The organism is Nitrosomonas sp., assembly GCF_019752095.1.
Classification (GTDB): domain Bacteria; phylum Pseudomonadota; class Gammaproteobacteria; order Burkholderiales; family Nitrosomonadaceae; genus Nitrosomonas.
Window position 1 is genome coordinate 1 of the sequence record NZ_JAIEMO010000030.1, and the last position, 57,671, is coordinate 57,671.

The window sequence follows — 57,671 nt, forward strand, 5'->3', positions numbered from 1 at the left end:
TTGGAAATATTCCACCGGCGGAATTTGAAATGGCATATTATCGCCAATTGGAAGGGTCAGCTGATGCTGCCTGACTCAAACTAAAAAGTCTCCGGAAAAGCCGGGCCGATTCAGTCGAGAAGAACATAACCTTCCTGTGGTCCTTCTTTGCGTCCCATATCAGAAATTATAACTGCGAACTTGTTGGTCTTGAGAATATCAAGGGCCTCATTAGTGGAAAGAGCCAAAGAGAATTCAACACCTTGTGCTTGGAATGCTTGACGTTCATAAACGTTATTCTCTGGGCGATCATCGACCCATAAACCCCGGCTTTTCCGCTCTCTTGTTATTTGTCTTCTACTAGCATTAGAAACAATATTCACAATCTCTCGAAGTTGGGATTCAGGTAATCCCCCTCATGCCCAGGTTGTTTGGCGGTTGCGGCAGCGGGGGATGCAACGGATGCCATTTGGGGTTTCATGAAATTATCTTCATTTTTAAAATCAGAAGGTCCATAAAGTTTATTGTGATGATTGGCAACAAGCCAAAGAAATCCGCAAAATACTATTACTGGGAAGAAAACCATGAAGTAGACCAGGGGTGTGATGTGCTCTGAGATTCCTTGCTCCAAACCCACAGCAAGTGATGCAAATCCGTACACAAGCACTATAAAAAGCGCAATTATTCCTAACGGACTCTTTGTAAAGCCTTTCGCTGATTCTGTAAATTTATCTGTATCCATAATGATGTTGTTACAAAAATATTCGCAATTAAGTTGTAGCAATTCAGACTTGATCTTGCAGTTTCGCTGGCATGCAGCGGTTTCATGTGCCTTGTTCTCTTTGATACTACTGACTAGTATTGTGCTTCTCAACTTGGTTTTTCAATGTTGATATGGTGCGTTGTGACTCAAGCAATTCATTTTTTAAAGCTGCTAATTCAGTCTTTAAGTCATTGTGCGCAGCTTTAGTTGCAATTAGTGCAGCCTCTAATTTCTTGGCTTCAAACGATGGCGTGAAGAATGGAATTATTACTAATAGTGCAGTAGCAATTGCAACGATTGCAGTCAAGCCAATCAGTTACTTGGTCAGCTTTTCGTTAATCATTGCATTGCGTACGGTGATGACCGCATGGACAAATGCTTCTTCACTTTGTAGGGCGCTTGGATTTTTATTTAATCTGTCCAAAACTTCATTCAGACTGGCTTTCAGATATTCGTCGGTGGTTGGGTTTTTTTTTTATCGGCAAATGTGTTCATTGCATCATGTGCGTCTTATAAGTGTAACTATATTTATTAAAGTCATTGATGTAGCGTTAGTTCTGATGGTTTCTGTCACTAATTGTAGTCATTATAAATTTTTCGTTGATGACTGGGTAAAGTTTGAGTGATTGATGGCATCGGATAAACAGACTCAATCAATATAGAATAAACCACGTCGCCGCACCATCTGCCAGTCAGAAAGATCGTCCTGACGACATACGCCGTAACGAAAAGAAGGCGGCAACTCCGGGAATTTGAAGCGTAGGTCGTAGAACCAGATACACAAGCCCAGTTCAGAAGTGTCGGTGCGCTCCAGTATTGGAAATTGGGCAAAGACGCGGAAAGACTCAAAAGCAGGACTAAGCCACGCTTCACGGATGCGTGTTCTAGTGGTTGAATTGCCGCCGAACTGTTGTTGAATGTGCCAATTGTTTTCCAAAATGGGGCGATAAGCTGCTGTCATTTTTGACAGCAGCCAGGTTGCTTGGTGTTGCCCTTGGGATTGGTGCAAATTCATATCGGCAAGGTGGTAAGTTTCATCGTGCTGGACGATAATTTTCCAGTGAAACGGCGACAACGGTTGTGGCAACACGGTGATGTGTGCTTTTGGCAGAGCTTGGGCATCGGTATAACGGATGGCGATTTCGACAGCTTGCTGGTGCAGAGTCCATAAAAAAAATACATATCCGCACAAACTTGCCAACGCTGTGATGGCCGCGACTCGTTGTCGTGGATAGCGCCACGAAATGATCAGACCGACAATGATGATCAGGCTAAACCAAGGATCGATGACAAATACCAGTGGCAGTGAAAAACGTTCGGTGGAAAAAGGTGCGAACAGCATCAGTCCATACGAAGTGATGTAGTCTTCCGCGATATGAATGGTAATGCCGAGGCATGCGGGAAGGAAAAACAGTTTCCAGGTATAGTCTCTTTGAGTAAACCAAGAAAACAGCCAGGCCAATAGCCATGCCCATAGCGGCAACAGAATCAGCGAGTGCGTCGGACCCTGGTGCCAATTCAGATATGTAAGCGTGTCGATCAGACGGAGCGCAAAATCTACATCCGGAAACGCAGCTGCGGCAAAGCCGGCGGCAATTTGCAAGCGCAATGGTAATGCAATGTTTTGCTCCGATTGTGATTGCGACGAAATTCGAGTTCGTGCTGCAATCCGAGCCAATAGGGCGCCGCTTAAAGCGTGCGTGAGCGGGTCCATAGTCTAAGATCAGCCGGACTTGGCATGCATTCTAGGTGCAATCGGTTCCGTTAGTGGAGAGGATTCGGTTTTTGTGAAAATTTCAGGAGCAGGCTCAGATTGCTCGGCGGAATCGACCGTGGCTTCATTACGCGGAGCACCATAAATCCTATGATCCAGCGATTCAGCCAGCAGCAATTTGTGCTCCAGAAAATCGCGTGTGCGTTGTGAATTTTCTGATGCATCCTGCATCCAGTAAGTAAACGTTGCTAAGTAAATCGTGGTCAGCGCGGTTTCTTCCAGTGCGCGGCGCACAAACGTGGCCTCGCGTTGCGCGGCTTCGCGCATCCATTGTACCGTGCGGCTGATGCGCATGATGGCGGGAATCTGGATGTGCAAATGACCGGGCTCCAGTTTGGCACCGATCATTTGTCGCGTAACCTTGCGGTGAGTAACTAATGCATCCAGCCAAGTCATGATGAGATGCTGCAAGCGTTCACGTGGCGATAACGATAGGAATATCACGGTTTCCGATGCTTTGAGCATTTGGCCGTCAGCCCTGTCAAACCAGGCATCAACCAAATCTTCTTTCTCACGGAAATAAAGACGAATATCATCCAGAGAAATATTCAATTGAGTAGCGACATCAAACAAGCGTACTGCTTCCCAGGATGAACATTCGGCGATGGCAACGGCCGTATCCACGATCGTGTCGCGTAACTCAGGCTTGCTTTTTTTCATCTTGATCCTCCGCATGGTATTGGTAGGAGCGGCGTAATTTGATTGCCATTTTCACTATAACATACAAGGAATCGTCAGAAAAATGGTAAATTAAGAAGAAATCCGAGGTGATTCAACATCAACTTGCGATTTCCCGTGGTCTTGCCACGGAGTTGTTTATTGTTGTCGCGCACAATCAAGATGATCATGCGAAAAATATTGCTTTCCTGATGGATAAACAAGGTATGCGGTCATTAGCATCGGCTTTTGATGTTACTTACGGTTATCAACCTGCTGGATCTTGGACTTCTATGCATCAAGTGACACTAAATGGCATGCGAGATGGATTCGAATTAGCTGATTTTATCGCGGTTGAAAAGATAGCCGGTCTGAAACGTGGACAAATGAAAGCGATTCTGCATGACGTGCAGCAAGTGGTGTTGCGCTGGCAGGATTACGCCGATGCTGCGAGCGTGAACGAGGATCGTCGTGAAAAGATCCAGAATGCCTTGCGGTTGGAATCTTTTCTAATGCAGGTTAATTTACAATGAGTATCCGGATACGGTCCGTTCGAGATTCTGATTATCAGTGGTTACTTGAGTTGCACCATACCGTGTACCGTGACCTTATCACACAAGAGTTCGGCTATTGGGATAATGACGAGGAATTGGGTTTGTTCAAGAATTCATGGGAATCGAAACAAATCGAAATTCTTTTGCAGAATGATAGACCTGTCGGCATGTTTATCGCCGTTACGCATGCGGATCATCTGTGGTTAGATGAGATTCAGATTGATCCTCATTATCAGAATCAAGGCATTGGCACTGAAGTGATTGGGAGACTGATTGCCAGAGCACGCGCGCGTCATTTTCCGTTGCGCTTGCGAGTTCTGCATGCTAACCAAAGGGCTTGCCGGCTTTATCAGAGATTGGGTTTTCTTCGGATTGACAGAGCAGAGCATCACCATCTGATGGAAATAAAATGAGATTTTTGTGGGAAGGTCACCTGTTGTGATTGTTGAATTCGTTTTTGGTGATTTCTTATATTGAAATTGCCTGGTATGCGGCAGATACTCATTTCATTGGGAGATATCGCGTATAACCCACAGTAGTAATGAGATGTTTTGTTTGAGTAATTGCTGGTGTTTTAGTTTGTTGCTGACTGACAGTGCCTTATGCGCAAGGTAGTGTTGAGAAATAGATTCTTTTTGATAATGGGCAAGCGCTGAAATGAATTGTCGGATCTGAAAGAAAGCAGGGTATTAATGTGGGAGAATACTGTAATTGGTGTGTAACATGCTGTTTATTAATATTTATATTTGAGATCAATAAATAATCAAGTTAGAAAAGATGTTTGGATTTGGTTACTTAATTTCCCTTTTTGTAATATACGCACAGACTTATCCACAGAAATTGTGGATAGAAAATGGATTGTTAAAATTGCATGATCAAGATACAGTGCGTGCCGGATTAACTGCTTAGTAATATTATATGTAAATCAGGTAATATAGCAGGTTACAGAATAATACCTGGATCTAAAGTGAGTGAGGAGAGTATCGCGTGTTATCTTTAATTCAAGCTGCGGGTTGGCCAATTTGGCCGATCATAATTGCTTCCATAGTTGCCTTGGCCATTATCGGAGAACGGATGTGGACATTGCGTTTGACTGTCGTTGCGCCGAAAGAGTTGTTACCCCGGGTGTTAAGTGAATATAAGCGCAGTGGTGTTAATCCCGAAATGCTTGCGCGTTTGCAAATGCATTCTCCATTGGGGCAAATTCTTGCAGCCGGGCTGAGAAATGTTAAAAGTACACGTGAGGTAATGAAGGAATCGATTGAAGAATCAGGCCGGGTGATTGTGCATGATTTGAGTCGTTACCTGACTACATTAGGAACCATTGCTGCCTTGAGCCCATTGATGGGTTTGTTTGGTACATTGGTGGGTATGATTGAAATCTTCGGATCAAATTCTCCGACTGGTAGCAACCCGGCGCAGCTTGCTTACGGGATTTCAGTTGCGCTATATAATGCTGCATTTGGAATACTTGTGGCCATTCCCAGCATGATTTTTTATCGCCACTTCAGGGCAAGGGTTGATGATTTTGTGATAGAAATGGAATTGCAAGCGTTAAAATTGGTAGAGATTGTGCATGGAGAAAGAGAAGGTTGAGTTTTTCCTTGGCCGCGAATTTGGTGGTCAGGAGATATTCGAGATGCATGTTCCTATGCTGCGCAGAATGTTAAAAAACTTTGTCATTGCTCGGCAAATTCCAATTTATAAGCACGGATTAAAAGTGACTTTAATACCTCGCTGCTTGCGGCGGGGTGCTTTATTCTTTTAATCTTTTAAAATTTGCAGGGACACGAGCAATTTTTAGCTGCAGTAACAAATCATGATCCTGAGGCAGTAGTGTATACTGCGGCTCAATTATTTTTACTGAAAATTTACGCTGAAACAGACGGCTTGACACGATACGGTAGAACGCATAGGAAGTCAGATGTTAGGCGTTTGTTTTGCTGCCAATCCGGATAAAATATTGCGGAAGGGATTGTCGAGTGATGCCATTTTGGTATTCATTTTTTCTTTGGCGCGCTATGAAATGTTTTTTGATAATCCAAAGCAGCAGTGCTTGGTTTGTCGTAAAATTTGATCTGCTAGGCAATGCCGGTGAAATCAGATAGCGTTGAATCAGGGATTGATGAGCCTGTTACATGGTATTTGACCTTACTGAAGAAAACATGAAAATTGGCTGTATTACAAGTAAATGAATGAGAATTCTGAAACCTTGAGAAATATTAATTATCGTTATTTGATTTTTATTATATTTTTTTTCTGCTTGGCAGTCTTGCAAGGGTGCGCGACAACACCAAAAAATAGTGATGAAGATATTGATCCGACTGATCCGCATGAGAAAATTAATCGTGCTTCTTATGATTTTACGGATAGAGTCGATCGGGCTATCTTTGAGCCCGTTGTGAATGTTTATGCTGATTATGTACCCAGTGCTGCACAGCGATCCATTGGAAATTTCTATGATAACTTGGCATATCCGAATGTTGCCCTAAATTCTTTTTTACAAGGGAAGGTGAAACAGGGTGCTGGAGATACGTTACGCTTTATTATAAACTCAACGATTGGTATGGCCGGACTTTTTGATATGGCGACCCACATGGGGTTGCAAAAACATGATGAGGATTTCGGTCAGACGTTAGGTGTATGGGGAGTTAATCCAGGTTCTTATTTATTTGTTCCGCTACTGGGGCCGAGTAGTGAACGTGATGTAACCAATATTCCAGTGGGTCTTGTTACTAATGTGCTTTTTTACGCTGGTCTTGCGATAGGTACGTACTTTGCTGCGCCGCTTACCCTCCTGGGTGCTATCGACAAACGTGCGCGTTTAATTGGTCCGATGCAGATTCGGGATGAGGCGGCATTGGATCCATACTTATTTGTACGTGAAGCATCCATGCAACAGCGTGAATTCCTGATACATGATGGCAAACTGCCCCTAGACCTTTATTATGATCCTTTTCAGGATAATCCATTTGATAACGATGTGAAGATTAAGAAATAATGTTCTTGATTTTATTTTGCTTCATTAGGCATCGAGTATCCGAACAATCATGCAACCGATTGTGTTAATGAAATACACCTCATTATTTTAAATATTTAATAGATATAAATGCTTAGGAGTATATGGACGGATTACAGAGAATATTGGATATATCGCAGCAGCAGGGTGGGTTTACTGTGAATGATGAAGTGCCATCATCGTATTCAGTGCCCAGTCTGAGTCAGGATGAAATCAATGTCGATGAGCTGGAAAATAAGTTTACCCAAGCTCGTTCGGCCATATTGTCATTACAGAAATCCGATGGACATTGGTGTTTTCCGCTTGAGGCGGATTGTACAATTCCAGCAGAGTATATTCTGATGATGCACTTCATGGACGAGGTCGATGTCATTCTGGAGAATAAAATTGCTCGTTTTATTCGTGAAAAACAGGATCTGACCCATGGTGGATGGCCATTGTATTTTGGCGGTGCATTTGATATCAGCTGCACCATTAAATCTTACTATGCCTTGAAGCTGGTGGGCGATTCTCCTGATGCAACGCACATGGTACGTGCCCGGGAAGCTATTCTGGAGCGTGGCGGTGCGGCCAAGGCCAATGTTTTTACTCGATTGCTGTTAGCCATGTATGAGCAGATTCCTTGGAGCGGCGTGCCGGTTGTGCCCTCGGAATTAGTATTGCTGCCGAGTTGGTTTCCATTTCATATCAGCAAGGTCTCATACTGGTCGCGCGCTGTAATGATACCGCTATCCATTTTGTGCACGATCAAGGCACGTGCGATCAATCCGCGTAATGTAAATATCGATGAATTATTTGCTGTGCCGCCGGAACAGGAAAAGAATTATTTTCCGCAAGCGGACACTCTGTTGAAGCGCGCTTTTATGTTGGTCGAACGGGTTTTGTCACGTGTTGAACCCAAGCTTCCCCAATCTATACGTCAATATTCTATACGCAAAGCGGAAAATTGGACGCTTGAGCGTCTGAATGGTGAGTGTGGAATTGGTGCTATTTTCCCTGCAATGGTCAACGCGCATGAATCACTGGCATTGCTGGGCTATGCGTATGACCATCCCAATCGAGTGCAATGTCGTAATGCGTTACGTGGGTTATTAATTGATGAAGGGGAGCGTGCTTGGTGTCAGCCCTGTACCTCACCAGTTTGGGACACGGTATTGACAAGTTTGGCATTGCAGGAAGATTCAACGACAGATCAGGAGCCTGTGTTAAAAGCATTGGATTGGTTAGTTGAGCAACAGGTTTTGGATGAGCCGGGTGATTGGCGCGACAAACAGCCTAATTTGCTAGGGGGAGGCTGGGCATTTCAATACGCCAATCCGCATTATCCAGATCTTGATGACACCGCGGCTGTAGCTTGGGCGTTGGATCAAGGCGATGCGCAGCGTTACCAGAAATCCTTGGATCGCGCAGCCGATTGGCTAGCAGGCATGCAATCACGTAATGGTGGTTTCGCAGCCTTCGATATTGATAATACCTATCACTATTTGAATGAAATTCCTTTTGCCGATCACGGTGCGTTGATTGATCCACCCACCAGTGATGTGACGGCGCGTTGTGTTGGTTTCCTGGCAAAATATGGGAAGCACCAGCGTGAAGTTTGGCGTGGTATCAGTTTTTTGCTGCGGGAGCAGGAGAAGAGCGGGTCTTGGTTCGGACGCTGGGGTACCAATTATATTTATGGTACGTGGTCAGTGTTGGAAGCCTTCCAGCTGGCCGAGTTTGATATGCAGCACGCATCGGTGCGGCGTGCCGTGAAATGGTTAGAATCCGTGCAGAGAGCTGATGGCGGTTGGGGTGAAACGAACGATTCCTATCTGGATGCACAGCTGGCCGGACAACTTCCCGAGACCAGCACGGCATTTCAAACCGCCTGGGCCGTGTTGGGCTTGATGGCGGCCGGTGAAGTTAATAGTGTGTCGGTACGTAGAGGGATCAATTACTTGCTGCGTAATCAAGAGGATGATCATTTGTGGGAGGATCCTTGGTTTACCGCCCCCGGTTTCCCGCGAGTTTTTTATCTTCGCTATCACGGATATTCAAAATTCTTTCCGATTTGGGCCTTGGCGCGTTACCGTGCACTGACCAGAACAGTATCCGTATGTATGTAACCGGTTTGGTGACAGCTTTAAGAGCTGAAGCCAGTTGTGTATCATCGATGAGCATTCCGTTCAACGAAATGATGCAAATCAATGATCACGCTGTTTTGTGGCTCAGTGGCATGGGCGCAGAAGCAGCACGAACAGCGGCGGAGGGATTGCTGAGGCAGGGTGTCACCGCATTGGCAAGTTATGGTGTTGCCGGCGCATTGGATCCCCGTTTAAAGCCAGGTGATTTGGTGTTGCCGGGGGCTATTATTCATTCCGCTGATCAGTTACCCGTAAATATGACTTGGCGCGATAGACTGCAACGATTACTGCCGACGGATATTACTGTCATTAACGGTGTAATGACTGACAGTGCGGTACCTGTAACAGACGAAAATGCAAAAATGGATTTGGCTCGTTTCACAGGTGCTTGTGCGGTGGATATGGAGAGTGGTGCAATTGCAGCGGTAGCCGCGAAAGCAGGTATTCCTTTTGTCGCCGTGCGTGCTATTGTTGATCCGGTTCAATTTTCACCTCCGCAAGCATTGCTTAGTGCAGTATATCCTGATGGAGGGGTGAATCCGCTGCGCCTAATGGCGCTATTGCTGAAACGCTCAGTGCATTTGCGCGCGCTCATGCAGATGGGAATCGGTATGCACGCAGCGCGCAAAACATTATCACGAGTGATTCAATCTGCGGGTGTCGGTCTGGATAGTCAGGAAACTGATAGATCGGTAGCATAGATCATATTCTTTCGTGTGGCTGTAGCTGCAATGCTGCCAGCCGTGCGTATAAAGGGCTTGATTGCAGCAATTCGGTATGCGTTCCCAACGCATCCAAATGACCATGGTCGAGCACCGCAATCCGGTCGGCGGATTGCACGGTAGACAAACGATGGGCAATAACCAACGTAGTGCGATTGCGCATCAGATGCTGCAATGCTTGCTGCACCCAAAACTCACTTTGTGCATCCAACGCACTAGTGGCTTCATCCAGTAACAGAATCGGTGTGTCGGCCAATAGCGCGCGTGCGATCGCTAGTCGTTGTTTCTGGCCACCCGATAAGCCTAATCCCGAATCCCCCAAATGTGTTTGATAGCCTTGTGGCAGCATGCAAATGAAGTCGTGCGCGTAGGCTGCTTTGGCAGCTGCTTCGACTTCGGCATCGGTGGCTGCGGGGCGGGCGTAGCGAAGATTCTCGCTGATGGTGCCGTAAAATAGCACCGGATTCTGCGCTACTAGGGCAAAGCAGTGCCTTAGTGCAAAAAGATCTAGATGTCGGATATCAATGCCTTCCAGCTTGATACTGCCGGATTGGCAATCAAAAAAACGTAGCAATAGGTCAAACAGCGTGGATTTTCCTGCGCCGGAAGGACCCACCAGCGCCAACGTTTCGCCTGCACGGATCGTTAATGACAGTTGGTTGATAGCTAACACCTCGGGACGAGAAGGATAGGCAAAGCACAAGTTATCGATGACAATATTTCCAGATACTTCTGGTAACGGGTGGAGTTTTTCAGGCGATTGAATCAGATTCGGTGCTAGTAATAGCTCGATCGTCCGTTCGGCGGCACCAGCGGCGCGCTGCAATTCGCCAATAACTTCCGAAATGGAGGCAACGGCTGAACCGACGATAACACTATAGAAAACAAAAGCGGCCAATTCACCAGCGCTGATGTGACCTTCGATTACGTCCATGCCACCGACCCATAGCATTAGCCCGACAGCACCGAGTACCAGAACAATGACAATGGTGATCAGTAACGCGCGTTGCGTGGTGCGTTGCTTGGCAACCGCAAAAGCTGCTTCGACTTGATCATGAAATGAGTGTTGATCAATGGGTTGATGATTATAAGCCTGCACGGTTTTAATTTGTCCGAGCACTTCGCCGACATAAGCGCCGACCGCAGCAACTTTGTCCTGGCTTTGACGTGATAAATGTCGTACCCGGCGACCATAAATCAGAATGGGTGCTACGACCAGCGGCACACATATCATCACCAGCACAGTAAGTTTGGCATTGGTGATAAATAGCCAAATAATGCCGCCTACCATCATAATCAAATTACGCAGCGCGAATGAAACGGAAGACCCGATCACGCTTTGTAGTAACGTCATATCAGCGGTCAGGCGCGATTGAATTTCGAGGCTGCGGTTTTGCTCAAAAAATCCGGGATGCAGGTGGATCAAGTGGTTGAATACTTTGCGGCGAATATCGGCAATGACTCGTTCACCCAGCCAGGTGACCCAGTAATAGCGGGTGAATGTGCCCGCAGCTAAGGCAATCACCAGCAGCAGAAATATTCCCACATATTGACTCAGCAGCTCTTTCGATTGCGTCGCAAATCCTTGATCTATCAGCAAGCGAATGCCCTGACCAATCGACAACGTAATGGTGGCTGTGAATAACAAAGCCAATAAGCTGTAGACGACCTGATGCTTGTAGGGTGCAATAAAATCTGCTGCCATTTTGATTGCCTGCCAGCGTGTTTGCGCACCTTTCTGAGAATTTTCCATAGATTGTTAATTGTTTTTCAAAGAGAGAAGGTTATTGCACGCAATCAGTATTTCACCAAGAAATGATGGAACTTGCTGGGTTAATTGCTGAGATCTCGGTGTAATTGTTGATGCAACTCAGAGTGACGTTGCATAAAGGAAATTTTCTGGTTTCACAAAAAATGACTTGCGAGAGTAGATTGAGATTTATAATTGTAACAAATGAGAAATGGAATTACTAACTTGCTGGTTAATAGCAATGGAACCAAACTTTATAGTCGACTGAAATGGCAGTGAAGTGCTAGAGAATTCAGTAGAAGCAAGAAAATAATTGGGGCTGTTGGAGGATTCAACAGCCCCAAATCAATTTAGTTAGAGTACAAAATCGGCAGCAGCGAGTACGTGAAGTCCATTTAATTGGATTTCCATATCGACGACTAAATTGCCATCACCTTCAAACTCTGCCTGGACAATGGTCATGTTATTGACAGCATCTTGAAAATATCGGACTTCACCACCACCGGCGAAATTACCCGTACCTTTGAAAATGAACGCATTATCAGCACCACCACTCACAGCATCGATGGATGACAGGTCAATTTTATCAACCCCGGAGGTAAAACCATTGATGACATCTCGATTAGCACCGACAGCGCTTTCACTCAGCGCATTGTAGTCGAAAGTATCGTTGCCGCCACCACCAGACATCACATCCCTGCCGTCACCGCCGGTCAAGGTATCTTGCCCTAATCCACCAAAAATGATGTCATTGCCGTCCTGACCCAGAATCGTATCGTTACCATTTGCGCCATCTAGGGTATCCGCGCCACCGCCGCCTTTAATGGTGTTGTTGGAGGCATTGCCGGTGACATTGTCATTGCCATTGCCCATATAGGTATTTTCGAAACCGATATAGCTTTCACCGCCAAAGTTTGTCAGTCCGGTTGTCATATTGAATACATAGTTGCCATTAAAGACCGTATGATCAATGGTATCGACGCCTGTTCCGCCATTCATGGTTTCACCACCAAGACCTGACTTCATGAAATCATTACCTGCATCACCGTTATAGGTTCCGCCGTCGCCATCGGAGGTGATCGTGTCATTACCGGCGCCGCCATTTAGCGTATCTACGCCTCCGCCGCCTTCCAGGGTGTCGTTACCTGCGTTGCCAAAGATCGTGTTGTTAGCATTATTGCCGGTTACGGTATCATTGCCTGCGCCCATTATGGCGGTTTCGAAATTGATATAGCTTTCACCGCCAAAGTTTGTCAGTCCGGTCGCCATATTGAATACATAATCTCCGTTAAAGACCGTATGGTTAATGGTATCGACACCGCTACCGCCATCCATGGTTTCGCTACCAAGTCCTGAAAACATCAGATCATTGCCTGCATCACCATTATAGGTGCCGCCATCTCCATCGGAGAGAATGTTGTCGTTGCCACCACCTCCGTTCAATTGATCGACACCGGCATTTCCTCGTAATATATCGTTGCCAAAGCCACCAAATATGATGTCGTTACCATCATCTCCATTGATTGTGTCGTTGTCTGCACCGCCGTCGATGGTGTCATCGCCGCTACCACCATTTAGTATATCGTTGCCGCCGTTGCCGGTGATGTTATCGTTGCCACTGCCGCCAAAAACGGTATCAGGACCGCCCGCGCTGCTGATGGTATCGTTGCCGCCAAAACCATTAATGGTGTCGGCGAGTTGGGTTGCAAATCCGGAAACTCCGGGTGAGATGAGCGCAAACGAAATTGTGTCATTACCATTTGTTCCAGTGATATTAGCCATTTTGACTCCCCTTAAAATAGATGAATTGATTTGTTGATTAGTTGATGGATTAAGAACATCAAGTGTCAGGTTACTAAATATTATCTATTCCGCCTGTGAGAAAAATCACAGAAATGGAAAGATTGCTAGCTTGAATATTGCGAGAAAAGACTCTTGTGTAATTTTCCTGCGGTGGTTAGATAACTAACTAGATATAATCGGATAAAAGATGATTGGAGTCAGAGATGGGGATAAGTTTGGGATCAATAGGACTGCCGTGTGTTGCGAGAATTACCAAGGCTGCTGAAGGATTCAACAGCCCCAAATCAACTTTCTAGTAGGTATTAAAGTACAAAATCGGCAGCAGCGAGTACGTGAAGTCCATTTAATTGGATTTCCATATCGACAACTAAATTACCATCGCCTTCAAACTCTGCTTGAACAATGGTTCTGTTATTTGCAGCATCCTGAAAGTATCGGACTTCACCACCACCGGTGAAACTATTCGTGCCTCTGAAAATGAATGCATTATCAGTACCACCACTCACAGCATCGATAGTCGACAGGTCAATTTTATCAACCCCGGGAGTGAAACTATTGATGACGTCTCGATTAGCGCCGACAGCGCTTTCACTCAGCGCATTGTAGTCGAAAGTATCGTTACCACCACCGCCAGACATTACATCCCTGCCAGAACCTCCGATCAAGGTATCTTGCCCTAATCCACCAAAAATGATGTCATTGCCATCCTGACCGTAGAGCCAATCGTTACCATTTGCACCATCCAGAGTATCCGCGCCACCACCACCTTTAATGGTGTTGTTGGAGGTATTGCCGGTGACATTGTCATTGCCATTGCCCATATAGGTATTCTCGAAACCGATAAAGCTTTCACCGCCAAAGTTTGTCAGCCCGGTTAGCATGTTAAACTCATAATCTCCGCCAAACCATTGATGATCAATGGTATCGACCCCGGTACCACCATTCATGGTTTCGGGACCGTCGCCTGAAAACATCAGATCATCTCCCTCATCACCGTTATAGGTTCCACCGTCACCATCGGAGGTAATCGTGTCATTGCCGGAATCGCCATTTAGCGTATCTACACCACTGCCACCTTCCAGGGTGTCATTACCTGCGCCGCCAAATAGGGTGTCGTTACCATTATCTCCATTGATTGTGTCGTTGCCTAGGCCGCCATAGATGGCGTCATCGCCATTGCCGCCAAAAACCTTATCAGGGCCACCCGCACTGCTGATAATATCGTTGCCGCCGAAGCCCCAAATAGTATCGGCTAAATCTGTTGGAAAAGTGGGTATTCCCGGTGAGATGAATGCTGTCGTAATGATGTCATTACGATTTGTTCCAGTGATATTAGCCATTTTGACTCTCCTTAAAATAGATGAATTGATTTGTTGATCAGTTGACGGATTAAGAACATCAAGTGTCAGGTTACTAAATATTATCTATTCCGCCTGTGAGAAAAATCACAGAAATGGAAAGATTGCTAGCTTGAATATTGCGAGAAAAGACTCTTGTGTAATTTTCCTGCGGTGGTTAGATAACTAACTAGATATAATCGGATAAAAGATGATTGGAGTCAGAGATGGGGATAAGTTTGGGATCAATAGGACTGCCGTGTGTTGCGAGAATTACCAAGGCTGCTGAAGGATTCAACAGCCCCAAATCAACTTTCTAGTAGGTATTAAAGTACAAAATCGGCAGCAGCGAGTACGTGAAGTCCATTTAATTGGATTTCCATATCGACAACTAAATTACCATCGCCTTCAAACTCTGCTTGAACAATGGTTCTGTTATTTGCAGCATCCTGAAAGTATCGGACTTCACCACCACCGGTGAAACTATTCGTGCCTCTGAAAATGAATGCATTATCAGCACCACCATTCACGGCATCGATGGATGACAAGTCAATATTGTCAATTCCGGGAATAAAACCATTGATGACATCCCGATTAGCGCCGACAGCACTTTCGCTGAGTACGTTAAAGTCAAAAGTATCGTTGCCGCCACCGCCGGACATTACATCCCTGCCGTTGCCACCGATCAAGGTATCGTGTCCTGATCCACCAAAAATGATGTCATTGCCGTTCTGACCTAGGATCGTATCGTTACCATTGGCACCATTCAGAGTATCCGCGCCACCCCCGCCTTTGATAGTGTTGGCAGCGTTATTACCAGTGACATTGTCATTGCCATTGCCCATAAAGGCATTCTCGAAATTGGTGAAGCTTTCACCGCCAAAGTTTGTCAGGCCGGTCGCCATGTTGAACACATAGTTGCCATTAAAGACGCTATGGTCAATGGTATCGACGCCCGGCCCACCATTCATGGTTTCGGGCCCCAAACCTGATTTCATGAAATCATTGCCCACATCACCATTATAGATGCCGCCATCGCCATCGGAGGTAATCGTGTCATTGCCTGCTCCGCCGAATAGCCTGTCTACACCACCGCCACCTTCCAAGGTGTCATTGCCTGCTCCGCCAAAGATCGTATTGGCAGCATTATTTCCGGTCACGGTATCATCGCCCCCACCCATTCTGGCGACTTCGAAATTGGTGAAGCTTTCTCCGCCAAAGTTTGTCAGTCCGGTTGCCATGTTGAACTCATAGTTTCCATTAAAGATTCTATGATCAATGGTGTCGACGCCCGGTCCACCATTCATGGTCTCTGGGCCCAGACCTGATCTCATATAATCATTACCTGCATCACCGTTATAGGTGCCACCATCGCCATCGGAGAGGATGTTGTCGTTGCCGCCCCCGCCGTTCAGTTGGTCGACACCGGCATTTCCTCGCAATATATCCCTGCCAAAGCCGCCAAATAAGACGTCGTTGCCGCCACCCCCATTGATTGTGTCATTGTTTGCCCCGCCGTCGATGGTGTCGTTGCCGCCATTGCCGTTAAGCGTGTCGTTACCACCGTTGCCATTGATGGTGTCGGCACCCGGGCCGCCAAAAACAGTATCGGGGCCGCCAGCGCTGCTGATAGTATCGTTGCCGCCGAAGCCCCTAACAGTATCGGCTGATTGTGTTGGAAAGTTGGATACCCCAGGTGAGGTGAATGCAACCGAAATGAAGTCATTATTAGCTGTTCCATTGACTATAGCCATTTTGAATCTCCTTGAAATTAAAGATTAGAATTGAAGATAAATCTCCTTAAAGATTGATAAATTGTCATTAAAAAGATGAAGATCATCCAGTTTAGATGAGGATCATCAGGTACTAGATTACTCAATACTGACTATGTTGACTGTGAGAAAAATCACAACGCTGAAACGATTTCCAGCTTCTTCATTATGGGATAATTTGCGGTTAGAATACAACCCTAAGTGGTTAGGTTGTTTGGTAATATACTGTTAATAATGGGAAAAAAATATTTATTCTCCTGGTTCTGTCAGTAGAAGTATATTTTTGTGCCTTGAGGGGAATTCTATGCCAATGCGGCTAAAGCATGCTCAAGCTATTGAGAAGTTGGAATGTTGAATTTCTCACTGGATTGGGCGGTACGAATATGCGCATCGACGAAAGCATTGACGCTGAGGCGTCCGGGGCGGGCACGACCATCTGGATAATGGCGTTTAAAATAGATCATTTTTTGAGCGCGTCCGATCTTGCGTAAGCGTTCGAGGAGTACGTGCGTGACATCGTTCGATTCCGATGCCCAAGCATTGATCAGCAGGATCTCACCAGCTCTGCTATCTTCGAAGGAAAGTTCGCCTTGCTCCGCGAGCCACATTTCACCCTTTTCTTGCGTGGTCAGTGCCCAGCCGAGAAATCCGACAATGTGCCCATTGTCGGATGCGATCAAATAGTGACCGCGGTTAATTTGTCCAACCAGTATACGGGACCAGTGCCCGAACGGCAGGCGTGCGAATGCTGGTTTGGTCATCAAATAACTGACTGCGAATCCAAGTGCTTGCGCAGGGTTGATTCCCGTCAAAAGACGAGTCTTGGAAGTATCAATTTGTGTTGTTGATGATCTATCCGGCATCTTCTGATTTTGGTAGTACGCGTTGAATTACGCTGTAGATTCTAATCGCTGCGTTGCGTCACTTCCAGCAGATGATAGCCAAACTGTGTTTTAACCGGGCCTTGCACTTCACCGACAGGAGCGCTAAAGACGACGGTATCGAATTCCTGCACCATTTGTCCGCGGCCGAATTCGCCCAGTTCCCCGCCTTGCTTTCCGGATGGGCATAATGAGTGCTCCTGAGCCAGTGTGCCAAAATCAGCGCCACTTTCTATTTCTGCTTTCAAGTTGTTACATTGCTCTTCGGTTTTAACCAAAATATGACGTGCGCTGGCTCGTGCCATGATTTTTCTCCTATTTTTAGCGGATTCTTCCAGAAATTCCAACGCTTTCACAATGCTGCATTATTTAAAAACTTCTTGAGTAATATAAAAATATATGCAGCGAAACTATTTCCTGTGCGCGTCTTGCTTGATTCAGGATTTTGGATTTCCAGAAGTGTCTTCGATTAATTAATTATCGTGGTACATTTAAAGCATACCTTGGTCGGGCGATACATGCACTGGTTTTTTGCAGTTTTGCCGGCCATCTATTTTGAATGAATTACCGGGGTATTATTGAATATGCTGGAGTTACGCAACATTACTAAAGGTTATGCCGAAGATCGGAAGGTACTGGCTAATTTGAGCTACACGCTGAGTGCGGGTGAGTACGTCGCGATTATGGGTGAATCGGGCGTGGGCAAGTCAACTTTGTTGAACCTGATTGCTGGTTTGGATGCGCCGGATTTCGGTGAAATCTGTATTGATGGGGTTGCCATTTCATCCATGCAAGATGATGCCGCGACGCAATTGCGGCGCGAACAGTTTGGTTTTGTCTTTCAGGCGTTTCACGTCTTGCCGCATTTGACATTGGCACAGAATATCGCGTTGCCACTGATGTTGAATAATATGGCAACGGATTGCGTGGATCAGATGCTGGGGCAAGTAGGATTGCACGGTCGCGGGCACCACTTTCCACGCCAGTTGTCCGGCGGCGAATTGCAGCGAGTGGCCATTGCACGTGCATTGATCCATCGGCCCAAATTGGTTCTTGCAGATGAGCCGACGGGTAATCTTGACCCGGACACCGCCCATGAAATTCTTCAGTTGATGCGCAGGGAAATCAAAGCGAATGGTGCGACTGGCATTATTGTGACGCACTCTCATGTGGCAGCTGCAACGGCGGACAGGGTGTTGAATTTGACCAAGGATGGATTGCGCCCGGTGCAGCCAGAGCACAAGCCATGAAAGCGGCATCGATATTCCGCTGGATGCTGGTCAGTGAATGGCGCGCGCATATCATGCAGATAGTCGTTGCGCTCATTGCTATTGCCATCGGGGTTGCTATGGCATATTCAATTCATTTGATTAACAGTGCTGCTGTTAATGAATTTTCCGCGGCCAGTAAGAGTCTTTCCGGACAATCAGATTTGCAGGTGCGTGCAAAAAAAGCATTCTTTGATGAGGCGCTTTATCCTGTGCTGGCTAGGCATCCAGGTGTTGCATTAGCGAACCCTGTCCTGGAATTGGATGTGAGGGTGCCGGGAAAGCAGCAGAGCAGAAATGATCACAAGCTGAAAATCATCGGCATTGATCCATTCCGGGCGGCGCAAATTTCTCCCGATTTGCTGGGGTTACCGGAAGAAGGAAAAACGCTGGATCGTATAGCCAGCGATACGATATTCCTATCTCCTGCTGCAATGGAATGGTTGCAGGTTGAGCAAGGTGATGCGTTGCAATTACAGGCTGGATTGCAAACAATCATGCTGCGTGTGGCGGGTGGTTTGGTGCGTGCGCGTGCAGGTCAACGCTTAGCGGTGATGGATATTGGTGCAGCTCAGTGGCGCTTTGAACAGATCGGACGATTGTCACGGATCGAATTGAAACTCAAAGAAGGCGTGAATCACGCAGCATTTAAAGCCCAGCTGGCTGAGGAATTAGGTGAATCCTATTGGGTTATGGAAGCAGCAGATCAGGAAACGCGGATTGCCAATATGTCGCGTGCTTATCGTATTAATCTGAATATGTTGGCGCTGGTGGCTCTATTTACGGGTACATTCCTGGTATTTTCCACGCAGGCTTTATCAGTGATCCGACGGCGTCAACAATTTGCGTTGTTGCGTGTGCTGGGTTTCACGCGGCAACAATTGTTGCGCCAGATCGTCACTGAAGGCGGATTTCTGGGGATAATAGGATCGGTACTGGGACTGGGTTTGGGTTATGCCGTTGCAGCGACGGCAATCCAGTTTTTTGGGGGGGATTTAGGGGCAAATTTTTTTCCGGGTGTTAAACCGAGTATTTTTCTTGACCCCTGGGATGCTTTGATATTTTTTGCAATAGGTCTAAGCGTGACGTTGCTGGGAAGCATCGCGCCCGCATTGGAGGCAGTTCGTGCTAAGCCTGCATTGGCCTTGCGATCCGGCGCTGAAGATGCGGCCATGGCAAAATTGTCTACACCGTGGTTTGCGGTGATTTGTTTATCGCTTGCACTGCTGTTTACGCAATTGCCTCCCGTTTTCGAGCTGCCGGTATTTGGTTATCTCGCGATTGCATTATTGTTGATGGGTGGTATCGCCTTGATGCCTCGATTTGCAGCGTGGGTATTTTCTTTTTTGTTGAGCCGGTTAAGCCATGTTTGGATCGGCGCTGTTGTTACATTGGTGCTGGCTCGATTGGCGAATACGCCGAATCAGGCTGCAATTGCATTGGGCGGCATATTGGCCAGTTTTAGCCTGATGGTAGCAATGGCGATTATGGTGACAAGTTTTCGCATATCAATCGACAATTGGCTTGGGCATGTATTGCCGGCCGATTTGTACGTGCACACTACTGTCATCGGTGATCAGGGCGGTTTTCAATCCGATGCGCAAAATGCGATTATTTCGTTGCCAGAATCTGATCGAGTGGAATTCTTTCGAACCCAAAAGATGACGCTTGATGTTAATCGTCCGGATATCACTTTGTTTGCTCGGCCTGTGGATAAAATGAATCCACGCAATACGCTGCCGCTGACGGATGATGTGATTGCGCCAGGATCATTGCCTGAAGATGCAATTCCTGTCTGGGTATCTGAAGCGATGGTTGATTTATATGGTTATCGGGTGGGTGAAAGTGTGATTCTGCCGGTTGGTACTGCATCCGGAGAATTTCTGGTTGCCGGGGTGTGGCGTGATTATGGCCGCCAGTTTGGTGCGATACAGATGCAGCTGGCGGATTATCAGCGATTGACAGGAGATTTGAGCGTCAATAATGTGGCGTTGTGGTTGCAAGCTGACGTGACATCGGATGCGGCCATTGCGAGTTTGCGACAATTGCCGTTTGGTGCCGCACTTGAAATATCGAGATCAAGTGACATGCGGGCTTTGAGTCTGGAGATTTTTGATCGAAGTTTTGCGGTGACTTATTTACTGGAAATAGTGGCGGTGATTATTGGATTGCTGGGTGTAGCGGCCAGTTTCTCTGCGCAAATACTGGCGCGCGCCAAGGAATTTGGCATGTTGCGACATATCGGTGTAATGCGTCGGCAGATTCTTGTCATGCTGGCCGCTGAAGGTGGATTGTTGACTGGGCTTGGTGTTGTGTTGGGGTTTGTGCTGGGGTGGAGTATCAGTCTGATTCTGGTTTTTATCGTCAATCCACAGTCCTTTCATTGGACCATGCAACTGCATATGCCGTGGAGCTGGTTATTGGCGATTGCCATCATTATGTTGGTTTCTGCGGCATTGACAGCCCTGGTTTTCGGGCGCAAAGCAGTTTCTGGTCAGGTTATTCGCGTTGTACGGGAGGATTGGTAATGAAATGGAACAAATTTGGCAGCGGTTTTATCGTTTTTGTCATGTTGTTTTTTAGTTTGCTCGTCACCATAGTATATGCCGAATCGAATCGATTAAAACCGGTTACGCCTGATTACAAGCTTTCCTTCCCAATGGATTATGGCGCACATCATGATTTTCACCACGAATGGTGGTATATCACTGGTTGGCTGGAAACAGAAGATAACAAGCCATTGGGTTTTCAGGTTACTTTTTTTCGTTATGCCACTGACCATAATCACGATAATCCCAGCCATTTTGCTGCAAAGCACTTAATTATCGCGCACTTGGCTTTATCTGATCCTGCGGTCGGTAAATTGATGCATGTCGAAAGAACTGCGCGCGAGGGTTTTGATCTGGCCTATGCCAAACAAGGTAATACCGATGTTAAATTGGACGATTGGACATTGATACGAGAGGAGGATGGCCGCTATCATGTGGATATGCAAGCCAGCGATTTTGGTTTGCAATTGTCATTAACACCCACGCAAAGCTTAATGCTGCAAGATATGAACGGTTTTTCCCGTAAAGGCCCAAAGCCAGAGCAAGCCAGTTATTACTACAGCGAGCCGCATTTGAATGTAACTGGTACAGTATTCAGACAAAACAAACCAGTCGCTGTTAATGGACGTGCTTGGCTGGATCATGAATGGTCGACCGCCTTTCTGGATCCTGATGCCGATGGGTGGGATTGGGTGGGCGCCAACCTGGATGATGGTTCAGCGTTGATGGCGTTCCAAATACGAGCGAAGCAAGGTGGGAAAATATGGGCGTATGCGGCATTGCGCGATGCTGAGGGAAATATGACTTTGTTTGATCCGGATCAAGTGGAATTTACGCCGATACGTACCTGGCGATCACCGCATACAGAGGCGGTTTATCCGGTTGCCATGCATATTCGTACCGGTGAGATTGAGTGGCGGCTTACGCCATTGTTGGACGATCAGGAGCTGGATTCGCGCCAATCGACCGCAGCGGTTTATTGGGAAGGTGCTGTGATGCTAACCAAGGATGATAAGCCGGCAGGGCGCGGCTATCTTGAGTTGACGGGCTACGTGAGGCCTTTGAGATTGTGATCTTAACGGGCTGTTAGCATACGTCCGATAACCGGAAAAGATATTGTCAATCATGCGATTTTCTGGTAAATAATAAAGCGCACTTAATTTCAATACTTTCATTGTTGTTAAATGTGAGTTAGAATTCAACGGCGCAGTAATCTAAGTGGTACAAGATGATTGCGAATAAATTACTCGGCTCCACACATAAAGATCGCTGTAGCAGTGAATCTGAGGGGCGGAGATAAGATTCACGATTACAAAATTTTGTGATTGTGTGAGCAAGGGGGGTCGATAATTTATCGGCTTTAAATCTAAATCAAAGAAAGAATGTACCTTAAATAAGGAGATAAATTATGAGCGAAGTCAACAGAAGAGAAACAGATGCGCAAGTTCTGAGATTGTTCTTCATCTCAGTGGCTGTTTTTATTGTTATCGGAGCAATTGTATACGGCGTATTCTAGACTGAGAAGCTTGTCACTGCCCATAATGTGACTTATGTTTTTTAGTTTTTTATAGAAACTTAATTCCTCACAGTATTTGAGTAATAGGGCGGTGTCAGTCAGTACTATCCAGTAAAAAAATAAAAATGCCTATCTAGTAGAAGAGTTTTTGTTCGCTAGATAGGCTTTTTTTATATATCACCTACAGCATGTTGCTGTAGTCTTCCTTCTTCTTGTGTGCAATGGTGATCAGTTGAGTTCTAATGTAAAGATGATGTTATCCTGCTATTCGTATTTACATAGAGGCTTTTTGCTCAATAAAACCTAACGTAGCTGTGGCATCAATTCAATAGTGCTCATATAGAGAAGCTTATTAATGATGCGGCTAATTAATGCCATGGGATAGTATCATGGCTGTTCTTAACTGAAAAAGCTGATCCTTGACAGAACTTGGGTAGCGCATAGTTTCAGTATCAATAAATATTTTTTGATACACTGGCAAGTAATTAAGAGGTATCTCATAGTCGTCTGAATATCATCATGTTTATGAAATATTCCTATAATATTTATAAGGTAATCTCTTGATACGGGTTAGTTGATTTAATTTTAACCACACAGAGAATTTGAAAATAATGTCATTTAGTTTTGATAGTTTTTATGAGGCCAACCGCCGTATACTGATCTGGCTCATTCTGATTGGTATTTTATGGCTATTGCAAGACTTTTTCGGATTGATTTTCATCACGTTTGTTCTTACTTTTATTGCGACACCGTTGGTACATGTTGGTCGGAACAAATTGAAATTGCCGCATCGGGCATCCCTAGTGTTGGTATACATTTTTTTTCTGGTTGTGCTGGGTAGTTTTTTTCGTTATGTGACACCTAGCGTCATCGGGGAAGCCAATCGTTTTATTAATAATTTTAGTGAAGTGCAGTTAAGATTGATTGAGATGAAACAGGATATTATTGGCAAATACCCGGGTATGGAGCGTCCTCTGCATGGCTATGCCCGTAGTATTCTGGATGAGGATAGTCTGCGGGTAATAGATTCCAAGCTTAATCGGTTCCGACAAAAGCTCGATTTCTCTGATGTCGATCATCTGGATGACGTCAGCGATAGCGAGATTACTGAAGATACGTATGAAAAGCTGAGAAAATATTACGACAGGGAAACCGAGCTATTGGTGGATGTCCTCATGACAAAACAAATGGGTAAGGTTCGTGAGGAACTACCAAAGCTTATCAATTATCTTTACCAAGCGATCGGTACGATGTCCCTAGCACTATTATTCAGTTTTCTGATTTTGTTTGACGGCGTTCGTCTCGGTGGTTTGATGAAAAGCCTGCATGAGTCGAGACTAAAAGATTTTTATCAGGAGACCGCACAGCCCGTAATCCGTTTTGCTTATGTCGTTGGTCGCGCCATTCAAGCACAGGCAATGATTGCATGTGTTAATACCTTCCTGACTCTGATAGGCCTGATAATACTTGGGATTCCGTCAGTTGCATTACTATCATTAATTGTTTTTGTGTGCAGTTTTATTCCAGTGCTGGGTGTATTTATCTCTACTACGCCGATGGTGTTGGTTGCGTTGAATACGGGTGGTTTGACTCTGGCGTTAGGAATAGTTGGCATGATAACCATTATTCATATTATTGAAGCCTATGGGCTTAATCCGATGATCTATGGTAAACACCTCAAGCTCAATCCGGTCCTGGTGCTTATTATTTTACTTATTGCCTATCACGGTTTTGGTTTGTGGGGAATGATACTGGGTGTCCCAGTCGCATATTATTTTATCCATGATGTATTTGGTGTGCCTCTATGGGACCGGCATCGACTAGGGCCAAAAGTCACTAATTAATTATTATTTTCTGTGCTACGGTTTGAGAGGAAGAAGCCGTATAGCTATTCTGAATAGGCTGCAATGGAAAATTCATCGTTGTTGTGAAGAAGTTTGTGCCTGTTCCTTCCTTTTGTTAAATGAATAGGTCATGTAGTTAATGCAGAGCAATCTTTTTTCATGCAGCATTGTTTTATAACGAATTTACTTTACCCTCATGTTTCTTATCGACTTTATACTTAACATTGATCAGCATCTTTATGTACTATCCTCAGAATATGGTCTATGGGTTTATGGTATTCTTTTTCTGATAATATTTTGCGAAACTGGATTGGTTGTGATGCCTTTGTTGCCAGGAGATTCGCTTTTGTTTGCGGCAGGTACTCTGGCTTCATTTGAGGACTCGCAACTCAGTCCCCATATCTTGTTTGTCGGATTATGTATTGCAGGTATTTTGGGAGATAGCGTGAATTATTGGATAGGGAAAAAGGCCGGCCCTAAAGTTTTTACTTCGCAGGAATCGCGTTTCTTTAAACGTGAATACTTAGATAGAACACATGCCTTCTACCTTAAGTATGGAGCCAAAACGATAATTATCGCGCGTTTTATTCCAATTATCCGAACATTTGCACCCTTCGTCGCAGGGATTGGAACAATGCCCTATCGCACCTTTATAACCTATAACATTGTCGGTGCTATATTGTGGGTCGGTATATTTATTTATGCTGGATTCTACTTCGGGCAACTTCCGATGATTCAACAAAACTTCAAGCTGGTTATTTTGGCTATTATTATTTTATCGATAACCCCTCCAATAATAGAATACCTGAAGCATCGATATAAAAAATAATATTGCTGCTAAATGCCTATTTTCCTACGAATCAGCATCTACTTCCTAGGGAACTTAATTCTCAGTCTTTGCTCTTTGACGCTAAGGAATCTTGGCTGCGATCTGCTAGTGGTCGAACCGGTTTGATAATATCTTCACCGCCCGATGAGGTGTCGATGCCGAGAGCGAGATGACTTCTCCGGTAACCATAAAAGAAATAGAAAATCAATCCGATTCCAGACCAAATCGGAAAAACCAGTTTCGCATCATTGGGTAGAAACCAGAAAAGTGTGATGCAGCCAATTACAGCAAGTGGCCCCACCAACCAGATTATTGGTGCCTTGAAAGGCCGTGCGCGATGCTTATCCTTGGCGCGAAGTATCATTACTGCCAATGCAACCACCATGAAAGCGAACAAAGTGCCAGAATTGGAGATGTCTGCTAGCTTGCCAACTGGGAAGAAGGCGGCGGCAATGGTTACGCCGATACCTGTTATGTAAGTCACAATATGAGGCGTTTTAAATCGTGCGTGCACACGACTTAATACTTCGGGAAGTAATCCATCGCGTGCCATAACGAAGAAAATGCGCGTCTGCCCAAATAGCATCATTAGAACAACCGAGGGCAATGCCAGGAATGCGGCTAGGCCAAGTAAATTGCCAAATTTTTCCCAGCCAATCTCTCGTAAAACCAGAGCCAAAGCTTCACGCGAGCATACGAGTGGTTGTTGTCCAACGGTGGCAAGCGATTGACATTGTTCAGCCAGAACTATTGAGCCAGGCGCTAGGCCTTTGCCGGTTTGGTCTAGTATGGGCTGTGCACCGATCGAGCCGATTGCACCTGCTGAAACCAGTATATAGAAGATGGTACAAATTACGAGAGAACTGATGAGTCCAATCGGCACGTTGCGTTGTGGATTCTTGGTTTCCTCAGCAGCAGTTGAAACCGCATCGAATCCGACATAGGCAAAGAAAATGGAGGATGCCGCAGCAACTACGCCTGCTTCGCCCAAAGGCAAAAATGGTTGGAAATTCTCGATCTCAGCAACGGGGAGTGTCAGTGCAATAAACAGTGTCAAAGCTGCAATCTTGATCGTGACAAGTACAGCATTAAACGAGGCACTTTCACGTGTACCAACAACCAACAATCCGACAACCAAAATACAAACGAAAACTGCTGGTAGATTGATGATGCCGCCAGCGAAGGGGCCATTGGCTAATGCAATGGGTATCTTGATTCCTAGCGAATTATCGAGCAAACCGACAAAATAGCCTGACCACCCGACTGCAACTGCACTCGCGGCGACTGAGTATTCGAGTATTAACGCCCAGCCAACCATCCAAGCTACCAGTTCGCCTAATACTGCATAGGAATATGTATAAGCGGAGCCCGAGACTGGCACCATCGAAGATAATTCGGAATAACAAAGGGCAGCCACCATGCACACAAAACTGGCAATGATGAAGGAGAACATCATTCCAGGTCCAGCTTTTTGCGCAGCTTCGGCTGTGAGTACAAAAATGCCTGTTCCTATAATTGCACCAACGCCTAGAAGAGTTAGCTGCCATGCCCCCAAAGATCGTTGAAGGCATTTCTTTTCTGCTGTAGCCAGAATGGCGTCAATTGATTTTACGCGCCAGAAAATCATGTATTCTTCCTTTTGTAAATGCAATAATCTGCGATAAACCGTAAATTTTTCGGGAAATAGTGTACAAGAAATTGTGAGATTGAGAAGTAATATGTTGTTTCAAACAAAAACGTAGAGCTTGAGAAAAGCCTGTTCAAATTGAATTGTGATCTATTACCTAGCGTTTGTATCAGTCAAACAAATTTTTTTAAGAAATAATTCCTGGTCGCTGGCTAATGACTTCTTAAATATACCATACCTTGTTATCATGAAGTGGATGATAAAGCTGTAGTATATAGTGATGACTATGCGCTGAGAGCATTTCTAAATGACCCCAGAATCAAGTTCCTGGTTAAGATGAATGGATGCGGCGCAGGATGGAAAAACAAGGGGGAGTTTGCGTATGGGTTCATTCTTTAGACAAATCTTGGTGGGTGTAATAAAACTTTATCAATATACGATTAGCCCATTGTTGGGTTCTCATTGTCGTTTTTATCCTGCGTGTTCAAATTACGCCATTGAGGCGCTAGAACTACATGGCATTTTGCATGGAGGCTGGCTTGCAGTGAAGCGCATTTTGCGCTGCCATCCATGGAATGCGGGTGGTCTTGATCCGGTGCCACAGGACAAAATAGAGCACTAGGTCTTGATGAAATATTGCTAGCTTGTTTATGAATATGGCTGTCTTCAGACTATCTGCTCTCAGTTTCTCATGGCAATAATTTAAGCAGTGTATTATTCACTCATTACCGCATGGCCAAAATCGCCAGCAGAATTTGTAGTTACAATGGGATACCGCTGATTTTTCTGTTTAAATTCGGTGAGGGATTTAGTGCAGCAGATTCTAAAAGATAGAGGGGATATTTCTGTAGTAAATTAGAAACCCGGAATACTTCACCGATTTGTAGTCGGTGGAGTATTCCCTCGGAATGATTAATGATTATCCAGTCTTCCGAGAGTGCCTTCGATCAAGTTCTTCAGCTTATCCACTGCGCCGTGAACAGCAAGGCTCAGATTTGTTGCTTGGTGAGTAACCGCGATAGGCTGGCGACCTTCCATACGCGCTTCCATCAAGCAGCGTTTGTCATTCATTCCACCCTTATCACTGTTTTCGTCGCTGATATGTACTTCAATCCGAGTGATATGTTTGCTAAAACGATTCAGTACATCCTTTATCTTGGTTTCCACTTGGTGGGAGAATTTTTCGTGACCTTCAACATTACGGTCAGTATTGATTTGTATTTGCATGATTTTTCCCTGTAATTGTGATTAACGAAATCTAACAATATTTAAAGCCGTTCGGGTAGACGTGCACGCAACTCATCGGCTCGGAGAGACGTATAGTCTTTGTTTATCTCCAAGGACAGCAGAGAGCTGAGTGGAGCATTGAAGTTAGTGCGTAGAAGGCCAAGAAACGCGGGCGCCGCGACTACTACGAGTCGTTCAAATGCATTCTCCATGCGTCCTTGCTCGAGTCGATCAACAATCAACTTGGCGAAGCGAATTTGTTCTTGTTCCTTGGGTTCGACCTCGGTCGCCATCGCATGGCGGCCTTCGCCATAACTGTCAAAGCTGCGCCCCGGACGGTCACTGCTAAGCTCCATCTGCTTCGCGCGAGCATCAGGATTATCAAAGGTCATGAGTTCGGTCAAAGATGCTGTCGGAGAATCTGCGGTAAAGAGTGTGGCATTTCCGCTGTTTGCGATGAGAATCCAAATTTTAGTCATGATGTTTATCCTTTAAATATCACCTAATAATTAAGTATATTACTTATTTGCAGGAAAACGATATAAAAGAAAAGCAATTATTACAAATAATTCACTCGAATGAATCCGGAAAGTATATAAGTTAGATTGCACTCAACTCTTTGATTAAGATGAATTTTGTTGTGAATTCAAACTTTCAAGCTGTCTTGTTTATAGCTCTTTACCCAAGATTTGAATCTTTATTGTCGGAGTCTTCATTAAGTATGATTCGCGCGGCTGCGCGGAAACCATGCCTATTACCGTGATCGGATTTCAAAAGCAATAAGTTTTGAAATGAAGTTCTTTAATTCATGAATTATGCATAGGTTACGCAATGAGAAAAAAGCATGAAATTCTGCATGCCTTTGTTCTATTTGGCGTCCCCAACGAGATTCGAACTCGTGTTACCGCCGTGAAAGGGCGATGTCCTAGGCCTCTAGACGATGGGGACAAAGTGATGTGTTTTTTATGGCACCGCTTAATCCAAGAGAAACTGGTGGAGATAAGCGGGATCGAACCGCTGACCTCTTGCATGCCATGCAAGCGCTCTCCCAGCTGAGCTATACCCCCTGAGCAAAGGAAGGGGGATTATACTGATGCCTGGATTTATTGTAAAGAAAAGATCAATCCGGGAAATCGCCCATGTGGTTGTTCATGCGAGCAAGCGTTTCTTCTCGTCCGAGCAGTGCTAGCACTGCATCAATTGAAGGGGTATGAATTTCTCCAGTGACCATCACTCGTAATGGCATTGCAATTTTTGGTAATTTAACGTCGTGCGCTTTGGCAGTGGACTTTAATTCCTGATGAATGATTTCTCGATTCCATTCAATTTGGTTGAATTTTTCCAGCAAATTGATCATGATCGGTCTTGTTTCCGCAGTAAAGTGTTGCTCTTTCAGCTCACTAGCTGGATCCAGAGGGCGATAGAAGTATACTGCCGCATCCGCCAGTTCTTCAATGGTATTGACTCTTTCTTTAAGTAAGTCGACAACCAGCGCTAAATTGGGACCACCATCAATTTGGCAATTGTTTTTTGTAAGGAAAGGCACTGTCAATTCAGTCAAACGAGCATTATCGGTTGTTTTGAGATATTGCTGATTGATCCAGTGCAGTTTTTCCGGATTGAATTTAGCCGGGGAGCGGTTGATTGCCGTCAGATCAAACCATTCCACCAATTGCTCGCGGCTGAAAATTTCCTCATCGCCGTGCGACCATCCAAGCCTGGCCAGATAATTCAGCAGGGCCTCGGGCAAATAACCGTCATCACGGTATTGGATAACTGAGACAGCGCCGTGACGTTTGGATAAGCGTTCGCCGTTCGCGCCCAATATCATCGGAACATGTGCATACTCTGGTAACGACGCCTGCAGGGCTTTAAGAATGTTAATTTGGCGCGGAGTGTTGTTGATGTGATCATCGCCGCGTATTACATGGGTGATATTCATGTCCAGATCATCAATGACTACACTGAAATTATAAGTCGGCACTCCATCGCTGCGCAGCAACACCAGATCGTCCAGCTCATTGTTCGCGACCGTGATCCGCCCCTTGATTTGATCATTGAAGGTGACATGACCCTCTAATGGATTTCTTAATCGGATTACCGGTTTTACTCCTGTGGGCGGAGTTCTTGAAGAGTCACGCCAGCGTCCGTCGTAGCGGGGTTTCAGCCCGGCAGCCAATTGTTGTTCGCGCATTGCTTCCAGCTCTTCCTTGGAGGCGTAGCAATAATAGGCTTGGTTGTTCTGCAATAGCTGCTCGACAACTTCGTGATAGCGCGTAAGCCGTTGCATCTGGTAAAAAGGTCCTTCATCATAATCCAATCCCAGCCATGCCATGCCGTCAAGAATTGCCTGTATCGATTGTTGGGTTGAACGTTCCAGATCGGTATCTTCAATGCGCAAAATAAATTTTCCGCCGTGTTTACGCGCATAAGCCCAAGAAAAAAGCGCGGTGCGCGCGCCACCAATGTGAAGATAACCGGTAGGACTGGGAGCAAATCGTGTGCGTACCATCATGATTGTTTAATAACTATTAAGCCGAATGGGGAAATGGAATAGTTTACGCGATTCTGTAAAGCTGGTGTTTATTTTGCCTAGGCTATTGCAAGTATGATGGATGTTCATCGAGGCTTGTAGCGTAAAGCCGATTATAATGTGCACAATTTAATCCAAATGTTTTTTGTGGATATGATCATAAAGTATCTGGTAAATGACTGACTTAATCCATGATCTGATTTTTGAAGCTGCAGAACGAGCGCCAGATTCTGAAGCGCTGTCATATCAAGGTCAGCGTATGTGCTATGCCATGTTGGCTGGGCATGTTGAAGCAAAAGCGGGTGGTTTCCGGGAGCTCGGCTTAGATCGTGGTGAGCGGGTTGCGGTATATCTCGAGAAACGTTTTGAGACTGTTATTGCATTATTTGCTGCCGCTGCGACGGGAGGTATTTTTGTTCCGGTCAATCCGGTATTGAAACCGGAACAAGTCGCTTTTATTTTAATTGACTGCGACGCGCGAGTATTGGTGACGTCGTTGGAGCGGTTAAAATTGTTGCAAACTATTTTATTGTCTTGCCATGATCTGCGCGTGGTTGTGGTGGTCGATGCAAAAGACGAGCTTCCGGTTATTGCCGGACTTGTCATTGTTAGTTGGAATGAGGTTGACGGTGTCAATATAGCGACGCCAACTATCGATAGCGATATGGCAGCCATCATTTATACCTCTGGCAGCACCGGAAGACCCAAAGGAGTTGTGCTTTCGCACCGAAATCTGGTTGCCGGCGCTAAAAGTGTGATGCAGTACTTGCGGAATCGATCTGACGATCGAATTTTGATTGCGCTTCCGCTGAGTTTTGATTATGGATTGAATCAACTGACGACTGCTTTTTATGTAGGTGCGACAAGTATTTTGATGAATTATTTATTGCCACGGGATATTGTTGCTATCGTCAAAGATCAGCAGATTACCGGATTAGCTGCTGTGCCGCCATTATGGATTCAACTTGCGCAACTGAATTGGGGAAAAGCACCTTCGTTGCGCTACATTACCAATTCAGGCGGTGCCATACCGCGTAGGACGCTGGATCAATTGCGCAATGCCTTACCGGAGGCACAAATTTTTTTGATGTATGGCTTTACCGAAGCTTTTCGTTCAACATATTTGGAGCCAGATGAGATCAGCCGGCGTCCTGATTCAATCGGTAAAGCGATACCGAATGCCGAAGTGCTGGTGTTGCGGGAAGATGGTTCGCATTGTGCGCCGGGTGAGCCCGGAGAATTGGTGCATCGGGGCGTTCAGGTTGGGATGGGTTATTGGAATGATGCGGAAAAAACCGTAACATGCTTTAAACCCATTAAACCCCGCCAAGCTGGATTGATGCTCACTGAGATTGCTGCGTGGTCGGGTGATACTGTGTATAAGGATGAAGAAGGATTCTTGTACTTTGTCGAGCGCCGTGACGAAATGATTAAAACTTCGGGGTATCGCGTCAGTCCAACCGAAATTGAAGAAGTTCTCTATACCACGGAATGTGTCGCTGAGGCAGTCGCTTTTGGCATTCCGCATCCGATTCTAGGACAAGCAATCGCTGTAATCGTGACTGCCAGGAAAGGCATTCAGTTAGATATCGAAATTTTGTTAAGTGTATGCAAGAAACAACTACCCGCATATATGGTGCCAAATCATTTCGAAGTGCGCGAAGGTAACTTGCCGCGCAATCCTAACGGAAAAATAGACCGTAAATTTCTTTCTCAGCAATTACAGCTATTATTTGGTAAAAGCGATCCATGACCAATCCATTGTTGGAACATGCGCCACTTATACCGTTTTCTGTGCAGCACGATTGTTTACAGATAGGTGGGATGGCATTGACTCGATTGGCCGATCGCGTGGGTACGACACCATTTTATGCATATGACCGGCAAAAAATCACCGAACGGATTGAGCTGCTGCGCCAGCATTTGCCGCAAGAGGTCTTGTTGCACTATGCGATAAAAGCTAACCCCATGCCGGCTGTGGTACAACATTTGGCAAGCTTAGTCGATGGGCTGGATATTGCTTCAATAGGAGAGATGAGGGTTGCGCTGGATACAATCCTTACTCCTGACAAGATAAGTTTTGCGGGGCCTGGGAAAAAGGTGCACGAGTTGCGCAGCGCGATTGCTGCAGGCGTGATTCTCAATGCCGAGTCGGAGCAGGAAATGGAGTCAATTGCAAAGCTAGGAATAGATTTAGGCATCACTCCCAAAATTGCTATTCGTATTAATCCGGATTTTGAGCTCAAATCTTCCGGGATGAAAATGAGTGGCGGGCCAAAACCATTCGGCATAGATGCCGAGCGTGTGCCCGATTTGCTGGTGCGGTTGGGATTTCTCGGTTTAGATTTCGTTGGATTTCATATTTTTAGCGGTTCACAGAATCTGAATGCGACCGCAATTCAGGAAGCGCATGAAAAAACTATCCAACTTGTTATTGAACTTGCTGAATATGCACCATCACCTGTGAAGCTGCTAAACATCGGTGGCGGTTTTGGAGTACCTTATTTTTCTGGTGATCGACCGCTGGATATTGCTGCGATTGGTGTTAATTTACAGTGCCTGATGAAAAGAGTAAAACAGCAGTTACCGCATACCACCGTTGCACTTGAATTGGGGCGATATCTGGTTGCCGAAGCAGGCATTTATGTTTGCCGCGTTTTAGAGCGGAAAATGTCGCGAGGGCAAGTCTTTCTCGTGACAGATGGCGGACTACATCATCATTTAGCGGCTTCCGGAAATTTAGGCCAAGTGATCCGCAAAAACTATCCTGTCATTATCGGCAATAAAGTTCAAGGCGTTGCAAGAGAGATTGTTTCAGTAGTGGGGCCGCTATGCACGCCGCTAGATTTGTTGGCGGATCAAATGCAAATGACCCAGGCATCCGTGAATGATCTGGTGGTTGTTTTGCAATCTGGGGCTTATGGTTTGAGCGCCAGTCCGACAGCTTTTCTTGATCATCCTCCGCCGGTTGAGGTGTTGGTTTAATACAATTTGCAGTGAGAATTATGATTTGATCTGCAGGTAATCTGAACAATCCACTTCGATAAAATTCTTTGCACTGAATTTAAATGTTGTTTATTGTGCACAAGCTTGAATCATTTGTAAATTTCTACGATAAATCGAAAAAGACCAGTTGAATATTCGCTTTAAATATACTTAAATGACCAGTGCAATTGAATATGCGTTACTTATAAAGGTGGGAAAGTGTTTGTATCGTGCCAGTAAAATAGAAAATACACTGTGGTTATTGCGTTTTATTACTAATGAAATATCGTAAATGTGATGTATGGTGTCGGCTCGTGCTATTAACTAATTCATTATCGTATTAATTTTTGAATAATTACGAATTTCTTTAAAAATGTAATTAAATGTGAATACGGTAAATTTTAGAACTAAACTGGGTGATTCTATGAGTGATTTGTATCAAAACTTTCAGAAATTTTTTGAACTTGTTGTCGCTGATACCGCTGAGCTGCTGGAACATGTTTATAAAATTCGCTATCAGGTATTGTGTGTTGAACAACGTTTGCCTGGCTTTGATCCGATGCTGTGTCCGGATCAGAAGGAAATGGATAGTTACGATAGTCACTCATCACACATTCTTTTGCGTTATCGTCCTTCCGGGGCATATATTGGCACCGTACGACTGATTTTGCCTGACTCATCCAGGCCCGAGAAGCTTCTGCCGGTAGAGTTGTATGGACAACTGGATCCAACACTATGTGATGTCAAAGCGTTGCCTCGCCAACATACTGCTGAAATTTCACGTTTCCTGGTTATCAGTCAGTTTGATCGGCGTAGGGGGGATCGTCGCAAGCAAAACGAAGAAATCGACGGGGAAAAAAGAGAAGTGCAAGATCGGCGTTCATCTGATCGTCGTTCTTCGCTTAGTATTGGATTGGTGCTTATGGCGGGCGTCATGCGCATGTCAGTCAAATATAACATCAGACATTGGTTGTCCGTAGCAGATCCAGCGCTAAATAAATTGATGGGTTTTTATGGTTTGAGCTTTAATCCAATTGGCCCCCAGGTTGATTATCACGGTATTCGTCGGCCTTATTATGTGAAAGTAGAGGAAGCTTTGGAAAGAATGTATGCAGAACACCGAGACGCATGGGAGGTTGTGACTGGTAACGGTGAATATAGCCTTGATCATTACTCACTAATGGAACATCCTTAAGTTAGGGATTTGTTTCTTGAACTTATTTCATCTTTTAATACAAGCTCGAATATCAGGCTTTTTGTCAAGAGCCAGATCATACTTTTGGTTTGTGATATTTGTCGGCCTTCTAGGTGTTAAGGCTGATGTCAGGGCGAATGATCATTTTGAGATTGTGACCAATCCGAGTGTCAGTGAAGTGGCGCTTTCGGTTAACTCATTGCGCTCCATTTTTAGTATGAGCCTGAAAACTTGGCCGAATGGAACCAAGATTCGGGTATTCGTGCTGTCCGATGATGATCAATTGCATAAAGCGGTTTCGAAGGGAAAATTGAATGTATTTCCTTATCAGTTAAGGTCTACCTGGGATCGTTTAGTATTTTCGGGTACGGGTCAGGCGCCTGTCAGAGTTAATTCAATAGAAGAGATGCTTGACAAAGTTGCCAATACCCCAGGGGCGATAGGTTATTTGTGGAGAGCCAATATTAATGAAAATGTTAACGTGCTCCAGATTAAATAGCTACTTTGGCAATCTATCCAAATGGGTTGCCAAGGGGGTTATTTTGTTATTTGCGATTGGAAGTATTTCTGCTCAAGCTCAGGAGTCTCCAGCGCAAAAACAATCTGAATTGATCAAGCCGCTTAATAAAAGGCTGAAAAGTACAGACTTACTTGCTCAAGTTACCGAGACTGAGGTCAGTAGTGTCACCGAAAAACCCGGACTGGTAAGTACTGCGATGCAATGGTTACGTTCGACAGACCGCCCAGGGGATTTGCAGTTTCATGGTTTCGTCAGTCAGGCCTACATTACGACTTCCGATAATAATGTTTTTGGAAATAGTGATAATGGCGGCAGCTTCGGGCTTACAGAAGCTGGGCTCAATGCTTCGGTGCGACCACTCCCGAGACTGCAATTGTCGGCGCAGGTGTTGTCACGTCGTGCTGGTGAAGGAAATTCGGGTGAGCCGCGCCTTGATTATGCTATTCTCGACTATCAGTTGTATGCTCACGAAGCAAACCAATTTGGTATTCGAGTGGGTCGATTGAAGAATCCCTTCGGTTTTTATAATGAAACACGGGATGTGGCATTTACGCGTCCCAGCATCCTGTTGCCACAGTCGATCTATTTTGATCGAACTCGAAATTTGGGACTTTCAAGTGATTCGGTGCAACTCTATGGTGATACCTCGGTGTTTGATTGGGGTACATTTTCTGCCCAATTTGGCGTAACGTTGCCAGTTGTAGATGATAAGGACACTGAAAGTTCGCTTCTTGGTAGTGTACGAAAAGGGCATTTAAATCGAGAAGTTTCGTATATTGGCCGTGGAATATTTGAGACGAATGACAAGCGTCTTCGTTTGGGTATCAGTGGAATATGGTTGAATACTTCCTACGATCCTAATAGCCGATTGAATGATCCCTTGGGACCAGGTGCATTGCAGTTTACGCCAGTGATTTTTTCTGCCCAGTATAATGCAGAGCGGTGGACGTTGACTTCCGAATATGCGATACGTCCCTTCGACTATAATAATGGTTTTAGAACGCCGCCAGCCCCCCGGGGGCTCAACGGGATAGACATCGTTGGCGAGAGTTATTACTTCCAGGGTGAATATCGCTTTACTCCAAAATGGGAAGGTATTGTGCGGTATGATGCTCTATTTACTGATCGATCTGACCGAGACGGAAGTGAATTTGCAAAGCTTACTGGCGGAATATCTCATACACGTTTTGCCAAAGACATTACAGTGGGCTTACGCTGGAATGTTACTCCGGCGTTCATGCTGCGCGCTGAATATCATTATGTGAATGGAACTGCTTGGCTATCAAGATTGGATAATCCATCGCCTTTAGCTACAGAACAACACTGGCATCTATACGGGATTCTGGGTTCTTATCGTTTCTAGGCAGGTTTCTGATGGAAACTAATTCCGGGGTTAAATTGGAAAAAGCGTCTATTGTAATGAATCATCATGGCCGCAGGTTCCGCAGCCTGAGATGGAAAATTTCATTCAGCAGCAGTTTGATATTGCTGGCCGTTGTGATGCTGTTTTGTTTTGTTAGCTATCTGAGTTTGATGGCTAATTTTGACAATCAGCGAGAGGATGATTACCGACGGTATTCCAGAGAAGTCAACAGTTTGATCCAGAATACTACGCAGAATTTATATCAGCTTGCTGAAATGATTCCGTTTCTGGATGGCATGAAAAAAGCTTTGCTGTTGAATGACGCGGAAACTATTAGCAATATTTTTGATGCGCATTGGGCGTTGCTGCAATTTCATAATAGTGTTGAATTTATTCATTTCTATAACCCATCGAATCAACTGAGCGCCAGTTGGGATAGTTTGGCTGCCAATATTGATGATGGTATTTTACTGTCGGATTGGGTGCGCCAGGTTAATCAATCCGAACGGCCGATAAATCCGTTACTCTGCCGGGAAAATTGTATCCAATACATAGTTGCACCTTTGCTGGTAGCGGGAAAGAAAGCGGGTGTCGTCGTCATGGGAATTTCCTTGGCAGATGTGCTTTTAGCTTTTAAGCGATTATCCGGTGCCGATATGGGGTTGTTGGTCAAGGAGCCGGATAGTTTGCAAAATGACGATTCTGATTTCTTGTATTGGAATATCTATATTTCAGCACTGACCAACAAAGAAAGAAATCTTGAGATTCTCAAAAAATCTGCTCAAAATCATAAAGATATGACTGAACTCAATGATGGCGTTCAGGTTCGTTGGAATGATCAGTATTTTCAATTAAAAGTATTTCCACTCAATTCATATGAGCCAGATAAAGCTCATTTGGTCATCATAACGGATGTTACGGCTGCAGTAATTAATATTCATGATTCCATCTGGAAAATTGCATTAATCGGTTTGCTTGGACTAGTTTGCTCTGAGATTTTATTATTTTTTATTTTTACCAGGCTATTGGCAAAGCTCAAAGATGTCGCGTTTGTACTCCCACTTCTTGCCAACGGACAGTTTGAGAAATTCCGCTTATCGCTGGCCTCTACAGGTCGTGTGCAACGTTTTCGAGATGAGGTCGATACGTTGTCGGAAGCGGCTGTGTCTTTATCGCTGCAGCTGGAAAAACTACAGCAGGAAGTATCAAGCCGTACCGCAATGCTTATTGAACAAAAGAATGCACTCAGTAAAGAAAGAGATTTTGTGAAGAATTTACTAGATACTGCGCAGGCGATTGTATTAACACAGGATTCTGACGGTGAAGTTATGTCATTAAACGCTTATGGAGAGATGCTAACTCGTTATTCGGAGGGTGAATTATTTGGTAAATCTTTTCTGGATATCTTAATTCCGGATTATGAGTTGCATGATCTACTTTTCCACATTCAAGAAGTTCATACCGGGCAGAGGATGCAATTGCGCCATGAGGCTATTACACATTGTAAAGATGGAACAACACGTCATGTCGCTTGGCTGCATTCTCATTTGCCCTGGAACTCCCCCGGTGAGCCGTCAATTTTATCAGTCGGTCTGGATGTTACCGAATATAAGCGGGTTGAAGGGCATTTAGCTTGGCTAGCTGATCATGATCCATTGACTAATTTGTATAACCGGCGCCGTTTTAGTGAAGAGTTGGAGCAGGTGCTTAGTCGGGCTGAACGGTATAACCACCCAGGTGCGTTGTTATTTTTTGATTTGGATCGCTTTAAGTATATCAATGATACCAGTGGGCACCAAGCCGGCGACACGTTGCTTAAAATGGTTTCGAGCATGCTGGCGCAAAACATTAGAGCGGATGACATTACAGGGCGTCTGGGGGGCGACGAGTTTGCGATTATTTTGCCGGAAATTAATGCTAATGGAGCGATAGGCGTCGCCAAGAAGGTATTGGATCAACTGAGCTTGGCACAATTAACAATCAATAACCGTACCCATAAAATTTCAGCCAGCATCGGGATTGCATTATTTCCCGAACATGGCGCCAATATACATGATTTGCTGGCGGCGGCTGATCTTGCCATGTATCAGGCAAAAGCGATGGGGCGGAATGCCTGGTACTTGTTTACGGATAAAGACAGCAGCCGCGAACGCATTCATACGTTGGTGTATTGGAAAGAGAAGATCGAGTACTCGCATGTACATGATAATTTCATATTGTATTTACAACCGATTATGCATATTAAATCGAAAGAAATTTCACATTATGAGGTATTGCTGCGAATGCAGGACATCGATGGCACGGTGCTCTCACCCGCAGACTTTATCCCCGCTGCAGAGCATACTGGGTTAATTCATGCAATTGATCATATGGTATTGCGCAAAGCCATAGCGCAAGTGGCTGAAATTTACCAGGCTGGATTTAAAGTTAATTTTTCGATTAACCTGTCTGCGCATGCCTTCAATGATCCTGAATTGTTGCCTATACTTAAGACAGAATTGACGCTGCATGAAATGGACCCGGCATGTTTAATGTTTGAAATCACTGAAACGGCAGCGCTTGAAGATTTGCCCGGAGCGCGCGGATTGATGGTGGAGATTATAGAATTAGGATGTGGTTTTGTGTTGGATGATTTTGGGGTCGGTTTTTCGTCATTTTATTATTTGCGGGAATTGCCGGTTAGTGTTGTCAAAATTGATGGTTCGTTTATACGTAACTTGACCGAAAACAGTGATGATCTTATTCTGGTGAATGCACTCTGCAGTGTTGCAAGAGGTTTTGGCAAAAAAATTACAGCTGAATTTGTCGAAAGCGCAGAAATACTTTCCTTAATAGAGAAATTGGATATCGATTATGCTCAAGGGTATTACATAGGAAAGCCAGCACCTGCAAGTCAATTTCTGGGAAAATAGTGATTTCAGTAATGTAGTGGTTCATGTGTAACAATTGGCATAGCTTATTCGACAGACATCTATCCAGAAGAATGGTAAATCAATGGAACGATATCAGCGCGAGATCCCGCAACGGTAGAGTTTTTCGAGTCATGCTGACCGTGTTGGCGTTCTTGTTTATTCATCCGGTGTTTGCGGATAAGGTTAACGGTATTTTCTCTGTACAACAGTCTTGCCCAGCCTTCCTTTCAAAAAATAAATCGACCAATCCGGATAACGCACAAATTTTGGCGGGTAATCAGTACGAGATTATCGAGGTTATCAATCCAAATCACCCTGTCTGGTATCGAGTTGTCATACCTAATGTAAATCCTAAAGCACGATGGGTAAGTGCGGCATGCGGTCAGGCACATTTATCAGGCCAAAGTGCGAAAGTTAACAGAAGTGGCGAGGGAGGTAATGGCTGTAATGTTGCAGGTGAGGCGGATAGCTATGTGCTGGCACTGTCTTGGCAGCCTGCTTTCTGTGAAACTAAATCAGACAAACCGGAATGTAAAATTTCAGATCCGCATGCTTATCAAGCCAGGCATTTTGCGTTACATGGTTTATGGCCGAACAAAAAAAACTGTAATAAAAATTATGCATTTTGCGGTTCAGTAAAAAAAAAGGAAGATGAGTTTTGTGATTATCCGGTCGTACAATTGGGTACCGCGTCTCAAGTATCACTGGCCGAAGTAATGCCCAGTGTGGTGGCTGGTTCTTGTCTGGAGCGGCATCAGTGGCATAAGCATGGTACTTGTCAGGGAAACTGGTCAGTGAGTGAATTTTTTGAGGTATCTGTTGATTTGGCTCGGCAATTTAATGATTCTGGCATGGCTTATTTTATGAATCGCAGAATTGATCAACAGGTGCGTACCGAAGATTTTCTCAATCGCTTGGGAGTGGTCTTGGGTTCTGCTGCCAGAGACCGAATTAAACTGGATTGTAATCGGCAAGGAATGCTAATGGAAATTCAGTTGAGTTTGTCAGCTGAGTTAATCCCAGGTGCTGATCTTGAAAAGCTGATCATGGATGCGCCAGTGCAAGAAAAATCCAATTGTGGAGAAACTTTCCGCGTTGATCGCATTGGGCAATAACCCTCATCCAAGGAAAAGCAAAAATTATCCACTGCAGATTCCAAGTTTAATCCCGATATCTACGGAAGATTAAACTAGATTTAGCAGGCCGTTGAAAAACGTTTTTGAAGCAGCTGATGCAAGGCAAAAACAGGAGAAAAGCGTCGTTTATGCATAATGAATGAGCATCTTGACCCTGTTTTTAACACCGCAGCAGCAATGCAGATAGTTTTTCAACGGCCTGTTAGGCATGTTTCTTTATTGCGAAATACCGCCATAAGTATCGTCATTTCTCCTGTTTACCATCCTGTGCGTATTTTATAATACCAAATAAAGTAGGGTTAATCAGATGGTCTTTCGGTTACTACTGCTCAAAAATAACGTTTAGATATTTCTTTTCGGGGTAGGAAAATTGGTTTTCTATTTGTAAGGTTATTAAGAAAAATACTCAGAGCCCCGTAGTTATATATACAGCAGATGAGTTTAGTCTGGATATTTAGTATCAAAAAAGGATTCAAGTGACTGTGAGTAATCAAGTGACAAACTTGAAATTTATTGTAATCGGTTAATTTGAGATCATTAGGCTTATGTTATTGCTTATATTTATGCTGCTAGAGTTTCGGTCGGGTAATGGTAGGGAGCGGTAATATGAATCAATTTGCTAATGCTAGTCCATCCGTGATCGCTCGTGAGACATTAAAGCAGCTTGCGATACTCAAAATACAACCTACTCCCGAAAATTATCTTAGGCTATACAATAAAATCGCAGGTAATCCAGATAATAATTTATCTGGCATTACTGCAAAAATGCTCCTCGAACTGGCGAAAGAATTTCCATGTCACACGCCGAATCTACTTAATTGTGCTAATAACTTAGAGCAGGCTGTCAAAGATAACAACTGGCATAGTTATAAATCTGTATTGATAAAATGTGTTGCGACTGTAACGGGTTCTACCACGACTGCTTCACCGATTGATACTGCGCAATCTATACCTGGAGCATCCTGGGTAAAAGTTATTAACAGCTTATTCGATGATGTCGTTAGTTCGGGAAAATTTTCTGAGAGCGCAAATAAAAGAAAAAAATTAAAACAAGTGCTAGTTAAATTTTCTGGCAGTCCTGAACTTATCTATAGTGAATTAATGGCACTAGTTCAGTCATGGAAAGCTTCGAATTCGGCTTCTCGCGAGTCGGAAGATAATATAGAAAATATATCGATATCAGCATTAGGTGCAAATTCTTCTATGCAAGAATCACATTTCAAAGAAGATATTCTGGCGCAAGAATATGAAATCAGCAGCTATACAGATCAGTTATTAGAATTGCTGGCACAAATTCTAGAACAAATTATTGCTAATCAGGTTGCAGATAAAGTTCTGGCAGACGAAGCTAGGTCTTTAGGTAGGCAGGTTAAAAAGATTCAAAGCAAGCTAGCAATGGAGCAGTTTATCGCCAGCTTTCGGAAATTTTGTATTAGGCTAGAATTGGGTAATGGAGATAAAACGAATATACAGCAGGGCTTGGTTAATTTATTAAACATGCTGATGGATAGTACAAGCGAATTATTGTCGGAAGATCAATGGATTAAAACGCAGGTTTCCAAGCTGAAGAAAGTCATGTCTAAGCCATTGGATATGCAGATAATAGTGCAAGCTGAATTTTCGCTCGAAAAAATAATACAGAGACAAGCCAAAGTAAAGCAAAGCCTGAACAAGACAAGGGAAACCATGCGGCAAATGGTAGCCTCACTAATTTCCAATCTTGAGGAACTTTCAGATGCCACGGGTGGGTATCATGAGAAATTAGAATGTTATTCCGAAAGAATCAGTAAAGCTAATAATATTGAAGATATAAATCAATTGCTTACTGAGATAATGCAAGAAACTCAGAAAGTGCAAAATAATGTGCTTAACCATCGCAATGATTTGGCATTTGTGCGTGCAGAAATTGACGAAGCACAAAATCAAATCAATCAGCTTGAAATACAATTGCAGGAAATGAGCGAACAAGTGCAAGAAGATCATCTCACAGGTGCACTGAATCGACGAGGGTTAGATACTGCATTTAAACGTGAGGTTGCACAGTTAACTCGCAGCGAGGGAACACTCTGCTTTGCTTTATTGGATATTGATAATTTTAAGCAGTTAAACGATACGCATGGGCATCATGTGGGTGATGACGCGTTGAAATACTTGGTTGAAGCAGTCAAAGAAACTGTGCGCCGGGATGACGTAATATCACGCTATGGTGGGGAGGAATTTGCAATTTTGTTACCTAATTCCGGGTTAAAAACGGCGATATCAACGGTTGCAAGGATACGGCGCTATTTAACCAAGAAATTCTTTCTGCATGGAAATGATCGATTGTTGATTACATTTAGCGCTGGTGTTGCGCAATTGCAGCCGGGTGAATCGCAAGATAGCTTGTTCAAGCGAGCTGACGAAGCGTTATATTTTGCTAAAAGAAATGGCAAAAATCAGATTGTTGCAGCCGAAGAGACTGTCACCGCCGCTGAAGATTGTAAAAGCCAGAATAAAGATCCAGTTAGCACTGTTTGATCTAATGTGATTACGGAAATCGCTAGGGCTAAATATCAGTAGGCCGTACATCACCTGCCTTGCTTGTGCGCCAATGTTATTTTCTTCACTCTTATTGATTCGTTTTGGGAAGTCCACTTATTGAGCAGCAATCGCGCCACACCGATAACTTCCGATGCAACCATTCCTAGCGGCCCATAATTTTGCTGTAATAGATGATCTGCTGCTGCGCCATGCAAGTAGACAGCAAGCAATAGTGCCTGATCAGGATTTAAACCTTGTGCGATCAGTGCGCCAATAAATCCGGCTAATACATCGCCAGTGCCGGCGGTACTCAACCCAGGGTTGCCGCTGGTGTTCATATAACACTTTCCATCCGGGAAACAACAAATGCTGCCAGCGCCTTTCAACACGGTATAACAATTGAAGTGTCGTGAGATTTGATTCGCGGCATGCATGCGATCATTTTGCACGGTCGCAGTATCGGTATTCAAAAGTCGTGCAGCTTCGGCAGGATGTGGAGTCAGAATACTAAAAGCGCCGCGCTGGCTGAGTTTTTTGGCTAATTTTTGATGCTGTGCTATCAAGTTGAGTGCGTCGGCATCTATCACGAGTACCGGTTTACTCTTTAATGCTTGTTCCAGACACGACAAGGCTTCCTTGGATTGCCCCAAACCGGGGCCGATGACTAGGCAATTCAAACGTTCCAGTGTGAATAGTTCGGAAGGGTAGCGTAACATCAATTCCGGTTGTGAGAGATCGACCGGTGGTGCGTTCTCTGCTAGTAAACCGAGATAGACGCGCCCCGCGCCCAGATGCAATGCCGATCGGCCTGCCAGCAGTGCGGCGCCTATCATGCCGGTAGAGCCACCGAGAATCGCCACGTTACCGTATGAACCTTTATGGCTGTTGGTTGTGCGGAGTGGTGGCAGAAATGATTGCACAAAATTTTGATTTAATAGCCAGATATGCGGCTCGGGTGGTGAAAGTGGCTGGATATTCAGATCGCGCAACACTATTTCGCCGCAGCATTCCGGCCCAAAGTTGGTGAACAGGCCGGGTTTCAGCCCAATAAATGTTACGGTAGTGCTGGCGCGGATTGCTGTGCCATAAATGCAGCCGTCATCGCTGCCCAGACCGGATGGAATGTCCAGCGATACAATGGGAACATTCATTTGATTCACTGTGTCCACCCATTCGCGATACTTTCCTTCGATGGGTCGGCTTCGAGAATGATCCAGGCCGATGCCGAACAGGCCGTCAATTACCACATCCCAGCTTTGATTGCCGTCGGGTATGTCAGAAAGAATTTCACCGCCGATATCGGTCCAGGCTTGCATGGCTTGCTTGGCATCTGGTGGAACGCGATTGCGATCGCCGTTGAAAGCCACAGTAACCGCATTTCCCCATTCCATCAAATACCGCGCTACAACGAAAGCATCGCCGCCGTTATTGCCCGGGCCGGCGAGCACCAATGCGTGATAGCCGGGTTTTTTGTGTAATTGGTCGCGGACGATTTGTGCGGCGGCCAGGCCCGCTTTTTCCATTAACCGTGGAGGTTCGGGCAGCAGGGTGGCCAGATGTTCTATTTCGCGTATTTCTGCGGTAAGCCAAATCGGATCAGCAGTCATCATATTTTTCACACTCACGGGATGATCAGCGATAAGTACATCTTCTCGTGTAAAATTGCAATCTTTAAATAATTGCTTTATTTTCTCTGATGCTCCAATTTTGTGGTGGACGTGCCCTTTCTCCGTTTCGTCTGGAGAAATTACTCAATCAAATTAGAACCCTCAATCTGCCAGTAACAGCCATTCATACAGAATATTGGCATTTTTGCTCGGTGACGCGTAATTTGCACGATAATGAACTGAATGTGTTGAGAAAAATACTTAACTACAATCAGGTGCAGGAAAAGGAATACCATTCAGGCGAGTTTCTTTTAGTTTTGCCGCGTCCGGGCACAATTTCACCGTGGTCTACAAAAGCTACGGATATTGCCCAGCATTGCGGTTTAACCGCTGTTGAACGTATTGAGCGCGGGATTGCGTATTATATCCAATGCAGCGCACAACTTTCGATTGATGATAAATCCCATCTCGTTTCTTTGCTGCATGACCGTATGACCGAAGCTGCGTTTTCTTCATTTGATGATGCCGCCAAACTATTCCAGCATTTTCCGCCGCAGTCACTCAACACGATTGATGTGATGCACGGTGGTATTGAGGCTTTATTACAGGCAAATCAAAATATGGGATTGGCCCTGTCATTGGATGAGATTGAGTACTTGTTGAATCATTTTCAGCACATGCAGCGCAATCCAACCGATGTCGAATTGATGATGTTCGCGCAGGCCAATTCCGAGCATTGTCGCCATAAAATATTCAACGCAGACTGGATTGTTGATGGCAAGGTTCAGGATAAATCGCTGTTTGCTATGATACGCAACACGCATCAAAGTCATCCGCAAGGCACGCTGGTGGCATATGCCGACAATGCCAGCGTCATTGAGGGAGCAAGAATAAAGCGCTTTTATCCGGATAGTCAGCGAGCATATGGTTACGCCGAGGAAAAAACGCACGTGTTGATGAAAGTCGAGACACACAATCATCCGACTGCGATTTCACCGTTTCCAGGTGCTGCAACGGGTGTCGGCGGTGAAATTCGCGATGAAGGCGCAACGGGTCGGGGTGCAAAACCAAAAGCCGGATTATGCGGTTTCTCGGTATCCAATCTGAATATTCCGGAGTTTGTGCAACCGTGGGAGTACGATGGAACCGATAATCAAGCAACCTATGGTAAGCCCGGACGCATCGCATCAGCGTTACAGATTATGCTGGAAGGTCCGATTGGCGGGGCGGCATTCAACAATGAATTCGGACGCCCCAATTTAGCGGGTTATTTCCGCACTTTTGAAGAGCGCCTGGGCGGAGAAATGCGTGGTTATCACAAGCCAATCATGCTGGCGGGTGGCGTCGGCCAGATTTCAGATTTGCATGTGCGTAAGGAAAAATTCCCTGCAGGCTCTTTGCTGATTCAACTGGGTGGACCGAGTATGCTGATTGGTTTAGGTGGTGGTGCGGCTTCCAGCATGGATACCGGTAGCAATACCGAAGCATTGGATTTTGATTCGGTGCAACGCGGTAATCCGGAAATGCAACGGCGTGCGCAGGAAGTTATCGATCGCTGCTGGCAACTACAGCGAAGCGGTATCGAGAATCCGATTTTATTTATCCATGACGTAGGTGCGGGAGGCTTATCCAATGCGTTCCCAGAATTGGTGCATGACTCTGGCCGTGGTGGGCGTTTTAATTTGCAAAATGTTCCTTCCGAAGAAACCAGTTTGTCACCGATGCAGATTTGGAGCAATGAGGCACAGGAGCGCTACGTTCTGGCGATCAGACCAGAATCTTTGGCGTTGTTCCAAAGCATTTGCGAGCGCGAACGTTGCCCGTTCGCCGTAGTGGGTGAAGCCACAAACGACGAACAATTGGTGGTAATCGATGCGCAATCCCCTACGCTGCCAGTTGATATGCCGTTGCCGGTACTACTCGGCAAGCCGCCGAAAATGACACGCGATGTTGCTCATAATATCCGAATACTTCCGATACTTGATTGGCAGGGTGTGAATTTGACCGAAGCCGTCTATCGAGTGCTATGTTTGCCTGCGGTGGCCGATAAAACTTTTTTAATTACCATTGGCGATCGCAGTGTCGGCGGCCTATCAGCGCGTGATCAGATGGTTGGTCCATGGCAAATCCCAGTTGCCGACGTTGCGGTGACCAGCATGGGGTATCAGACCTATTTGGGGGAGGCATTTGCCATTGGCGAACGCACGCCATTGGCTTTGATAGATTTCAAAGCGGCAGCGCGCATGGCGGTGGGTGAGGCGATTACAAATATCGCGGCGGCATCAATTGGCAAAATTGAAAAGATTAAATTGTCGGCCAATTGGATGGCCGCAGCCGGACATTCAGGTGAAGACGCCGGATTGTATGACGCAGTGCATACTGTTGGTATGGAATTGTGCCCACAACTGGGCATTAGCATACCGGTCGGAAAAGATTCGATGTCGATGAAAACTGCTTGGGAAGAATTGGGGTTGCGTAAGGAAGTTACGGCACCGTTATCGCTGATTATCACTGCTTTTGCAACAGTGAAGGACGTGCGCAAAACCCTGACACCACAATTACGCACCGATTGCGGCGACACTGAATTGATTCTGATTGATTTGGGGCAAGGTCAAAATCGACTTGGTGGTTCATCATTGGCGCAGGTGTATAAACAAGTTGGCAATATTGCGCCGAATATTGACGGCGAAACCGGCGCACAACGCATACGAAACTTTTTTAATGCGATTCAGAAGCTTAACGAAATGGATAAGCTGCTCGCATACCACGATCGTTCCGATGGCGGCTTATTCGTGGCATTATGCGAAATGGCTTTTGCCGGACATACTGGCTTGACCGTGAATCTGGATCAGTTGTGCTTTGATCCGCACAGCTGTGATATCGATGGATCGGAATTGCGACCTGAGCAATTGGGAGGGCGTTTCCTAGAACACCTTTTTGCGGTACTTTTCAATGAAGAACTGGGTGCTGTGATTCAAATTGCAGCCGCACAGCACCGTGAGGTGCTGCAGGTGTTAACCGAAGCTGGGTTGCGGGATGTCAGTTTCATCATCGGCCACTTGAATAAAATCGATGAAGTCCGCTTGATGCGCAATAACAAGCCGGTGTTGGCGGAGAAACGAGTGGATTTGCAACGTGCCTGGTCGGAGACCACGTATCAGATGCAAAAGCTGCGTGATAATCCAACTTGTGCGCAACAGGAATATGACCGGATTCTTAATGTGGATGACCCAGGATTGCAGGTTACATTAAGTTATGCTGTTGGTGACGATATCGCTGCGCCTTTCGTTCAAACGGGAGTGCGTCCACGTATAGCGATATTGCGTGAGCAAGGGGTGAATGGGCATGTGGAAATGGCGGCGGCTTTCGATCGCGCTGGTTTTGCTGCGGTCGATGTGCATATGAGCGATATCCTGTCAGATCGATTGTCATTAAAAGATTTTATGGGATTGGCTGCATGTGGCGGATTTTCCTATGGTGATGTGCTGGGGGCGGGTGAAGGCTGGGCTAAATCAATTTTGTTCAATCCACGCGCACGTGAAGAATTCGAAGCATTTTTTCAGCGCAGCGATACATTTGCACTCGGTGTGTGCAATGGTTGCCAAATGATGAGCAATCTGCATGAGATCATACCAGGAACAGAGCATTGGCCACGCTTCAGACGCAATCTGTCGGAGCAATTTGAGGCGCGCTTTGTTATGGTGGAGGTACAACCCAGTCCATCGCTATTTTTTGATGGCATGGCCGGAAGCCGGATGCCGATCACGGTGGCGCATGGTGAAGGTAAGGTGGAGTTTTTCGGTCAGTCTGAAAATGTTGCATCCTTAGTGACCCTGCGATTTGTGGATAACCACGGGCAAGTAACCGAGCAGTATCCTGATAATCCGAATGGATCGCTCCAAGGCATCACCGGATTGACTACCTCGGATGGGCGTTTTAATGTGTTGATGCCGCATCCGGAACGGGTATTTCGAGTGACGCAACATTCCTGGTATCCTGATACTCGCTCTGGTAGGGTGGAGGAGGATGGACCTTGGATGCGTTTGTTTCGAAATGCACGTAAATGGGTTGGATGACCCTCTGATTTTATGAATCTGTTAACAGGACAATCAAAGAAATGACAAATTTTAATGTAAACCGCTGTAGCAGAATTATTAGCGTGACCTTTTTGCTGCTGAGTCTATGCGTAAATACCGCATTGGCAAACGCCATTACTCCAGCAAAAAAACCGGTACCAAAAGATTGCGTGCCATTGGGGGATTGGGTAGTTCCAGGTTTGGGTAAAACCTCACAACAGGAAATAATCGCACGTGCAGTGAAGGCTGCGGTGGTGCTGTTGGGGGAAACGCATGTCAATGCGGATCATCATCGTTGGCAGTTGCAAACATTGGTGGCTTTACACGCCGTGCGCCCCAATATGGTGATCGGATTCGAGATGTTTCCACGTCGAGTGCAAGCAGCGTTGGATAAATGGATTGCCGGTGAACTGGGTGAAAAGGAATTCCTTCGTGCAGCTGAGTGGGATCGGGTTTGGAATACGGATGCCAATCTATATTTACCTCTGTTTCATTTTGCGCGGATGAATCGTATCCCAATGCTCGCATTGAATATTGAAACAAAATTGCGCCATCAAGTGGCAGAAAAGGGCTTTTATGGCGTTCCATTGGAAGAACGAGAAGGGGTGACGCGTCCGGCGGAACCAAGTCAGGCGTATATGGATTTTTTACTGCCGATTTACAAGCAACATGACCGCAAAGACAAGAAAGCAGGCGAAATCACGCAAGATGATCCGGATTTCCGTCGTTTTATCGGTGGGCAACAATTATGGGATCGTGCCATGGCCCAGGTACTGCAACAAGCCACAATAGAATCTACCGATCCGGAGAAACCGCTGGTTGTGGGGGTTATGGGTGCGGGCCATGTGCTGCATGGTTTTGGTGTGACGCATCAACTACATGACCTAGGTGTCCAGAATGTTATTGCATTGTTACCGTGGGATAGCAGTAAATCCTGTAAGCAGTTAGTTGAAGGTGTTGCCGACGCCGTTTTTGGCGTGTTGCCGCATGTTTCTGAGTCTTTCAGGCCGCAATTTCAGCGCTTGGGAATACGCTACGAAATGGGCCGGGGCGGAGCAGTAGTGCTGCAAGTCGAGAAAAACAGCATTGCTGAAGCTGCGGAGCTCATGGCTTCGGATGTGATTCTGGAAATGGCCGGTGTGCCGATCAAAGCTACCGAAGACGTTATCAATGTTGTAAAACGGCAAGCGTCCGGAACCTGGTTGCCGATCAAAATCAAACGGGATGGTATAGAAATGCTAGTCATTGCAAAATTTCCTGCTTTGAATCTTTAATTATTTTTATTTCAATCTATGACAGTTGATAGTTTAATTAAAAGTTGCTTTTTACTTCTGTTTGCTTACTTTGTGTCAGGACAGGTATTGTCGATGCCTGCACCGATGAATTTTAATGACGTCGAGTACGATATCACGGTAAAAATTGACCCTGTAAATCGTACCATCGTAGGAAAAAGCCTTGTTACCGTACACAATCCAAGAGAGTTGCAACTGATGCTGGGAGCGGCTTATGAAGTGACTCAGGCAGAATTTAATGATGGACCATTGGGCATTGGCCGTGAGCAAGCCAATCAAGCGCATATTTGGAACATTCCGGTTCATTTCAGGAACCAAATCCAGTTTCTGATACAGTGGAAAGGGACATTGACTGCACTGGATGCTTCTCTGGATCATCAGCAGACATTAGGCAGGCCAGTCGCGGTAAGTGGCGAATCCGGTTCATTCTTGCCGGATGGATCTAATTGGTATCCGCGCATAGTTGGGCATTTGGCGCGATATAAGGTCAGCATCGAACTGCCGGCCGGTCAGAAAGGCCTAGTGGCGGGCCGATTGGTGGAAGAAAGTGAATCGGAGCAAGGTTATCTCGCTTCTTTTGAGTTCTCTCATCCAGCCGAAGGGATTGATCTGATGACCGGACCGTATGTGATTGAAACACAGGCACACCAGAGCATTAACCATAAGCCGATTCAACTACGCACCTATTTTCATCCGCAAGTTAGTAATTTATCAAAAGATTATCTGGATGCGGTGAAACGCTATTTGAACCTCTACGAATCCTGGATCGGCGAATATCCCTATACTGAATTCAGCGTGGTTTCTAGCCCTACGCCAACCGGATTTGGCATGCCTACATTGACTTATCTTGGCATTGATGTGTTGCGATTGCCGTTTATCCGTGATACTTCGCTCGGTCACGAAGTGTTGCACAATTGGTGGGGTAATGGGGTTTATCCGGATTACTCAAGCGGCAACTGGTCGGAAGGATTGACCACGTTTATGGCCGATTATACTTATAAAGAACAGGAAAGCAGCGAAGCTGCACGTGAAATGAGATTAGGGTGGGTACGTGACTTTGCCGCATTGCGACCAGGTCAGGATGCACCATTGACAGCGTTTATTTCACGTACGCATGGCGCATCCAAAATTGTCGGATATAACAAAGCTGCCATGTTTTTCTTTATGCTGCGGGATCATCTAGGTGACATGGTTTTTCAGCGCGGTATCCAGGGGATCTGGAAAGTGCAGCGCTTTAGAATTACTTCGTGGCAAGAGTTGCAGAAAATATTTGAGATGGTCTCAGGGCAAAATCTGCAACCATTCTTTTCTCAATGGCTGGAACGCACCGGCGCACCGGCTATCACGATCAGTGAAGTAAAAAATATTGCAACAGATTCCGGCTATGAATTATCAATTACTCTGGAACAATCCAAACCAGCGTATCAATTACGCATCCCGGTAGCAATTGAAAACCCGCAGAGCACCACAACACATATACTTGATTTGCAAAAAGAACGGCAGATTTTTACGCTGAAATTAATGGACAAGCCGTTATCGGTTTCGCTTGATCCGGATTTGCGCCTGTTTCGTCAGCTGGCGCCTGGTGAAGCGCCACCGATCCTGCGTGAGGCAATGGTTAACGCCACTACGCAGACAGTTTTATTATCCGCTAAAGCCGAGATTCGTAAAATTGCTGAAATTCTTGCGGATAAATTGCAAGGCCGCAAAGCACGAATCGCTGCGCTGAGTGAACCACTTTCCACAGCACCTACGCTGGTTATCGGCCTGAAATCGGAAGTTGATGCTTGGCTTGCTGCTAACCAACTGCCCGCCAGACCGGATGAAATCAACAACAAAGGTACTGCGCAAGTCTGGACTTTAGTTCGTGATGAAGAAGCATCATTGGCGGTTATCTCCGCTCAAGATGCTGCATCACTCGAAGCCCTGCTCCGACCGCTACCACATTACGGACGACAAAGTTATCTTGTGTTTGATGGCCGACAAGTGATAGAGAAAGGTGTTTGGCCCATACAGGTGCAAACGGTAGTAGTTGAATAATAAGTAAGATTTTCACGCAGACGGGGGAGACAGTTTTTCAGATTGAACTGGTGGTACTTTATCAGTTTTATCATCAAACCATCGATACAGCATTGGCATGACCACCATCGTCATCATCGTTGCTGTCGTTAGTCCACAGACGACCACGATAGCCAATGGTTTTTGTACTTCAGAACCCAGCCCCGAAGCCGCCAGGAACGGTGCCAGGCCCAACACGGTAGTCGCTGCAGTCATCATGACCGGTCGGAAACGCTGCTCACAAGCTTTTCTGACCGCTTCTTCGACAGTTAAGCCTTTATCTCGCAACTCCCGCACGAAAGAAATAAGTACCACGCCATTTAATATCGATGTGCCCCATACTGCAATAAAGCCGACTGATGCCGGAACTGATAGATACTGACCGGACACAAAAAGCCCGACAACGCCACCGACGGAAGCAAACGGTAATACCAGATAAATCAGAACGGCCAGTTTGACTGAGTTGAATAACATGAATAACAAGAAAAAAATAGCTGCCAGCGTAACCGGCACGATTACGGAAAGTGTTGACATTGCGCGTTGCATATTTTCAAACTGCCCACCCCAGACAAAATAATAACCCGTGGGTAGTTTAATTTCTTTCGCGGTACGTTCCTGCAGTTCTTCTACAAATCCGCCCATATCGCGTCCGTGCACATTAGCACCCACCACAACGCGACGCTTGGCAAATTCACGCGAAATAATCGCTGGACCGTCAATTACTTTTATCTCTGCTACAGCACTGAGCGGTACTAACATTCCACCTTGCGCCATTTTACCTAGTGCTGCTGTATTGGCCGGTCTTAATAAAAGATCCTTGATCGCTTCCACATCGTGGCGAAATTCCTCTGGAAATCTTAACAGCAGTGTGAAGCGACGTTCGCCTTCAAAAACCTGAGTAACGGCCTTGCCACCGATTGCTGTGGAAATCAGTTCGTTGACGTCTGAAACATTGATGCCATGCCGTGCAATGGCACGGCGATCAATATTGATCGTCAGTTCTTGCTGCCCTGATAAGCGTTCAATTCGGATATCTCTGGCACCAGCTGTCGATTTAACAATACGGGCTACTTGCTCAGATAGCTTACGCAATTGCTCCAGATCGTCACCAAATATCTTGATTGCAACTTGTGAGCGGACACCGGTAACCATTTCATCCACGCGTTGTGCAATCGGTTGTGATAGTACGATATTGACGCCAGGCAATACCTCCAGTGCTTTACGGATATCTTCCTCGATTTCTTCCTGAGTTCGCCCCGATCCTTCCAAATCCAAGTTGGCAATAGGGTCGGATTCATTTTGCGATGCGGGATCCGCGGGCGTATCTCCACGACCCAATTTAGACACTACGCTCCTAACTCCTGGAATTGCAGCGATTAACTGCATTGCTTCTGTTTCCAGTTTGATAGCTTCATCCAATGAGATGGAAGGTGCGCGAATAATCACTGGCGTTACCGAGCCTTCCTTCATGATCGGGATAAAGGATGTACCCAGAAAAGGAAACAACGCAAATGCGAACATCAGAGAACTTATGGCAATAACTATGGTTTTTTTCTGATTGTGCATGGCCAGATTAAAAACACGCAAGTACGCGCCTTTCAAGACAGCAACAATTTTTGTGTCTTGCTCCCCCCCGCCTTGCAGAAGATAATCACTCAATACCGGTGATATTAATAATGATACAAAAAGAGCGACCAGCAGTGCGATAGCAATTGTAACTGCCAGTGGACTAAAGGTTTTTCCTTCCATGCCCTCGAGCGTCATTAACGGCAGGAATACAAGTATCGTAACGAACACGCCAAAAATGACCGGTGTGCCGACTTCAGCAACCGCATTCACAATGACATCAAACTTGGATTGGCCTGTGTCTTTTGCCTGGCCGAGACGCTGATAAATGTTTTCAACGACGACTACGGTGGGATCAACCATCATACCTAGTGCAATTGTTAATCCACCTAATGACATCAAATTGGCGGGCATGCCGTAGTAATTCATCACCATGAAAGTTATCAGCGGCGTGATAATCAAAGTAAAACAAACGACAATGCTGGTTCGGATGGTTCCCAGAAAAATCGATAGCACTACTATGACTAGAATCAGAGATTGCATTAGAGTATTTTGTACCGTGGATAACGCGCCATCCACCAGTTCGGTGCGATCATAAAACGGCACGATTTGCAAACCATCCGGCAACAACCCACGCTCGTTGATTTCAGCGACTTTTTCCTTAATCCTGCCAACAATCTCCTTGGCATTGCCGCCACGCAGCATCATTACGATACCTGCAACTGATTCGGTATAGCCATTCTTGATACTGGCACCCTGACGGACTTCACCACCAAAAGTAACTTCGGCAACATCACGTACATAAATCGGAACACCATCCATTTCTCGGAGTACGATATTGCGGATGTCGTCCAGCGTAGCAATCAGACCCACACCGCGGATTAGGTATTGTTCATAGTGCAATGCCAGTATATTTCCACTAGCATTGGAATTATTGCTGGCCAGAGCACGATCCACATCCGTCAGTGTCAGATTATAATGCCGTAGCTTGTTGGGACTGGCATAGACCTGATATTCCTTAACGTGCCCGCCCATTGAGTTAATTTCTGCTACACCACGAATTGATCGTAGCAATGGACGGACTACCCAGTCTTGAATAGTGCGGCGTTCGGTGAGTTCTTCAGCGGTTAAAGCACGTGTACCGTCGTCTGGATGCTCGATGGTATATTGATAGACCTCACCTAATCCGGTAGAAACCGGCCCAAGCACTGGTGTAATGCCCGGTATTAAGCGAGGTGTGACATCAATGATGCGCTCCATGACTAGCTGACGCGCAAAAAATACATCTGTCTGGTCAGTGAAAACCAGAGTAATCAGCGATAATCCACTTTTGTTCAATGAGCGCATTTCGACCAAGCCCGGTAGACCGGTCATGGCAATCTCAACCGGCACCGTGACTAACCGTTCCATTTCTTCTGGGCTACGGCCAATGGCTACCGTAGCCACTTGCACCTGTATATTGGTGACATCAGGGAAGGCATCCACCGACAGGTTTTTCGCAGCAAATCCACCAGCGACACACAACAGCAGACCAATTACTAATACCAACAAACGCTGGTTTAATGCCGCACGTACTATAGCAGCCATCATGATTATTCCAATTCAGCCAGCTTGCGCTCGCTGTCTAAATGAAAAGCACCTGTCATTACAATTCGTTGATCAATTGATAGCCCATTTAGCACAGGACGGTAATCAGCCACTTCTGGGCCCAGTTCGACAGGCACACGTTGAAATTGGTTATCACTGATCGCGACAAAAACATAATCTTGGTTTAATTCGCGAACAATTGCTGCTTCCGGGACAACTAGGGTTTTATGCTGTGTATCGGTGATATGCATATTGGCCAGCATATCCGGCTTCAATTTCCGGTCTGGGTTTTCCACCATTACCCGGGTCATTACGGTACGAGTCAGACGATTAACGGTATCCGAGACAAATATTATGACGCCATCAAAATCAGCACCGCCTATTGCGGGTACATTGATTTCTACATGCTGTTCCAATCGCACGTCACGCGCAATTTGTTCTGGTACATCGCCAACCACCCAGACGTGAGAAAGATCAGCAATCTGAAATAACGGATCGGAAGGTTGTACCACTTGGCCCACCATCACATTACGTGCAATGACATATCCTTCCCGGGTGGCTTTGATATCCAACCACGGAAGAATTTTTCCTTTCTTGGACAATTCTTTTAATTCAGCGTCAGTCATTCCAAATAATCTCAACTGATCGGTGGCTGCGCCTAGTTCAGCCTGGGCAATTTCCAATTCGGATTGACGTCGTTCCACTTCAGCTTGAGCGATCGCATCAGCAGCAAACAAATGGTGCGCACGCTCAGCTGCTTTCTGAGTTACAACAACGCGTGAAGATGCACGCAAATAAGCCAACTGCGATTGTGTTAGATCCGGGCTGGTAATGCGAGCTAATGGTTCGCCTGCCTGAACGTAATCGCCTAAGATGACAAACAGGTTGATAATTCTCCCGGTTACATAAGAACCAATTTGCGCGGTTCTTTCTTCATCGACTTGTACTCTGCTCGGGACAAGAATTTTATCCGCAAGATCAATTAAAGTAGGTTGTCCGATCTTTAAGCGGTTTGCTAGCTCGGGTCGGATAGTAATGCTGTTGATATCTCGGTCTTCTTCGGAGCTGCTTTGAGCTGTTTCTTTATCAGAGGTTTTAGTTGATTCGTTTTTATCGCACCCTGTTAATAGTAGTGTAGAAAAAACAATGAAGTTGATTAAAATTAGTTTGAAACTCATTCTGGAATTAGCTCCTTGGGATAATGTGCGCGCAACCGGTCAATTTCGACAGCCGATGATTGAAGATCAAAACGTGCTAGCAAGGCATCACCTAATATTCCTCGGAGTATACGTTGCGAATCCAAAAATTCGATTAAACCTCTCTCCCCAAAACGGTAAGCGGCTTCGGCGACTTCTACAGCATTTTCTGCTTCTTTGATTAAACCGCCTTCAAACATGTCTACGCGTCGTCGCGCGATCTGCAGAGACTGCCATGCTGCTTCGAATAATTGACTGATTTCGTAGCGGCGATATTCAAGTGTTTCTCGTATCCGTGCGGAATCATAAATGGCTGTATCAATTTCGCCGCGACGTTGATAGAGCAAAGGGATTCTAACGCTTACGCCTGCTATATTGGAGGTGAATTGTGCATCCTGGTAATTAGTGTATAAAAAATTAATTTGTGGTAGCACCGAAGCTTTTTCCTGACTAATTCGTAATTTGGCACGTTCTTGTTCTGCCTGCAAACGAATGACATCCGGATTTACAGATGGTACTTCCTGACGTAATGTGTCCAATGGCGGTAAATTAATCGGATCTTTCAGAGAAGCTTGAATTTCAAAATCAATTGGAATGGCTCCTGCCGTCAGTTGCAGTAAGGCTACTCGAGCGCGCTGTGCTGTTAACTGTGCAGCTTCCATGCGATTAGCTGTGCTTTGTAATTCGGTATCTGCCCGAATGAGTTCAAAGCGCGCGACTTCCCCCCTTTCGACATTGGCTGCAATACGACGCCGTACTTCTTTCAATAAGTCGTAAATGTTCTGTTCCAATGCAGCTTGCTCTATTCGTAACAATAATTCATAGGCTCTAACTCTTAGTTGCGCTGCTAAATCTGCACGTATTTGATCAAAGCTGGCACGACTCGCATCAACGACAGCTTCTGATGCACCAATCCGGGCACTGCGCATAAAAGGATTTTCGATTCCCTGATTGACTGTTACAGCGCGCTGCATGGTCGCCGGTCCTGTTAGTATCTCCGGAAGTCGCTTGTCGTCAGGGCCAGCTGATACAGTTATTTCAGGGTTGAGAAATGCGGATGCGGCGATTACACCTGCTTTGGCCATATTCACTTGCGAACGAGCGGCTTGCACGAGGCCATTTGCTTGT

42 protein-coding genes and 2 tRNA genes (1 of these 44 running past the window's edge) are annotated in these 57,671 nt (G+C 45.5%); 23 read left to right on the forward strand and 21 right to left on the reverse strand.

The annotated features are described in order from the left end of the window. Positions 1-110: 110 nt before the first annotated feature. The 5 genes from K2Q13_RS09315 to K2Q13_RS09335 all read right to left on the reverse strand — a co-directional run bounded on the left by K2Q13_RS09315 (position 111) and on the right by K2Q13_RS09335 (position 3,176). On the reverse strand, positions 111-362 hold the full coding sequence (locus tag K2Q13_RS09315; protein WP_292920789.1) for a hypothetical protein: 252 nt from the start codon (positions 360-362) through the stop codon (positions 111-113). Then, a complete protein-coding gene (locus K2Q13_RS09320) occupies positions 359-721 on the reverse strand; it encodes a hypothetical protein (RefSeq protein WP_292920790.1) in 363 nt (120 codons plus the stop codon). Before K2Q13_RS09320 ends, K2Q13_RS09315 begins: the two co-directional genes overlap by 4 nt. A gap of 106 nt (positions 722-827) precedes the next feature. Continuing rightward, a complete protein-coding gene (locus K2Q13_RS09325; RefSeq protein WP_292920791.1) occupies positions 828-1,049 on the reverse strand; it encodes a hypothetical protein in 222 nt (73 codons plus the stop codon). Positions 1,050-1,391: 342 nt separating this feature from the next. Then, the gene (locus tag K2Q13_RS09330; RefSeq protein ID WP_292920792.1) at positions 1,392-2,456 is read right to left on the reverse strand and encodes a metal-dependent hydrolase; all 1,065 of its coding nucleotides are present in this window, start codon (positions 2,454-2,456) and stop codon (positions 1,392-1,394) included. A 9-nt stretch (positions 2,457-2,465) separates the two neighbouring features. Next, entirely contained in the window at positions 2,466-3,176 is a 711-nt protein-coding gene (locus K2Q13_RS09335; protein WP_292920793.1) for a TetR/AcrR family transcriptional regulator, read from the reverse strand. 107 nt (positions 3,177-3,283) lie between these two features. Between K2Q13_RS09335 and K2Q13_RS09340 the strand changes: the two genes are divergently transcribed. The 6 genes from K2Q13_RS09340 to K2Q13_RS09365 all read left to right on the forward strand — a co-directional run bounded on the left by K2Q13_RS09340 (position 3,284) and on the right by K2Q13_RS09365 (position 9,573). After that, the gene (locus K2Q13_RS09340; protein WP_292920794.1) at positions 3,284-3,706 is read left to right on the forward strand and encodes a HipA domain-containing protein; all 423 of its coding nucleotides are present in this window, start codon (positions 3,284-3,286) and stop codon (positions 3,704-3,706) included. Beyond that, complete coding sequence (locus K2Q13_RS09345; protein ID WP_292920795.1) at positions 3,703-4,140, forward strand: GNAT family N-acetyltransferase; 438 nt, start codon at positions 3,703-3,705, stop codon at positions 4,138-4,140. The genes K2Q13_RS09340 and K2Q13_RS09345 overlap by 4 nt, the downstream gene beginning before the upstream one ends. Positions 4,141-4,714: 574 nt before the next feature. Beyond that, positions 4,715-5,323 (forward strand): MotA/TolQ/ExbB proton channel family protein, encoded by a 609-nt coding sequence (locus tag K2Q13_RS09350; protein ID WP_292920796.1) that lies wholly within the window; start codon positions 4,715-4,717, stop codon positions 5,321-5,323. Positions 5,324-5,918: 595 nt separating this feature from the next. Beyond that, on the forward strand, positions 5,919-6,728 hold the full coding sequence (locus K2Q13_RS09355) for a VacJ family lipoprotein (RefSeq protein ID WP_292920797.1): 810 nt from the start codon (positions 5,919-5,921) through the stop codon (positions 6,726-6,728). Between the two features lie 122 nt (positions 6,729-6,850). Continuing rightward, positions 6,851-8,854, forward strand: a complete 2,004-nt coding sequence (shc, locus tag K2Q13_RS09360; RefSeq protein WP_292920798.1) for a squalene--hopene cyclase — start codon at positions 6,851-6,853, stop codon at positions 8,852-8,854. Next, positions 8,845-9,573 carry a phosphorylase gene (locus K2Q13_RS09365; RefSeq protein WP_292920799.1) on the forward strand — a complete coding sequence of 243 codons (729 nt, stop codon included), beginning with the start codon at positions 8,845-8,847 and terminating at the stop codon, positions 9,571-9,573. Before shc ends, K2Q13_RS09365 begins: the two co-directional genes overlap by 10 nt. Before the next feature lies 1 nt (position 9,574). On the opposite strand, the gene K2Q13_RS09370 is transcribed toward K2Q13_RS09365, so the two are convergent. The 6 genes from K2Q13_RS09370 to K2Q13_RS09395 form a co-directional block, all read right to left on the reverse strand. Next, on the reverse strand, positions 9,575-11,347 hold the full coding sequence (locus K2Q13_RS09370; RefSeq protein WP_292920800.1) for an ABC transporter transmembrane domain-containing protein: 1,773 nt from the start codon (positions 11,345-11,347) through the stop codon (positions 9,575-9,577). Between the two features lie 351 nt (positions 11,348-11,698). Continuing rightward, positions 11,699-13,126, reverse strand: coding sequence for a calcium-binding protein (locus K2Q13_RS09375; protein ID WP_292920801.1), 1,428 nt, complete (start codon positions 13,124-13,126; stop codon positions 11,699-11,701). 323 nt (positions 13,127-13,449) lie between these two features. Then, entirely contained in the window at positions 13,450-14,487 is a 1,038-nt protein-coding gene (locus K2Q13_RS09380; protein ID WP_292920802.1) for a calcium-binding protein, read from the reverse strand. Positions 14,488-14,810: 323 nt separating this feature from the next. Next, a complete protein-coding gene (locus tag K2Q13_RS09385) occupies positions 14,811-16,238 on the reverse strand; it encodes a calcium-binding protein (protein ID WP_292920803.1) in 1,428 nt (475 codons plus the stop codon). Positions 16,239-16,588: 350 nt separating this feature from the next. Then, entirely contained in the window at positions 16,589-17,119 is a 531-nt protein-coding gene (locus K2Q13_RS09390; RefSeq protein WP_292920804.1) for a toxin-activating lysine-acyltransferase, read from the reverse strand. A gap of 41 nt (positions 17,120-17,160) precedes the next feature. Further along, positions 17,161-17,442 (reverse strand): peptidylprolyl isomerase, encoded by a 282-nt coding sequence (locus K2Q13_RS09395; RefSeq protein WP_013646895.1) that lies wholly within the window; start codon positions 17,440-17,442, stop codon positions 17,161-17,163. Positions 17,443-17,721: 279 nt separating this feature from the next. Between K2Q13_RS09395 and K2Q13_RS09400 the strand changes: the two genes are divergently transcribed. The 5 genes from K2Q13_RS09400 (at position 17,722) to K2Q13_RS09420 (ending at position 25,143) form a co-directional block, all read left to right on the forward strand. Further along, complete coding sequence (locus K2Q13_RS09400; RefSeq protein WP_292920805.1) at positions 17,722-18,387, forward strand: ABC transporter ATP-binding protein; 666 nt, start codon at positions 17,722-17,724, stop codon at positions 18,385-18,387. Continuing rightward, positions 18,384-20,933: an ABC transporter permease gene (locus K2Q13_RS09405; protein ID WP_292920806.1), complete on the forward strand. Its 2,550-nt coding sequence runs from the start codon at positions 18,384-18,386 to the stop codon at positions 20,931-20,933. The genes K2Q13_RS09400 and K2Q13_RS09405 overlap by 4 nt, the downstream gene beginning before the upstream one ends. Further along, a complete protein-coding gene (locus K2Q13_RS09410; RefSeq protein WP_292920807.1) occupies positions 20,933-22,027 on the forward strand; it encodes a carotenoid 1,2-hydratase in 1,095 nt (364 codons plus the stop codon). Before K2Q13_RS09405 ends, K2Q13_RS09410 begins: the two co-directional genes overlap by 1 nt. 1,054 nt (positions 22,028-23,081) lie before the next feature. Further along, positions 23,082-24,314 carry an AI-2E family transporter gene (locus K2Q13_RS09415; RefSeq protein WP_292920808.1) on the forward strand — a complete coding sequence of 411 codons (1,233 nt, stop codon included), beginning with the start codon at positions 23,082-23,084 and terminating at the stop codon, positions 24,312-24,314. 196 nt (positions 24,315-24,510) lie between these two features. After that, positions 24,511-25,143 (forward strand): DedA family protein, encoded by a 633-nt coding sequence (locus K2Q13_RS09420; RefSeq protein ID WP_292920809.1) that lies wholly within the window; start codon positions 24,511-24,513, stop codon positions 25,141-25,143. Between the two features lie 61 nt (positions 25,144-25,204). Here the strand turns inward: K2Q13_RS09420 and K2Q13_RS09425 are convergent, their stop codons facing one another. Next, positions 25,205-26,770 (reverse strand): amino acid permease, encoded by a 1,566-nt coding sequence (locus K2Q13_RS09425; RefSeq protein WP_292920810.1) that lies wholly within the window; start codon positions 26,768-26,770, stop codon positions 25,205-25,207. Between the two features lie 382 nt (positions 26,771-27,152). Between K2Q13_RS09425 and yidD the strand changes: the two genes are divergently transcribed. Next, positions 27,153-27,392 (forward strand): membrane protein insertion efficiency factor YidD, encoded by a 240-nt coding sequence (gene yidD, locus K2Q13_RS09430; RefSeq protein ID WP_292920833.1) that lies wholly within the window; start codon positions 27,153-27,155, stop codon positions 27,390-27,392. 290 nt (positions 27,393-27,682) lie between these two features. Here the strand turns inward: yidD and K2Q13_RS09435 are convergent, their stop codons facing one another. From K2Q13_RS09435 to gltX, 5 genes are all read right to left on the reverse strand, one after another. Beyond that, positions 27,683-27,997 (reverse strand): HPF/RaiA family ribosome-associated protein, encoded by a 315-nt coding sequence (locus K2Q13_RS09435; RefSeq protein ID WP_292920811.1) that lies wholly within the window; start codon positions 27,995-27,997, stop codon positions 27,683-27,685. Positions 27,998-28,038: 41 nt separating this feature from the next. Then, positions 28,039-28,476, reverse strand: coding sequence for a host attachment protein (locus tag K2Q13_RS09440; protein WP_292920812.1), 438 nt, complete (start codon positions 28,474-28,476; stop codon positions 28,039-28,041). Positions 28,477-28,869: 393 nt separating this feature from the next. Beyond that, positions 28,870-28,945: transfer RNA gene (locus tag K2Q13_RS09445), tRNA-Glu, on the reverse strand. Between the two features lie 43 nt (positions 28,946-28,988). After that, positions 28,989-29,064, reverse strand: a tRNA-Ala gene (locus K2Q13_RS09450). A 53-nt stretch (positions 29,065-29,117) separates the two neighbouring features. Further along, positions 29,118-30,509, reverse strand: a complete 1,392-nt coding sequence (gene gltX, locus K2Q13_RS09455) for a glutamate--tRNA ligase (RefSeq protein ID WP_292920834.1) — start codon at positions 30,507-30,509, stop codon at positions 29,118-29,120. Positions 30,510-30,705: 196 nt separating this feature from the next. On the opposite strand from gltX, the gene K2Q13_RS09460 reads away from it, so the two are divergent. The 8 genes from K2Q13_RS09460 to K2Q13_RS09495 all read left to right on the forward strand — a co-directional run bounded on the left by K2Q13_RS09460 (position 30,706) and on the right by K2Q13_RS09495 (position 43,158). Next, positions 30,706-32,283: an acyl-CoA ligase (AMP-forming), exosortase A system-associated gene (locus K2Q13_RS09460; protein WP_292920813.1), complete on the forward strand. Its 1,578-nt coding sequence runs from the start codon at positions 30,706-30,708 to the stop codon at positions 32,281-32,283. Then, the gene (locus K2Q13_RS09465; RefSeq protein ID WP_292920814.1) at positions 32,280-33,515 is read left to right on the forward strand and encodes a pyridoxal-dependent decarboxylase, exosortase A system-associated; all 1,236 of its coding nucleotides are present in this window, start codon (positions 32,280-32,282) and stop codon (positions 33,513-33,515) included. Before K2Q13_RS09460 ends, K2Q13_RS09465 begins: the two co-directional genes overlap by 4 nt. A gap of 424 nt (positions 33,516-33,939) precedes the next feature. Beyond that, positions 33,940-34,710 (forward strand): PEP-CTERM/exosortase system-associated acyltransferase, encoded by a 771-nt coding sequence (locus tag K2Q13_RS09470; RefSeq protein WP_292920815.1) that lies wholly within the window; start codon positions 33,940-33,942, stop codon positions 34,708-34,710. A gap of 91 nt (positions 34,711-34,801) precedes the next feature. Continuing rightward, the gene (locus K2Q13_RS09475; RefSeq protein WP_292920816.1) at positions 34,802-35,209 is read left to right on the forward strand and encodes a hypothetical protein; all 408 of its coding nucleotides are present in this window, start codon (positions 34,802-34,804) and stop codon (positions 35,207-35,209) included. Further along, on the forward strand, positions 35,178-36,593 hold the full coding sequence (locus tag K2Q13_RS09480; RefSeq protein WP_292920817.1) for a hypothetical protein: 1,416 nt from the start codon (positions 35,178-35,180) through the stop codon (positions 36,591-36,593). Before K2Q13_RS09475 ends, K2Q13_RS09480 begins: the two co-directional genes overlap by 32 nt. A gap of 11 nt (positions 36,594-36,604) precedes the next feature. Then, entirely contained in the window at positions 36,605-39,505 is a 2,901-nt protein-coding gene (locus K2Q13_RS09485) for an EAL domain-containing protein (RefSeq protein ID WP_292920818.1), read from the forward strand. A gap of 23 nt (positions 39,506-39,528) precedes the next feature. Then, complete coding sequence (locus K2Q13_RS09490) at positions 39,529-40,620, forward strand: ribonuclease T (RefSeq protein WP_292920819.1); 1,092 nt, start codon at positions 39,529-39,531, stop codon at positions 40,618-40,620. Positions 40,621-41,247: 627 nt separating this feature from the next. Continuing rightward, positions 41,248-43,158 (forward strand): GGDEF domain-containing protein, encoded by a 1,911-nt coding sequence (locus K2Q13_RS09495; RefSeq protein ID WP_292920820.1) that lies wholly within the window; start codon positions 41,248-41,250, stop codon positions 43,156-43,158. A 50-nt stretch (positions 43,159-43,208) separates the two neighbouring features. Here the strand turns inward: K2Q13_RS09495 and K2Q13_RS09500 are convergent, their stop codons facing one another. Next, positions 43,209-44,771, reverse strand: coding sequence for an NAD(P)H-hydrate dehydratase (locus K2Q13_RS09500; protein WP_365725692.1), 1,563 nt, complete (start codon positions 44,769-44,771; stop codon positions 43,209-43,211). 86 nt (positions 44,772-44,857) lie between these two features. On the opposite strand from K2Q13_RS09500, the gene purL reads away from it, so the two are divergent. The 3 genes from purL (at position 44,858) to K2Q13_RS09515 (ending at position 52,176) form a co-directional block, all read left to right on the forward strand. Beyond that, positions 44,858-48,844, forward strand: coding sequence for a phosphoribosylformylglycinamidine synthase (purL, locus tag K2Q13_RS09505; RefSeq protein WP_292920821.1), 3,987 nt, complete (start codon positions 44,858-44,860; stop codon positions 48,842-48,844). An 83-nt stretch (positions 48,845-48,927) separates the two neighbouring features. Further along, the gene (locus tag K2Q13_RS09510; RefSeq protein ID WP_365725694.1) at positions 48,928-50,118 is read left to right on the forward strand and encodes a ChaN family lipoprotein; all 1,191 of its coding nucleotides are present in this window, start codon (positions 48,928-48,930) and stop codon (positions 50,116-50,118) included. A 105-nt stretch (positions 50,119-50,223) separates the two neighbouring features. After that, on the forward strand, positions 50,224-52,176 hold the full coding sequence (locus tag K2Q13_RS09515; RefSeq protein WP_292920823.1) for a M1 family aminopeptidase: 1,953 nt from the start codon (positions 50,224-50,226) through the stop codon (positions 52,174-52,176). Between the two features lie 12 nt (positions 52,177-52,188). Here K2Q13_RS09515 and K2Q13_RS09520 read toward each other — a convergent pair whose 3' ends face one another. The 3 genes in view from K2Q13_RS09520 to K2Q13_RS09530 are tightly spaced (at most 2 nt apart) and all read right to left on the reverse strand, a layout consistent with a single transcriptional unit that may run on beyond the window. Next, positions 52,189-55,350, reverse strand: a complete 3,162-nt coding sequence (locus tag K2Q13_RS09520; RefSeq protein WP_292920824.1) for a CusA/CzcA family heavy metal efflux RND transporter — start codon at positions 55,348-55,350, stop codon at positions 52,189-52,191. Between the two features lie 2 nt (positions 55,351-55,352). Next, entirely contained in the window at positions 55,353-56,525 is a 1,173-nt protein-coding gene (locus K2Q13_RS09525) for an efflux RND transporter periplasmic adaptor subunit (RefSeq protein WP_292920825.1), read from the reverse strand. Then, a protein-coding gene (locus K2Q13_RS09530; RefSeq protein WP_292920826.1) for a TolC family protein crosses the window boundary here: on the reverse strand, positions 56,522-57,671 show its 3' portion. 119 nt of this gene lie beyond the right edge of the window; the window shows 1,150 of its 1,269 coding nt (coding positions 120-1,269); its start codon lies off the right edge, out of view; its stop codon occupies positions 56,522-56,524. The genes K2Q13_RS09525 and K2Q13_RS09530 overlap by 4 nt, the downstream gene beginning before the upstream one ends.

Coding starts and splice junctions, on each gene's coding strand:
- K2Q13_RS09480 (WP_292920817.1), top strand. CDS start 35,178: ATGAAAATGTTAACGTGCTCCAGATTAAATAGCTACTTTGGCAATCTA.
- K2Q13_RS09440 (WP_292920812.1), bottom strand. CDS start 28,476: ATGACTAAAATTTGGATTCTCATCGCAAACAGCGGAAATGCCACACTC.
- K2Q13_RS09415 (WP_292920808.1), top strand. CDS start 23,082: ATGTCATTTAGTTTTGATAGTTTTTATGAGGCCAACCGCCGTATACTG.
- K2Q13_RS09400 (WP_292920805.1), top strand. CDS start 17,722: ATGCTGGAGTTACGCAACATTACTAAAGGTTATGCCGAAGATCGGAAG.
- K2Q13_RS09470 (WP_292920815.1), top strand. CDS start 33,940: ATGAGTGATTTGTATCAAAACTTTCAGAAATTTTTTGAACTTGTTGTC.
- K2Q13_RS09490 (WP_292920819.1), top strand. CDS start 39,529: ATGTGTAACAATTGGCATAGCTTATTCGACAGACATCTATCCAGAAGA.
- K2Q13_RS09330 (WP_292920792.1), bottom strand. CDS start 2,456: ATGGACCCGCTCACGCACGCTTTAAGCGGCGCCCTATTGGCTCGGATT.
- gltX (WP_292920834.1), bottom strand. CDS start 30,509: ATGGTACGCACACGATTTGCTCCCAGTCCTACCGGTTATCTTCACATT.
- K2Q13_RS09385 (WP_292920803.1), bottom strand. CDS start 16,238: ATGGCTATAGTCAATGGAACAGCTAATAATGACTTCATTTCGGTTGCA.
- K2Q13_RS09465 (WP_292920814.1), top strand. CDS start 32,280: ATGACCAATCCATTGTTGGAACATGCGCCACTTATACCGTTTTCTGTG.
- K2Q13_RS09380 (WP_292920802.1), bottom strand. CDS start 14,487: ATGGCTAATATCACTGGAACAAATCGTAATGACATCATTACGACAGCA.
- K2Q13_RS09345 (WP_292920795.1), top strand. CDS start 3,703: ATGAGTATCCGGATACGGTCCGTTCGAGATTCTGATTATCAGTGGTTA.
- K2Q13_RS09495 (WP_292920820.1), top strand. CDS start 41,248: ATGAATCAATTTGCTAATGCTAGTCCATCCGTGATCGCTCGTGAGACA.
- K2Q13_RS09375 (WP_292920801.1), bottom strand. CDS start 13,126: ATGGCTAATATCACTGGAACAAATGGTAATGACACAATTTCGTTTGCG.
- K2Q13_RS09460 (WP_292920813.1), top strand. CDS start 30,706: ATGACTGACTTAATCCATGATCTGATTTTTGAAGCTGCAGAACGAGCG.
- K2Q13_RS09525 (WP_292920825.1), bottom strand. CDS start 56,525: ATGAGTTTCAAACTAATTTTAATCAACTTCATTGTTTTTTCTACACTA.
- shc (WP_292920798.1), top strand. CDS start 6,851: ATGGACGGATTACAGAGAATATTGGATATATCGCAGCAGCAGGGTGGG.
- yidD (WP_292920833.1), top strand. CDS start 27,153: ATGGGTTCATTCTTTAGACAAATCTTGGTGGGTGTAATAAAACTTTAT.
- K2Q13_RS09370 (WP_292920800.1), bottom strand. CDS start 11,347: ATGGAAAATTCTCAGAAAGGTGCGCAAACACGCTGGCAGGCAATCAAA.
- K2Q13_RS09405 (WP_292920806.1), top strand. CDS start 18,384: ATGAAAGCGGCATCGATATTCCGCTGGATGCTGGTCAGTGAATGGCGC.
- K2Q13_RS09500 (WP_365725692.1), bottom strand. CDS start 44,771: ATGATGACTGCTGATCCGATTTGGCTTACCGCAGAAATACGCGAAATA.
- K2Q13_RS09515 (WP_292920823.1), top strand. CDS start 50,224: ATGAATTTTAATGACGTCGAGTACGATATCACGGTAAAAATTGACCCT.
- K2Q13_RS09425 (WP_292920810.1), bottom strand. CDS start 26,770: ATGATTTTCTGGCGCGTAAAATCAATTGACGCCATTCTGGCTACAGCA.
- K2Q13_RS09320 (WP_292920790.1), bottom strand. CDS start 721: ATGGATACAGATAAATTTACAGAATCAGCGAAAGGCTTTACAAAGAGT.
- K2Q13_RS09365 (WP_292920799.1), top strand. CDS start 8,845: ATGTATGTAACCGGTTTGGTGACAGCTTTAAGAGCTGAAGCCAGTTGT.
- K2Q13_RS09355 (WP_292920797.1), top strand. CDS start 5,919: ATGAATGAGAATTCTGAAACCTTGAGAAATATTAATTATCGTTATTTG.
- K2Q13_RS09395 (WP_013646895.1), bottom strand. CDS start 17,442: ATGGCACGAGCCAGCGCACGTCATATTTTGGTTAAAACCGAAGAGCAA.
- K2Q13_RS09485 (WP_292920818.1), top strand. CDS start 36,605: ATGGAAACTAATTCCGGGGTTAAATTGGAAAAAGCGTCTATTGTAATG.
- K2Q13_RS09435 (WP_292920811.1), bottom strand. CDS start 27,997: ATGCAAATACAAATCAATACTGACCGTAATGTTGAAGGTCACGAAAAA.
- K2Q13_RS09410 (WP_292920807.1), top strand. CDS start 20,933: ATGAAATGGAACAAATTTGGCAGCGGTTTTATCGTTTTTGTCATGTTG.
- purL (WP_292920821.1), top strand. CDS start 44,858: ATGCTCCAATTTTGTGGTGGACGTGCCCTTTCTCCGTTTCGTCTGGAG.
- K2Q13_RS09520 (WP_292920824.1), bottom strand. CDS start 55,350: ATGATGGCTGCTATAGTACGTGCGGCATTAAACCAGCGTTTGTTGGTA.
- K2Q13_RS09420 (WP_292920809.1), top strand. CDS start 24,511: ATGTTTCTTATCGACTTTATACTTAACATTGATCAGCATCTTTATGTA.
- K2Q13_RS09335 (WP_292920793.1), bottom strand. CDS start 3,176: ATGAAAAAAAGCAAGCCTGAGTTACGCGACACGATCGTGGATACGGCC.
- K2Q13_RS09390 (WP_292920804.1), bottom strand. CDS start 17,119: ATGCCGGATAGATCATCAACAACACAAATTGATACTTCCAAGACTCGT.